Below are 57671 nucleotides of genomic sequence, written 5' to 3'. Positions count from 1 at the left end.
CTTTTTCTCTGAGCTGATCTTCAAAATCGTTGCTGTCGCGGTCATAAAAAGGGTCCGTAAACACTAAATCCTCGGTGATTTTACAAAGTTCAGGGTTGATGAATTGACCGACAAGCTCTTTCTTTTCCCTTCCGTTCAAACCGAAATCTGAGGTGAAGAAAAGGGTTTTGGCAAGGTAAGCCCCCACATGGTTTGCCAGCAGCGGATACGTCGATCCTTCATTCAATCCTTTCCTCAAAATCTTGTAATCTGATAAATCTTCCATGATGGTCACGGCAAGCTCGCTATCTGTATAAAATACTTTTGGAACAGACTCTGGAGTGAACTCACTATATTTTTTCAAGGCGCTGCTTTCGATTTGGGCACGCTTCAGTGTCAGCGGCATGCTTTCACCAACCACCTTTGCGTAAGGAAGAGCCTGTTTGATAATAATTGATTTCCCATGAGATGTGCTGAGGATCCTGAAAACATAATTCAGGTTGCCGTCTCCAATCTCTGTGCTGACAAGTTCTTCGTTCTCTGAAAAGAACCCCAATGATTTTGCCAACAGCTTTGCACCATTTTCAGTTAAAGGGTAGTATCCCGTTTGTTTTGCAATTGCCAATTTATATTCCTCCTTGTTTACAAGGCTTTTCAGCATAGTAAAAAGCCCCTTTCATTCAGAAAGAGGCTTGAAGACATTAAAAGGCTTCGCACCTCTTATCTGCCAGAAAGTTTCCTTTCTGTTGGAAGTAGCACCGTGCTGCTAGGTTGAACCAGCGTTTATAAAAACGCTCCAGTATATACTGGTCACAGTCGGTTGCTGGGCTTCATCGGGCCAAATCCCTCCGCCTACTCTTGATAAGAGAATGTCGTATTTGATTTTTCTAAACATTTTTATTATTACTGATGAACATTAAACTAGGTTTGTGGTGAATTGTCAATAGTTTTTTTATGGTGTTCATTTATTTTTGAGGAGAAGTATCGTTGAGACCTCTCTTCATAATCAATACAGCTCCGGCCTTCTATCCTGAAAAATCGGGATTTGTTTCCTCACTTGTTTCACTTTATCTAAATCCAACTCGGAAACGATGACTTCTTCTCCTTCGCCAGCTTCGGCTATGATTTCCCCCCACGGATCGATGATCATCGAATGTCCGCCAAATTCATTATTGGGATCGCTTCCGCTCCGGTTACAGGCAACAACGTAGCATTGATTTTCGATTGCTCTTGCCAGCAGAAGTGTCCGCCAATGATTTACGCGCGCAAGCGGCCATTCAGCAGCGACATACAGTACTTCTGCCCCTCCCGCTGTATGGGTTCTCATCCATTCGGGAAATCGAATATCGTAACAAATGAACGCAGCTGAAGGAACACCTTCAATCGTGACTGCTCCGCTTGTGTTTCCTGCTGAGAGATAATGATGCTCATCCATCAGTTTGAACAGGTGGACCTTGCTGTACTCACCCAGGAGATTCCCGGATCTATCGAAAGAATACAGTGTATTGGTGATATTCTCACCGCTTTTTTTAGCGACAGAACCACCGACGATATTGATGCTGTATTTTTGTGCTAAGCCGGAGAGAAATTCGATTGACTCTTTCCCTTCATCATCCGAGATCTTATCCAGCCTTGTCAGGTCATAACCAGTTGTCCATAGCTCAGGAAGGACCACAACATCAAGCTTTTTTTCCTTCTCAAATAATTTCTGAAACTCCTGGGAAACATTTTTCCTGTTCTCTTCCGGTCTTCCATACTGTATATCAATCTGCAAGCATGCTATCCTTAAACCCATAATACCCCTCCTCGAAATATTCAAAAAATTGGCTGGACTTTTTTTCATTAACCATATAACATAAGCTACTAGAATTTCAAGAATCTTTCAAAAGGAGCGTCTTATGAAATCTTTTAAACAGTCCAAAACTTTAGAAAATCTTCCTCAGCAGTTTTTTGCGAAACTCGTTAAAGACGTAAATAAAGTGACGTCAGAAGGCCATAATGTGATCAATTTAGCACAGGGAAATCCTGATCAGCCCACTCCCGGGCATATTGTCCAATCTGCGCAAGAAGCTGTCGAGAATCCTCTGTTCCATAAGTATTCTCCTTTTCGCGGCTACCCTTTTTTCAAAGAAGCGGCTTCTGAATTTTATAAACGTGAATACAATGTAGATATTGATCCTGAAACCGAAGTAGCGGTACTGTTCGGCGGTAAAGCCGGTTTGATAGAAGTCAGCCAGTGCCTGCTTGATGAAGGAGATATCGCACTTGTGCCAGACCCGGGGTATCCTGATTATTGGTCTGGAATATCACTTGCCAAAGCGGAAATGGTCCCTATGCCTTTGCATGAAAAAAATGATTTCCTCCCTGATTATTCTCTCTTGGATAAAGGTTCATTAGCAGAAGCTAAACTGATGTTCTTGAACTATCCCAACAACCCTACCGGTGCTATTGCCACGGCTGACTTTTTCTCAGAAACAGTTGGGCTGGCAAAAGACAATGATTTCTGTGTCGTCCATGACCTCGCTTACGGGGCAATCGGGTTTGAAGGGGAGAAGCCACTAAGCTTTCTTCAAACGGAAGGTGCCAAGGATATTGGAATCGAGATTTATACTTTATCAAAGACATACAATATGGCAGGCTGGAGAGTAGGATTTGCTGTCGGTAACCCAAGTGTCATAGCGGCCTTGAATCTCCTGCAGGATCATCTTCACTGCAGCCTTTTCGGAGGGGTCCAAAAAGCTGCTGCCACCGCGCTGACATCCTCTCAGGAAAGTGTGAAAAACCTGGTCTCTTTGTATGAAAACCGACGGAATTTCTTGATGGAGCGGCTGCACGAAATCGGATGGGAAGCGCAAGCGCCAAAAGGGTCCTTCTTTGCATGGCTCCCTGTACCTGAGGGTTTTACTTCCGAGTCCTTCTTCAAAGTATTGCTGGAGGAAGCGCATGTTGCTGTCGCACCCGGTACTGGATTCGGCGAGTACGGCGAAGGGTATGTCAGAGTAGGCCTCCTGCAGGATGAGGAAATTCTGGGGGAAGCTGTAAGAAGGATTGGTGAGCTGGGGCTTTTCAAACAGTAGGCTCACTATCCTTTGCTGGGTTAGGATACTCTGATCTGTCCAGCCCTTTCTGATTCAGAATCGACAGATAACTCACAAAAAAATGTTTGACAACAATTGCAACACGTGTCATAATCCATTTTGAATTACAACAAAATTTATACTATTCCTATTCTTATCAAGAGCAGGCGGAGGGACTGGCCCGATGATGCCCGGCAACCGACTTTAGAGCACGGTGCTAATTCTTGCAGCATATTTGCTGAGAGATAAGAGTTTATTTTTTACTGTAAAAAATAAAACCTCTTCCTCAGCCGGAAGAGGTTTTTTGAGGTTTAGGAAATTATATAATCACCCTCTGTGGATAATTTGCAGCTATAAAATCCACATCCAGCTGCAGCGCCTAGCCCCTCGGGGTCAAATAACCCAAAGAGAATAAAAGGAAAGAGCACCTTTTTTTCTCTGAGGAACATTTGCCTGTCGGGGCTGATCAAGGCGCTTCCGCTTTTGATACGTCCAGCTGCAGCGCCTAGCCCCTCGGGGTCAAATAACCCTCAGAGAATAAAAGGAAAGAGCACCTTTTTTTCTCTGAGGAACATTTGCCTGTCGGGGCTGATCAAGGCGCTTCCGCTTTTGATCTTTGTACATAAGTTTTGAAAGGAGCATCATTTATGACAAGTGTAACCGCGTCTTATATTGTCCATGGTTCGATGGACAATTTGGAAAAGAAAGCTGAAGGTATTGCTCTTGGGCTCACAGTCGGGTCATGGACGGATCTTCCCCATCTCGAACAAAAGCAGCTTCAGCGCCATAAAGGCCGGGTTGTCTCGGTAGAGGCCCTGGCGGAAAATAAAGGGCTTATCAAAATTTATTATCCGGCAGCTAATTTCAGCACAGACCTCCCAGCCATTTTGACAACGGTATTTGGAAAACTGTCTCTTGATGGAAAAATCAAACTGGTGGAGCTGCAATTCTCTGATGAATTAAAGTCTGCTTTCCCAGGTCCTGCCTATGGGATCGATGGAATAAGGAGAATGCTCAATAAATACGATACACCGCTCTTGATGAGCATCTTCAAGAGTGTCATTGGAAAAGAACTCGATTACTTTTCAACGCAGCTTAGAGACCAGGCGCTTGGGGGCATCGATATAGTCAAAGATGATGAAATCCTGTTTGATAATCCTCTTACTCCCTTTACTAAAAGAATAGCAAAGGCAAAGAGTGTATTGGACGCTGTCTATGAGGAAACCGGCCATAGGACCATTTATGCTGTCAATCTTTCCGGAAAGACTTTTGACTTAAAAGATAAGGCAAAGCGTGCAAAAGAATCTGGAGCCGACCTTCTCCTCTTTAATGTGTTTGCCTACGGGCTGGATGTACTTCAGGCGATACGGGAAGACAATGAAATCGGACTACCGGTGATGGTGCATCCAGCAGTCAGCGGCGCGTTCACATCTTCCCCTTATTATGGTTTTTCTCACAGGCTGCTTTTAGGAAAGCTCCTTCGGTATGCAGGGGCTGATCTATCTCTCTTCCCATCACCTTACGGAAGCGTGGCGCTGGAAAAAGAATCAGCTTTAGGAATAGCGACAGAATTGACATCTGAAGATAACCGCATCAAGAAGGCGCTGCCAGTTCCTTCTGCCGGTATCCATCCAGGCTTGACCCCTCTGCTATACAGAGATTTTGGTATTGACTCTGTCATCAATGCAGGCGGCGGGATCCATGGTCATCCTCTTGGTGCAGCGGGCGGTGGAAAAGCGTTCAATCAGGCGATTCGTGCAGTAATGAGTGACATTCCGCTTGAACTGGCAGCAACTGACCACACTGAATTGAAACAGGCAATTGACCTATGGGGAGTGAGCGAGGCAACGGTATGAAAAAGTTGAAAATCTACTGTGATTTCGATGGAACCATTACGACAACGGATAATATTATCTCCTTAATGAAACAATTTGCACCATCTGAATGGATATCTATAAAAGATGATATCCTGGCACAAAAAATATCAATAAAAGAGGGTGTTGGCGAGATGTTCCGTCTTCTCCCCTCTTCCTCCAGGGAAAAACTGATTGAATACTTACTAGACACCCATCAGCTAAGGCCGGGGTTCATTGATTTTATAGAATGGAGCAATCAGAACAATATAGATTTAAAGATTGTCAGCGGCGGAATCGATTTCTTTGTGGAACCAATTTTGGAAGGAATCGTTCCAAATGAAAAAATCTTTTGTAATAGCTCTGATTTTTCAGGGGATACCATCAGAATCACTTGGCCATATTCTTGTGACGAGCACTGCAGTAATGAATGCGGCTGCTGTAAAACTAGCATCATTCGGAACGACTCTGAAAAAGGTGATTATATCATTGTTATTGGTGATTCAATTACGGATCTTGAAGGAGCCAAGATGGCAGACCTTGTCCTTGCATGTGATGATTTCCTTGCCGATCAATGTGAAGAATTGGGGTTGAATTACCTCTCTTTCGAAACTTTCGGTGAGGTAATATCCATTTTGAAAGAGATTAATAGAGAGGCTGGAATTTATGGGAAACTACCTTGCTAAGTGGAATGAATTAAGTGAAGTGAAAAGGGAGTTGGCCGGGCGGGATTGGTTTTATGGGACCAGCGGAAACTTGTCAATCAGGGTGAACTCCTCCCCGCTCACCTTTTTAGTGACAGCAAGCGGCAAAGATAAGCGAAAGACAACCTCAGAAGATTTTCTTTTGGTAGACCGGGATGGCAGCCCTGCAGAACAAACTCATTTAAAGCCTTCAGCTGAGACCTTGCTGCATTCTGAAATCTACGGAAGGACAAACGCAGGCTGCTCCCTCCACGTCCATACCGTCGATAACAATGTAATCTCCGAGCTCTACGGAGATGCGGGGAAAGTGGTTTTTAAAGGGCAGGAGATTATCAAAGCATTCGGTTTGTGGGAGGAAGATGCTGAACTTCATCTGTCTATAATTCCAAATCATGCTGATATTCCTCGTCTGGCGAGTGAGCTAACGCCTCACATTCAGGGAGACAGCGGAGCCGTTTTAATCCGTAATCACGGTATTACGGTATGGGCTGCAAATGCCTTTGAAGCAAAAAAACATTTAGAAGCATACGAGTTTCTATTTAATTATCATGTGAAACTACTGACTCTGCGCCAAGCTGCGCTTAACTAATAGGAGGAATCAGAATATGGCTGTTATTAAAGTGAGAAACACTAATGAAACAATTTCAGGTGAAGAAAACGTCCGTGAGTTTTTGGCGAAAGAAGAAGTTTTATATGAACATTGGGATATATCCAAACTTCCTGCAGAATTGCGGGACCGCTGCCAAATCACTGATGATGAAAAACAAACGATCATTGATACTTTTAAAAGTGAAATTGAATCACTGGCAGAACGCCGAGGTTATGGCAGCTGGGATGTAGTGGCATTATCAGAATCAACCCCCGGCATTGAAGAGCTTCTGAAAAAATTCGAACAGGTGCATACCCACACTGAAGATGAAGTCCGCGCCATTACGGCAGGACACGGAATTTTCATCATTAAAGGAAGCGATGAGACAGGATATTTCGATGTTGAATTGGAGCCTGGAGATGTCATCTCAGTTCCTGAAGGTAATCCTCATTTCTTTACACTGATGGAGGATAAACAAGTAGTGGCGGTCCGCCTGTTTATTGAATCTGAAGGCTGGGTAGCTCATCCGTATAAAGATCCTGAATTTTTACAATCTTAAATTGTATTATGGCCGGCGGATTAATGATCCGCCGGTTTTTATTTGGTAGTCTTGAAAACCCCTGGCTATGCCGTGGCGTTCCAGAGAGCATATAGCGTGGTATTGAACACCCTCTTTCTAAGAAAAAGCCGTTTATTTTTCACTACATGCCATTCCAGCAGGATGGGAGGTATCCTTGCTGGTTGGCATTAATAAAGCCTAAACTAAGCGGAGTTTTTCCGGTTAAGCTTAAGAATGGCATGTGATTTAGAGGATATAAGCGGAATTTTTCCGCTTAAGCACAGCGAAACGAACTATTTTCGCACTCTTTTATACAAATAAGCGGAATTTCTCCGCTTATTCCCCACGTTTTTTCAATCTGAATAAATAGCCATAGAAAATCATTCTTTGGGCCTTTTAGGCTGAGGCTGGTAAGGAAGGCTTCCAGCCGCAGAGCAAACCACCAGTTTAAATTGGTGGTTTTGTTATAGAGACCCTTAAATTGCGAATTCAACAGCGCAAAGGCTTCCAGAACCGTTAAAGACCCCCAAAATCTAAATTATGTAAATAAAAGAAGTTTCCAGCCACCAATCGGCTCTTTTAAAAACCAAATAAAGCTCGCTTGAGACCCTAAAACCACCATCATTGAGATAGTTGGGTCTCTAAGAGCACTCATAAGTCCACTTGCTCTCATTATTTAGTGTGGATGGGTCTCTTATCTAAATCACTGCTTAAAAAAGCCAGCAGATTAGTCTGCTGGCTTTAAAATCAAAACGTCTTACCTAATTCTTTCGCACGGGCAATTCCATCTTCCTTAATTTCCTGTGCTTTTTCAGGCATCGCATTGTGGCCTTCGATGAACAACCCTTCAAAGGATGGAACTCCAAAGAATTGCATGATTATGTCCAGATAGCGATGGCCCATTTCCATTTGTGCTGCAGGGCCCTCTGAGTAGATTCCGCCTCGTGCCTGTATATGCAATGCTTTTTTATCAGTAAGCAATCCGATTGGTCCCTCGGCTGTATATTTGAAAGCCTTACCTGCAACTGCCACAGAATCAATATAAGCCTTCATGACAGGCGGGAATGAAAAGTTCCAAAGAGGTGTAACAAAAACATATTTATCGGCTGAAACGAATTGTTCACTTAATTCAGACAGCCTTCCCACTTTTGCCTTTTCCTCCTGAGAAAGCTCTTCAAAACCTGATCCTTTTTGAAGTTTCCCCCATCCTGCAAAAACATCCACATCAATTTGCGGGATATCCTCCGTGTAAAGATCAAGATGAATGACCTCGTCCGATGGATTGGACCCTTTATACGACTCCAGGAATGCTTTTCCGGCAGCCATGCTGAACGACTGCGTATCATCATGCGGGTGTGCTGTAATGTATAATACCTTTGCCATACTGATCTTCCCTTCTAAGTAACTTGACACTTTAGTTTTACTTTTTATGTATTCGTTTATTCACCCATCCAATAGGCATTGACGGAACAGAAAATATTTACCCGGATATACAAACATTAATCATGCATTTTCTAAAACCGAACTATAGTCATATAAGGCATTCAATTTATCCATAGTATAGGTAATCAAGACTATCAGGTACAAAGTAGGGTGGAGCACAGCATTTAGCAAAAGGCTTGATTTCTAATTGGTACTTATGTTCTGCCGGTTAATTGGCTGCCAGGTAATTATTATTCTGCGATGAACTAAGGTTTCCGCAGCCCTTCATATGTGAACTAAGAACCAGCCTGAATATTTTGGTGCATTAAAAAAAGCTGACTCATCGCCAGCTTCTTAATGATAATCTTATTCCTGGCCATTTACCTCATATGGGTTTCCGCCAAGGTTTTTGCGTCCTTCAGGAGTTAAGACGAAAGGTTGTTCGCTTTGAGCAGTATTTACTGCCTCTGTTTCATTTCTTAGTGTTCCATCATAATGCAAGGGCTTGTTATCCATGAGAAATTCCTCCTGATAAAATAGTTGTATGTAGTGTCACCCCTATCATACCATCTTACACATGATTTTCCAGGAAATTATGGGGTTTTTTAAGAGGCCTCTGCCGGTTGTTTTTTGACCGAAGTTGATTTTTCACCAAAAACAAGTAAGAAATAAACAGCACCGATGAAATAGATGCAGCCTGTTATGGCAAAAACAATAGAATATCCCCAATAAGACCCGTAGGCTGCTACAATGTATGTAGATACCGGCCCCATCGTTGCCCAGCCGATTGAAAAAGCCATTTGGCTTAGGGAATTTGCAATTCCTTTTTTGTCATCCGGAACTTTCCTCATCATAAGAGCCATCTGTATGGGATTTCCTGCGTTCATAAGTGCCTGCCTGAATAAGAATCCAACTACTGCTAAATACAGGTTTGTCGTGATTCCGGTCAAAATCAAGAATGGCAGGGACAATAACTGAAGCAGCACTACTGCCTTTACTTCACCGATTTTATTGACAACCGCGGGGCCAATAATCATCGCGATTGCTGTTGCACCCTGACCTAAAGATAGAATAAAGCCAATTGCAGAGTGAGAGGTTTGAAAGCGGTCGGCAAAATAAAGGTTGAGATAAGGCACAACAAGACCCGACCCGATACCGATGATGAGCTGAGCACCAACAAAAAGGAATACCAGTTTCCACTGCTTCCCTTTTCCTTTCCACTGACTCTTCTCCACAATCTTCTTTGGCTGTTTTCGCACAGACTCCTTCATTTTTAGAATCGGCAGTATTCCTGCCAAGTAAAGAAAACTACCCAAAATTAGTGTCAGGCGAAGACTGGTAAGTGAATCAATCCCGAAAAGAGATAGAAAGTCGGATAATAGCCCGCCAAAAAGATTGCCGATGACATTCGCAGCCATCATGATGGCGAAATGCATGCTGAATAAGTGCACTCTTTCTTTTTCAGTGGAGTTTTCGGCAAGCCAAGGTATCATTGAAACTTGAATGAAGGCCATGAATGCCCCGCTTCCAAATGCCAATATAATAAGAGTGGTTTCTCCTTCAAAGAAAGAACGTCCAAGTAGAGTGAGAGCTGCCAATGCTGCTCCTAATGCCATAACCCTCTTTCTTCCCCATAAATCGCTTAAGAAGCCGGCGGGCACAAGGAAAATCGCCTGTGCCAGTGCAGTCATAGCAATAACGTTTCCATTTGTGAGCTCACTGTACCCTAGATCCCTCAGATACAGATTATAAAGGGTCATAAAGATCCCGAGGCCTATCTGTGAAAATAAATTAGCCGCAATGGCCAATTTGACGTTACGGTTATAGCTCTTATAATTAGTCCTGCACTCCAGAATATATGCTTTCATTGAAATTTCTCCGTCTCTATTCTTATTTATCCTTTTTTTAGGGTGTGTTAAAGACTCCTGTTGTTTTAAATTGGTATGTTGACTTCCATTCCAGGTGTACGACTCCAGTCAACATTTGCGGAGGAACTGAGAATCCAATATAGACTGGCATATTAACTAACAGAGCCTTTTAAAAAATGCTGTTTTGGCATATATTGTGGCTTTTGGAAAAATCCTAAGAGCCGGATTTTTCCCCGTATACTAAAGGTTCTCTCTAAATCGCGGAGAACGGCTCTTTTCTTTTCAAATTTCCAGGTTATTCATGTGAATTATGGTTATTTTTTGGGAATTAGTATCAAATAGCAACAAAGTTTACGAAAAGAGCCTTTAAAAAAGAAAGTATAAGATTTTCCGATGGAAAATTAGACAGAGTTTTTGAATCCAGCTCCAGCGCCTAGCCCCTCGGGGTCAAATAACCTCAGGAGAATAATGGAAAGAGCACCTTTTTTCTCCTGAGAACATTTGCCTGTCGGGGCTGATCAAGGCGCTTGCGCTTTTTTGTGCAATCCAGCTCCAGCGCCTAGCCCCTCGGGGTCAAATAACCTCAGGAGAATAAAAGGAAAGAGCACCTTTTTTTCTCCGGAGAACATTTGCCTGTCGGGGCTGATCAAGGCGCTTGCGCTTTTTTATAATAAAACATTATTTCGGGAATAGAAACAATTTTTTTGAAGGATTCCCATTTTTTTAAAAAAACAGGGTATATAATTACCGGCGATATCACATAATCAAGCCGGTTTTAACAGATACTACCGCAGAAAATGTAAGGAGGATGTCTATGAAGAAAATGCCAATGACCTCTGTGGCAAGCGGAATGGGGATCGAAGTACTACCGGATCTCTATCATTATACTGTGCAAATTGTCAATATAGCTTTTATCGGAAACCCAAGTGTGAGCAATGAATTTATATTAGTTGATGCAGGAATGCCTGATTCACATGAAATGATCATTAAAGCTGCTCAGGAACGTTTTGGTGATGATTGTGTTTGTAAAGCAATCATCCTCACCCATGGACACTTTGACCATGTGGGAGCTCTTGAAGGTTTATTGAAAAAATGGGATGTGCCAGTTTACGCCCACTTAATGGAAAAGCCTTACCTCTCTGGAGAAAGCAATTACCCGCCTCCGAATACTGAGGAGTCTGGGCTGGTTGCGAAAATGTCCACTACGTTTCCGCGCCATAGTATTGATATTTCTGCCAACCTCCATCTTCTACCTGAAGATGGTTCAATCCCTGTTCTCCCCGATTGGAGGTATGTCCATACACCTGGACATACACCAGGACACATATCTTTGTTCAGGGAGAACGACAAAGCTTTAATAGCTGGTGATGCCTTCATTAATGTGGAGCAGGAAAAGCTTTATGATGTCCTGACGCAAAAACAGGAAATCCATGGTCCTCCGCAATATTTCACAATGGATTGGCATGCTTCTTGGAATTCGGTTAAAACTCTCACTGAGCTGCAGCCTTCTGTGGCGGTCGTCGGGCATGGCCTTCCGGTTGCAGATGATGAGCTTGTCACCAACCTTGAACGTCTTTCAAGAGACTTTGGTGAAACAGAAATACCAGAGAATAAAAAATAGTATTTCACTCTAAAATCTCTTGAAAGATAATCTGGTTACCACTCACATTCAGTATCAAAAAGGAAGCACGGAGTAACCTCCGCGCTTCCTTTGTTTTGTTAAAGCATCCACGTGAAAAAGGACTGTCCCTCTTAGTGGTCTAACACATTAAACCTAAATGCAGGGCTTACTGTCCGATAATATAACGATAAATCCATAAAACAATAGCTGGCTTGTAAATTGAATACTATATTGAATTGCTCTGAGATCCATCCTCATTATAAACAGCTGCAGCAAATAAGGCGATTTTCATCATTTTCTCCAGGTCGATCGTTTCCAAGAAGGAGGGTTTCGCACCAAAAGTGGAAGCGCCATGGTCAGGCCCGACAGGCAAATGTTCACAAGAGAAAAAAGGCGGTCTTTCCTTTTATTCTCTTGGGGTTATTTGACCCCGAGGGACTAGGCGCTGGAACTAGACGTAACCCTGCAGTTCTCTGCCAGCCAGTCTTTCTATCATCTCTTGCTGTTTCTCTACAATGGTCTGCAAAGAAAAAATCATCGATTCATGAGACTTCAACGTATCCCTCATCCTTAAGAATGTCATCTCTGCTGAAGAATCTTCTCTAAAATTCACACCTATCACTCCCTTCCTTCTATACTATGTTCTATTACTTTGGAGTGAATAGACAATTACTAGAAAAAATAGTGGAAGTTGAATTACGCTTCTTTACTTGTGCAAAAACATTTAAGAAAAGAGTCTAGAAAAACAATGAAGCTGTGTTATCATCCTTCATTCTTTTCTTTTGTTAATTTGATGATTTTAGAAAAAACCCATAGTAACAGTGTCACGACTATAACGGGGGTGAAAATAATCAAGTAAAGCAGGATGCTTTCAAACAGAGGTCTCTCCCGCTCCCCTTCACTATTGCTGCTTATATCAGTGGCTGCAATAAGAGACTGACTATTCGTAAAGCCTGCCGCTTCAATATTCAGCGAAGCATCGAAATCAGGAGTGAAATACAGAGAGGTCACCACAATGAAAAACAGCAGAGTACATTTTATAATAGATCTTGGCTTCATAAGCTGTGCTCCTTTCAATTAGAGAGTAGATTTATCAGGTTGGATAGGCACAAGTTCAGTCTTGCTAAATAGGATGTAAAGGAAGTTAGAAAAATGATGATGCTGAAAGGAAGGTATTACTTCGTGAAAAATATGTATCCCTATATAGTGTCAGGTATGAACACAAGTTCTATACCATCATCACAAGTAAACATAAATAGTAATCATTATCACACTCCAGAAATGTATGCCGACCAAGGAGTTTATTATGGCGGCATAGATGAATACAGATTGAATCCTTTGCAGATGTCTGGTATCGATGAAGATGCCTTAACATCTATGGACCTTTCAGATTACTATGGAAGTCAACAGGGAATGAACCCATTTGATATGTACGGAAGTCAGCAGGGAATGAACCCATCCGATATGTACGGCATGCAGCAGGGAATGAACCCAACTGATATGTACGGAGGCCAGCAGGGAATGAACCCATCCGATATGTACGGCATGCAGCAGGGAATGAAYCCAWCYGATATGTACGGCACGCAGCAGGGAATGAATCCATCCGATATGTACGGCATGCAGCAGGGAATGAACCCAACTGATATGGACGGAATGCAGCAGGGAGTAAACCCATCCGATATGTACGGCATGCAGCAGGGAATGAATCCGAGTGATATGTATGGAAGTCAGCAAGGAATGACCCCATCCGAAATGTATGGCATGCAGCAAGGGATGAATCCATCCGATATGTATGGAAGTCAGCAGGGAATGAACCCTTCTCAACAGAATCAGATGACAACCATGAACTCCTACCCTATGAATGGCGCTACAGTGAGCAATGGTACCGGCCAATTTCAAGGTGGAATGGGAGTCGGTCCCTATCAATCTTATGGGCAGCAAAGTGGAGGAGGTTTCGCTCCCCCAACTATGCAAGGTGCTGGCAATTCGGGATATGGTCCTGGTATTCCATATGGACCGTATCAAGCAGGACCATCGCAAGGAGCTGCCGGACAGCCATTTATGGGAGGCGGTCCCTCTCAAGGGTTTGGTATGCCCGGCTCTTTCGGTATGAACCCAGGTATGCCTAGAAGATTCTTTTGGTGATGAAAAGCAGAGCAAATCCTTGCTCTGCTTTTTTGTATGTGATTATATTCAAATTTATCAAGGACAGAGCCTTCTAAATTCAATGCTCAGAAAGTCCTTGAATTTCTCTTATCTAAAAATGGCAAACTTCAAATTTATTGCCGTCTGGATCACTGAAAGAAAAAAACGTAACGGTTCCGTCTTGTTCAAGTGAACCCACCTCAACCCCCAGGCCCTTTAACTTTAACTGAGTTTCTTCAATCGCTTCGGAAAAAAGTATAGGTTTCACTGCTGAAGCTCCTGTTTTTCCCTCAATAATGGTGATAGGCGTTTCCCCCTGTCCCACTTTGAAAACGACATGGTTTCCTCCATCGAAAACTTCTTCCAGTTCCAATGTTTCCTGATACCATTTCCTAGCATCATCTAAATTTTTTACATTCAATATGACTGTGTCTATTCTAGAAAACATTCTTAAATCCCCTTTCGTCACTTTCAATAGGGTGTTTTTCCTTCTTTGAACATGGTTAAACCGGACTGCTTGAAAGTCATAGAAATCTTCATTCAGCATTCAGCTATAAAATAAATTTAGTAAAAAAGCTACTTAAACAAAGACAAGTTTCCTACTATTTCTTTGGCTTCAGGCTTGGGCATCGGGGGCAGGGCGACGACGGTCAAAGAACCAGAAGCAATTTCTGTTCTCAGACTGTCATGGACATAGTAATAGCCTTTCTCCGCTAATTTTTCTAAATCTTTCTGTCTTCCTCTTAGAACAATTTTGGTCATTCCGGTTTGATACCATAAGATAAAGTCATCTCGTAAGTCCGGAAATACAGACGAATCCGAAAGAAGGTCAATCGTACTGATGGTTGCTGCATGAGCCGTTTGCGCTCCAATTTTTCCAGCTGACATATTTAATTCTTTATTTACGACGAAATATTGAACAATCTCGCTTTTAATCATACCAATCCTCCTCATGGCTGGGTAAAATGAACTTTTTAAAAAGTGAAAGAGGCTTAAGAGAAGCGTGATACATTTCACTGACTATACACAAACGATGTCCATGGATGGTACGATGATGATATATTGTCCACCATGTCCCAAAGCAAAGTGATAGAGGTTTTGATAGTGGAGATCAGGTTTTTTTCATCAATTTTGGAGGTCTATCAATGGTAACCGTAATATCCAATATGTTCATATGTTAGAAAGCGGGGCTTGAGAGATTCTGCTATCCAGGACTCAGAAATGTGCCTCCGCCCATCCACTACTCCGTTATGTGAAAATAGCTTCCCAAATTTAAGCATGTCTTCTAATGTCATCCTCATCCCATCAGGTCGCCTGTTCACTCCCTTGTTGTCATTGTGCCATATGATATTTTTCATAGCTAAGGATTAAATAATTCTCTCCGGGCAAATTGAAATGCTGTTTCTCCGGCTGCCTCCTGCAGGATACAGGTTAGGAGGTGAGAACAGCCAGAGTAGTAACTCATACTTTTACCAGGCGGTTGTGTCAACTCACGTTTCAATACAAAGTGTACCGTATCCCCCTCCCTGCATCATTGACGCAAAACCATTCCATTCCTCCCATTCAGAAAAGTGAAATCCAGCTGTCATAGTTAATAAATGATAGATGGTCAACTCATCTTTCTTAGAATCTTTAGCAGGCTCATTTCTCGTGGGAAGTAATCCATAATCGGCTGATGTATATCTTTCAGTTATCCTTTGTCAAAAGCGATTCCATACAGGGCAGACAGGAGGCTTTTTGTACAGGAATTGATTTTGTGGTGTTTCCCTGCAATTTTTCGATTTTTATAGTATTGAAATACGACCTTATTTTTCTTTGAAACAACACAGCCTAGAATCTTATCCTTTGCTAGTTGTTTAGTTAAGGTTTCGCTTGTATTCACAAGGGGGCTCCCCCTTCCCCACTATATTGGACTATATTTCCTATAAATACTATACTTGGTAACCGATATTCTTGGAAAGCAAAATTAGTAAATAAATTTCAAGGAATTAAACTCTCTTATTTATTGAAGAAATGTCTAATACTAGATTTGCAAATAGCAGGCCTTGAGTCTCTTGTTTAACAGGATTTTCCCGGTTTATTATGGGCCTATTTTGGGTAACTACTATCAAATAGCTACAAAGTTTACGAAATTTACCTTACGAAAAACAGCCAATGAAAAGAACCGAAGAGGTGTTATCTTCGGTTACGTTTCTCGTTTCTTCAGCAAGTTCAGTTCTTTGTAGATAGAGACGATTTCATCTTTTTTCATCCTTACGAGTCCGCTGGATGAGGGAGCAACGAAATCGACCACACCATCCACGACAGACTTCTCCTGTACGCCCCAATCTATCTTTCGTTTTTGTGAAAATTGTTGATACACCCCTTTCCCGACATAGCAGGCTATTCTAGGTGCGTTTAATTGCAGCTTTTTTTTGAGAATGCCCCTTCCCTCGCTGTACTCCTCTTTGGTTATGTCAGCAGCTTCTTTTGTCGGCCGCTCCACGATATTTGTCAGTCCATACCCCAATTCCATTAAGGTCGAATCTTCCTGTGGTGCGTATTGCCTTGGAGTCAGCCCAGAAAGATGGAGGATTTTCCAGAATCGATTACTGCGATTTGCATAGTTATGGCCGATTTCCCCGGATTTAAGGCTCGGATTGAAACCGATAAACACAATATCAAGATTCTTCTGTAAATGATCCGGTAATGGCTGCATCCTCTTCCTCCTTTCAATGCTTCAACGCTTTAGAGCGCAAAAAGGGACTGTCCCTTTAAATGCTTGGCTGTATTCCCATACATTGTTGCTTTCGAATATCCCCGTATACTAAGGGTTTCTCTTATATTCTGAGATAGCAGTTCTCTTCTTTTCCTGTTTACTAGGTTATTCTGGTGAATTATTGTATTTTTTCAGAATTAGTCTAAAATAAAAACAAAGTTTACGAAAGAGCCTAATGTTTTAAAGTTCTAAGACTTACTTTTTATAGCTTCCCAGGATGAATTTCAGGTTATCGTGATCTAATTTCAACTGCTTCTTGCCGGCTCTTTTTAGCAAGGAGAGCGTATTATGGCAAGGGAAATGAAGTTCCCGTGTAAAATAGTGCTTGAATATACCGAGTGCTTCATTCAATGAATTCTCAAGGTCGCTCAACTTGTCCTTTTGAGAGAAAGGAACCAGCTCTAGATTTGGGAACTCCAGCACTTCTTTCACGACTTGAAAAATCTCTTTCTGTTTAAGAGGGGACGGATCCGTAATGTTATAAATCTTTCCATTTTCCCCAAGTGTCAATGCTTCCTTTAATACACCAGCTACATAATCAACGGGGACGAGATTCATCCTCAATTCCTTTTCTCCAAGAAAACGGTAAATGTTATCTTCCCATCCATCCTTCTTTGACACTTTCCGCTTGAGCAGTGAAGCTGCTTTCAGCAAGCCATATACACCAAAGGTGGTGTCTGCTTCACCTGTTCTAGAATCCCCGATAATGATGGATGGCCTAAGGATGACGACCTCCATTCTGTCCTTAAAGGAATGCACTAGATGTTCCGCATGATTTTTTGATTCTTCATAGTGGTTCACAAACCTTCTTTCGGAACTGTACAGCTCTTCTTTTCCCGCTGTTTCCATTCCTACTGTATAGGCTGTGCTCACATAAAGAAATCTTCTGCATTCAATTTTCTCTGAGAATTCCAATGCCCTCCTGGTTCCTTCCAGGTTGACATCAAAGGTCTCCTTATGCTGTTCAGGGTCAAAAGAAAGGTAGGCTGCCATATGATAAATGGCCTCAACTTTCCCTTTCAAATTCTCGGCTTCTTTCATGTCCAGCCCAAGCAGACTTGAGCTTAAATCTCCTATCACACAGTTTACGTTTTTTCTGAAAGCAGGTGGGATTTCGTTAATAAACATATTTGCTTTTTTTTCGTTCCTGCAAAGGACATACAATCTGTGGTCGTCATTTAATAATTCTTCCGTTAATTTTTTGCCTACAAAACCCGTGGCTCCGGTTAAAAAAATATTCAATTACTATCCCTCATTTCTATTAGCTATTTTACCGTATAGAAAGGAAAAGAAACAAATGCTTGTATCCAATCGTCTTTATAATTGGCTCTTTTCGTAAACTTTGCTGCTTTTTGATACTAATTCCGAAGAAATATCAATCTCAAGAAGAAAAAAATACAAAAAATCGAAGTCACTTTCCTAAAAGGTTGTTGCTTTGAATACTATTTTACCTCCTCCTAATTTTCACTTAGAAGGATTGTAGTCGCACGCCTGGAGCGAAAATCCATTAATTTTAAAATAGCCACAATCTTTGCAAAAACAGCCTTTTAATTTTACTGAAGGTCCTTCCCTCCCGTACATAATCAGTAGTAAGTTTGAAAAGATTATTATGGAAAGGAGGTTGTTCACTATGACAAATAAAAATGATAACCGAGAACGGAAAAACAAATATCCAAGAAATAAAGCTTTCAATGAAGATTTTGCAAAGGATGCGGCCATTCGAAGTGATATAACCCAGCAGGACATCAAAAACAAATTAAAATGATATCAAAACTCCCCTGTCCCCAAGGATCAGGGGTGTTTATTTGGTTTTTAGAAAAAAAGTGATTTTAAAAATGTTTATAAATAAAAAAGGTTTTTCCTGCCAATTAACGAATTCTATATATATAAAGGAAGCATTCCGTTATAATGGAACAATCGAAGAAATTTCCATGATCGGACAAAGGATATGAAGCTGGAGTCCACACGTGGGTTTGGAGTGTCAGCAGAACATATTCTAACGGTAAGTTAAATACAGACAGAGAGCTGAATTTTTATAGTTGGCCTGATGAACTGGGCAAAGAACTAGTCATGAGCCAAAAAGATGGGGTGCCTCCCCTCTTTTTGGCTTTTTTTATATTAAAAAACGAAAAAGCTTAATGGAGTGAAGAGATTATGAAAAATTTTGTGATTATTCTGAATAGGTATTCAGCAGGTCTTCAAGGAGTCGCAAGGTATGGATAACACGCTTGTTATTCATATAAGGGAGGAAGCTGATATCGTTGCCGCACGGAAAAAAGGAAGAGAGATCGCTCAACAATTACAGTTCAGCTTAACCAATCAAGCGAGAATTTTGACAGTCGTTTCGGAACTTTCAAGAAATATTTACAGGTATGCTGGCTGCGGCCACATTGAATTTGAATTATTGGAAGAGGAGCGGAAAAAAGGGATTAGAATTATTTCATTAGATCAGGGATGCGGGATACCAGATATCGAAAAGGCCATGCAAAAAGGATATTCTACATCTGGAAGTCTTGGTGCCGGTCTTCCCGGTGTCAAGACAATCATGGATGAGTTTGAACTCACATCAGCTCCCAATTCAGGAACCAGGGTGGAAGCAGTTAAATGGCAGATAGGATAGAGTATATTAAAGTCTGATATCATTAAAATAAGGCTCTTTTCATAAACTTTGTTGCTATTTGATAATATTCCGAAGAAATATCAATACCAAGAAGGAAAAAATACGGTAATATCGAAAAGATAAGAGCTGCTCTTCCCCGGTAAAGATAAAATTCTTAGTATTGGGGATATCCGAAAGCAACAATATATACGAAAACAGCTTTAAATAAAGAACCGTTAGAATCTGTGGTTCTTTACCACGTTAAACAAAAAAAGAGACAGTTCCTCTTATTGCTTTAACGTGGTAAAGCGATGAGAGAACTATCCCTATTTGAATGTTGTGCTCCGCCCTCTTTAACAGCAGGCTATCATCGGCCGTAAAGGCAGCTTCTTCAGGTTGCTTACACACTTTCTCCCTTCACTTCTAAAAAGGAGCGGCTTCCGATAGAAAAAAAGAAAATGCTGGTTAGAGCAATACCTGCAACGAGCCACAGCATGAAAGGTCCGCCCGTTTCATTAAACAGAAATCCTCCCAAGACAGGACCGGCAAAGTTTCCAATCTTTCTGAACTGACCAGCACCAAAATAAATTCCCCTTAAATGTTCAGGTGCCAGATTGTCGATCAATACAGAGTTCGCAGGGAAAATCAATATCTCCCCTAAAGTCAGAAAGGCGACAGAAACAATGCACATCATCCACCCATCGGCAAAGCCAAATCCCGTTAATCCTAAACTCAAAATGAGAGCACCGGTGACCATCATTTGCATCGGTTTGAATCTTTCTGCAATTGAACTAACAGGCATTTGCAGAAATACGACCATCACAGCATTGATTGATAACAATATGGAAAAAACGTAAATACCGTCTTCCAGCTGGGCTTCTAAATGCAGAGGTAAAGTGGACTGCAATTGTGAGTAGCCAATATTAACTAATATGACGCCGAGAAGTAAAAATCGGAGGGCAGAATCCCGCTTCACTATTGAAAATGCATCACGAAAGGTAACTTCTGATTTAATTTCTCCTGTACCCTCCAAGTGGAATTTTCTCAAAAGAATCGTAAGCGCGAATGCATATATCAGATAGATGGTGCCGGTTAGGACAAAAGTTGACTCTGGCGATATACTTGCTAAATAGGCTCCAGCCAGCGGACCTGCTGCAGCTCCTATATTTATAGCGGTATAGCGGAGAGAATAGGCCTTCATCCTCTCCTCCTTTTTAGTGAGATCCGCCATTAATGCCTGAGAAGTTGGTTCAAAGAAAGAATTTGACAAACCATTCAATGCATTCAGTATAATGAACCAAATCGGATGGTCTGCAATACTGAATCCAAAGAACACTAGTGAAATCGAGAGTAGAGAAAATAATAACACTGGTTTCCGTCCATATCTATCCGATAAATGCCCGCCAATGAAACCTCCTGCGGTAGCCACAAGCGGGCTTGCCCCAACAGTCAAACCTATCAGCAGAGGATGCATATCCATATTTCTGGAAAGGTATATTGCCAGAAAAGGCATGGTCATGAAAAAGGCCGCTCTCGATAAAACAGTACCAGTCAAAAGAACCCAAATAATCAGGTGAAATTGGTTAACATAGCTTTTAATAGAATTCACATGAAATTCCCCCTCTTTTCTTTCCATAACTTACTATATGGTGAAAGCAGGGATAAGTAAATTCTATATATTTAATGGATTAACATAACTAAATCTTATTAAAGTGAACGCTATTCATATTTTTATAGCCTAAGATAACAGCATGACCATCAAAGGGACGGTAATAATACTCATGGATGTGGTGACCAGCGTACTAAATGAAACGAGATCTGGTTCAGTATCGAATTGGACAGCAAACATCGTGGTATTGGCAGCCGTCGGCATTGCGGCTAGAACAATAAGTACGCTGGCAAGGAGAGTATCAAGGGACAGCATCACAGTGATGGCATAGGCGATCACAGGGGAGATAACCAATCTGATGAATATCACTCCTGATAATTCTTTTAATTCAACGTTTTTCTTGGATATGCTTGCCAGCTGCATCCCCAGTACTAGCATGATGGTAGGAATGGCAGCTGAGGCTATTAGATCCAACCCGATATAAATGAAATCTGGAATGGAAACGGATCCGATTTGCAGCAGAATGCCTGCAATAGAGCCATAAAGTACCGGCATTTTTAATATTTTAATTAGTGATGCTTTCAACGTCCCGCCGCTTTTGCTTCCTTTGGCTGCAAAATACAAACCGACGGTATTCATCAGTAAAGATTGAATAACCATCATAATGACAGCATACTGAAACCCGGTTTCCCCAAAGGCAAATAGAATGACAGGCACTCCGTAGTTCCCGCTGTTCATGAAAGCACCCGCTAATACAAAAGCAGATGTTTTACTTTGCGGCCTATTGGTCATCCTTCCTGCTATAAAAGAGACAAGGATTAACCCGAACAACAGTAGGAGACAAAACAATAAGATATAAAGGTAGTCCATATTCAGTTCATTTTCATAAAAAGTTTGTAAAGCCAGGAATGGCAGCATCAAATACAAAGCTGCTGTTGAGATGGACTTAATATCTAATTTGAGAAGATTTTGACCAATAAAACCGACAGATAGAATGATAAAGACGGGCACTACAATTAATATAAAACTCATTATCAAAACTCCAAATCAATATTTTTCTAAAATAACAATCTAAGTATTTTATTAGTATAATTCAAATTGTAAATTCCTGCTTGCCATCTGCCTGACATCACTCAATACTCCTTGTGATCGCGCTAAAGGGGACTGGTCTTCTGTTAACGGGTCATATTGTCCTTCTTTTTATCAATGTATAGAGACCCGTCTTTTTGGACTTCAGCATAAAAGACTTCTGATATAGACTGTATTCCTTTTTGCTGAAGTTGTGAAATAAGCCACTCTTCTTGAAGGTTGAGTCTTTTTAGATTATTTTGAATCACTTCTCCATCTGCAATGACTTCAGTGGATTGAGGATATTTTTCACTTTTTAAAGGAACATTCATATCATTTTTTGTGATGGTTTGCTGAGCCTGCTTCTTGAGAACAGATAACTTTCCGTTTGTTTCGAATATGGCATAGTCCACGTCCTTCATGGAAAACACCTGTTTTTCACGCAGCAAGGCCATTAAGCCATCAACATCTAATTGAGTCTTTTTCAAGCTGTGTTCCATTATCTTTCCCTGTTTCACTACGATGATGGGTTCTCCTTCTAAAATTTTCCTTGCACCTTTGGACTTTAGGTCTATGTAAGAAAAACCAACCGTTAATATAAGCCAGCCTGCAAGCGCAAGAAGGCCATTGCGGATACTTAATTCCGCTGAAACGACAATAGTCCCTCCAATGTTCCCCACAGCGACTGCCGAAATGAAATTGAAGAAAGTCATTTGGCTGATTTCTTTTCTTCCGGAGAGCCGGGCCATGATGAACAAGGCAATAAAAGCAATTACTACCCTTAAAAATAGCTCGAATATATTCATTGAGATTCCTCCTTTTCTGTTATTATCTTTATAAAAAAGAAAAGTATGAAAAAAGCTCCCAAATTGGATCGGGAGCTCTCTCTTTATTTAATCGTAATTTCTTGAAGAATCTTGAGCATAGCCGGGTATACAGCTTCTGACTCTTCTTCATTAGGATAATGGATGGTGAATTTTAAAATTTTGCCGTCAACACTTTTTACCCCAATGGCCGTTTGAACTTTTGTATTCTGAGAATGGAGAAAAAAATGTGCGTTTTCGTAAAATGGAAGAGAGTTCTGAGTCCTTAATTCTGTCACTGCTCCCAGTGATGCTAGCTGGTCTTCAGCATTCATCCTCACGTTCTTTATATCCGTTTGGGAATCAAGCACTTCTACCCTGGCAAAGTAATTATCATCATTATTGAATTGAAGAATATAAGTTCTTGGTTCCTCAGGTGTAAAAATAAAACCTGAATGCAAAGGAACATGCAGCCGAACTTTTTCAGCATCATAGGCGGCAGGATAAGTTTGCATCTGGTTGACCTTCAGAAGTTGACCTGCAAAAATCAGGTTGTTTTTCAAACCATTATTTCTTCTCAATTCTTCTACAGATATCCCATATTTTTGGCTGATGCTCCACAGGGTATCTCCGCTCCGGATGAGAATGACAGTCGGAACTTCAAGTTTTTGACCACTGAAAATCGTATCTGATTTCAAACCATTCACATGTTTTAATTGGTGAACGGTAGTGCCGTGTTTTTTCGCAATGCTCCATAACGTATCACCTTTTTTCACCTTGATGATCTTCTGGATTTCTAGTTGTTTACCTGCGTAGATGATATTGGAAGTGAGTTCATTACTCTCCTTCAGTTGCTCCACGGTCATCCCATACCTTTGGGAGAGACTCCAAAGAGTATCTCCTTTCTTAATAAGATGAAAATGTTCAGCTTCAGCATGTGTAAGACTGAAAGCTGAGAGTGCCAATGCAATGGCTGCTGACTTGATAAATGTTTTCTTCATGAATTAACCCCCATAATGTTCTCTCTTGATGTGAATTGCTGTAAATCACCTTTTACACCTTATTAGACGGAGAGAAGGTCAGCAAGTTACATGAGAATGAGCCCGTTTTACAGGATTAAACAATAAGAAAATACGTACCGAATATGAGAGCGATGACAATCACCAAAACAGCCAAGGCGATAATGGTGGCTCTCGATGTACGGAAGGATTGATTATTTATGGCATCAATTTTTTTAATATAGCCAAAGAGTGCCATTATAATAGTCAGGATACCGAGCCCTACAGATGTTAGACCAATGATATTCGCAAGCAGATCGCTCAAGGGAGATAGTTTGTCTTCCATTGTAAAATGGAGGTTGGTCACAAGGAACCCTACCCCTATAATGGCAATAGCCGTACGTATCCAGGCAAGAAAAGTCCTTTCACTCGCCAAGTGCTGCTGGATATATTTTGAGTCAATGGTACTTTGAGTTTGCTGATCGGAATTTTCTCGATTCGTCATGAGTACACCCCTTAATGATTAAAAAATTCTTGGATTGTTCACCTTACTTCTTTTTCCCTATAAATTGGATTACATGTGAAAAGCCGTTATTCCCTTCACCTTCATAACGGCTTACTTCACCCCCTGAAGAAGTGGATGATTTTCCAATTTGAAAGGATCTGGAAAATCTTCCGTGGTGTACAGCATGTTGGTATCTTTAGGTCCATTGAAGTCATAAGGGATTTGATAGAAAGAATTCACTTCGCTTACCAAACAGCCTTTTAATAAGAGAGGGCCTATAAAAACATTATAGAAAAATGGTAAACAAAAGGCCCCTAACTCGATTGAGCAGGGCCCTTTATTAAAATATCTTATTCACCATTAAGATGACTCCTGCCAGGATCCAGAGGAGAACACCAGGTCAGATGGGAAGATTGAACCTCTTATACTTCCTTTGATTCTCCACTTTGATGCCTCAGGAACCTTGCTTGCATTTTTGCTGTTTGGACATATAAACGCTCCTCTTTGACCAGGACCAGGTCTCTTATTAGACTCTTAATACCTTAAATTCCCCGCCGCCAAGCAATGTTTTTACATAATCAATTTTGGTTTCATCAAAATAAACTTTGTCTTTTTCATTAACTAGGAATTGAATCCCTTCTATTTCTGTTACTTCATCTTTTTCTAAAACTGACTCATCCAGAGTCAGACGCAGCTTAGGGCCTCCTCAGCCAATGCCCATTTCCAGACGGATGAACGGTTTTTTGCCTTGCTCAATGACGTCTTTTACTTGAGATCGAATAACATCTATTGCTGATTGAGTTACTTTAACCATAGATATGCCTCCTTACAACTAGCTTTTATCGTTGAGGATATGCCATTCCCAATCCTTTAAGGAAAAAGAGTAAAATCCCTGGATAGTATGATTTTACCCTTTTGATGGCAGCTATAACAACGAATTTCAACTATTATAGTATATCCATCCAAATTTTGATGGCTGTTCCCAGGATTAGGAATGCCAGTATATATTGAAGAATCTTGGTATTTACCTTCTTACCGGCCATTGCGCCGAGCGGAGAGGCAATCAAGCTTGCAGCAACCATAACCAATGCGGGAAGATAATCCACTTGCCCCGTGGTAATTTTACCGACTGTCGCTCCGATGGAAGAAATAAAGGTTATGGCAAGCGAAGAGGCAATCGTCATTCGTGTAGGGATTTTCAGTACGACCAGCATGATCGGCACAAGCAGGAAAGCTCCGGCAGCTCCTACAATTCCTGCTCCCACCCCAACAATTAAAGCCAACGAAGCTGCCAGCCACTTATTAAACTTCACTTTGTCCAGAGGAATATCATCAATTCCTTTTTTGGGGATGAACATCATAACAGCTGCTATGAGAGCTAACACTCCATACACTAAATTGATTCCGCCTCCTGACATCAGTTTGGAACCATAACCGCCGACGAAGCTTCCGATTAAAATCGCTCCGCCCATATAAGCTATCAAAGTCTTGTTAAGATATCCGCCTTTACGGTAAGCCCAAACACCGCCGATCGTCGCGAAAAAAACCTGCACGGCACTGATGCCGGATACCTCATGGGCACTGAATGCTGCCAGCCCAAATAAAGGCGGGATGTATAATAACATGGGATATTTGATAATGGACCCGCCTATCCCGAGCATTCCTGAAATATATGAACCTATAAAACCTATTAGAAATATAATTATAATAAATCCTATATCCATTTTTATACCTCCTTAAAAAAGGGAACCATGTATCGGTTCCCTCATATATTTACCCTTTTTTAATCCAGAACTTGAAAACATTATTCTCTTCTTCGTGATGAATTAGTTCATGGCCTCCTGATTTTGTCCATGCTGTAAGGTCGCTTTTAGCACCTTTATCTGTAGCGTGGATCTCCAGTATTTCTCCTGATTGAAGTTCATTGATGGCCTTTTTGGTTTTCACGATCGGCATTGGACATGCCAGTCCTTTTGCATCTAATACTTTTGTTGATTCCATTTTAATAGCCTCCTGTTGGTTCATTTTTTAAAATCAAACTTAATTACATCTCCTGTGTTTTAGCCAGGACTGCCTGGTTTAGGTAAAAGTCTGAACACTATAGTGAAACTCGCTCTTTCTATTTCAGAGCAGGCATAGCTTTTGGAAAAAATACAGAATGCAGGTCCCGGCCGGCATTAACCGGCCGGTAACCAAGCTTATCTTACTGCACAGCGGTTTGGTCCGATTTCCATTTCTCGCTGTTCATCATTATCTGGTGTAATCTTGCCCATATTCGTCTTCCGGATTTCTTGATATGCATTAGGCTGCGGCGGAAGATTTTCAGTTACCAAGGCTCTGAATTCTGCTTCGTTTTCGATGTTCAAACCGTGGTTCTTCGCAAATAGAACACCAAGCTTTTCAGATACGCTTCCATCTTCATTCAGTTCATCGATAATCATGAAGTGAGCTGGAAGAACAACCAAATCATCGGATAATTCTTTGTAGCGGGTATAAAGGGTTTCTCTCAAGTCACCTACCCAATCTTCAGCCAGCCCTGCAAGATCAGGTCTGCCGATAGAATCGATGAAAAGGATGTCACCAGTCATCAAGTATTGCTCATCAACTACAAAGGAAGTGGAGCCGATTGTATGCCCAGGTGAATACAGAGCGTGGATATTGATCGTTGTGTTTCCGAGTTTGACCTCATTTCCATCCTCTAAAGCCGCATATGAGAAAGTGACTTCTTCCGCATCTTTCGGTGGAAGCCAGTAAGTTGCTCCTGACTTCTCTGAGATGATTCTTCCCCCTGAAATGTGGTCGGCGTGAAGGTGAGTATCAAACACATGAGTAATCGTTGCATTGATGCTCTCAGCGAATTGAATGTAAACATCGGCCATTCTTGTTGAGTCGATAATGGCGGCTTCACCATTTGATACAACCATGTACGAGAGACAGCCCTTGCCGATACGTACAAACTGGTAGAGCTCTCCTCCATTATTCAAGTCACCGACTTTAACAGGTTCCAAGTGCTCACTCCATGCTTTCATTCCGCCTTCAAGATAAGATACAGTCAAGCCCTCGTCAGAAAGCATCTCTGCCACCATCACAGATGAACCTTCTTTCGCACAAACGACAAGGATATCTTTATCAGCCGGAAGCTTATCCATGATTTCTTCGACTCCATCCAGAAGATCGAAATAAGGGATATTCAGGTATTTAAAATTTCCACCTTCAATTTTCCAGTCTAGAAAGGCATCTTCATTTCGCACATCCAGGATGAACAATTCTTCATTATTGAAAACTTTTTTCGTAACTTCTTGTGAATTCATTGCTTTTATAGTCATAACCAATTACCCCCTGTGGTATTATTTATAGTAAAATTTTTTGCTAATTGATAGTATGTGAATAAGTCTGAAGGGCTGGACTATTCTACCGATTCAGCCGCCCCGTTCCATTGTGTCATGCCAGGAAGAACGTTGATGACTTTTGTGAAACCACTCTGGGCGAGTTTCTGGGCAGCCAGATCACTTCTGCTTCCTGTGCGGCATACCACATAAATTTCTTCTTCTTTGTTCAATTCCGCCATTCGGTCTTCCAACTCTCCCAGTGGAATTGAAACAGCATTCGGAATATGATTAAAAGCATACTCCGCTGCTTCCCTGACATCTAGAACAGAGATATTTTCACCTTCACTTAATTTAGCAGCTAATTCATCATTGGTTGCAACGTTAGGATGTTTTTTTTCAATAGATTCTTCTCCTGATGCTTTTCTCAAGTAATGTTTAAGGACTTCCCCTTCTTCAATTGTACCTAGATACTGATGCCCTGCTTTCTCGGCCCATGCCTTGATATCTGCTTTTGAGCCTTTATCGGTTGCTTCTACTTCCAAAACCTGTCCGGCTTGGAGTCCATTGATGGCCTTCTTCGTTTTTACGATTGGCATAGGACATGCCAATCCTTTAGCATCCAATACTTCATTTACTTTGATATTTTCCATATGATGACCTCCTGTTAATACTCCATAGGGTATTATATTTCATAAAAAAATTTATTCAGTTTTTCCTTCCCAAGCAAGCATGCCGCCATTCATATTTATAACCCTGTACCCCTGACTCTCTAAGAATTGACATGCACGGCCGCTTCTTCCGCCTGATCGGCATACAATGATATACTCTTGTGATTTATCAAGCTCATTCATTCGAAATTCAACTAATCCCAAGGGAATATTGACAGCACCAGGAATTTTTCCCTCTGCCACTTCATCCGTTTCACGGACATCAATAATGTTTGAAGGTTTACCTTCGTTTACAATTGTTTCTACTTCTCTAGGTGTGATCTCTCTCATATAGTATTCCTCCTTATTATAAGCTCTTTTCCTGTAGTACATGCTGGGGAAAAGAGCATGAAACTAGCGAAATATCATTATTTTGACCAGGCCCCCATACCGCCTTTTACATTGGCGACTTTACTGAAGCCTTTTTTCTTTAGAATTTTTGCTGCCTTATTGCTTCTCGTCCCGCTCTGGCACATCAAGACGATTTCTTTATTAGTAGTAAGTTCTTTGGTCTTGTAGGGTAATTCATATAGTGGGATGTTTTTAAACCCCTGAATATTTCTTTTGTTAAACTCACCTTTTGTCCTGACATCAATGAACATTTTGTCTTTATCCTGTAGTTCATTTTCCAGGTCAGCTGTTGTGATATGTCTAACACCTCTTGCAGGCATAAGACGCATAATAATGATGATGACTAAAATACCGACAAGGATATACCTCATGTATTCCAAGTAATTGACCCCCTTATTAGATGAACAGGTTAACGTTACCGTCTTCTGCATCCGCTAAATATGCTGCAACCCCAGCATACTCGATATTATCCAATAATTCTTCTTTTTGCAAACCAAGAAGATCCATTGTCATCGTGCAAGAAACAAGTTTTACATCCTGTTCCTGAGCCATTTCAATCAAAGCAGGAAGTGACATTGCATTATGTTTCTTCATGACTCCCTTGATCATCTTTGGTCCCATCCCCGCAAAGTTCATATTGGAGAGCCCCATTTTATCTGCACCTCTTGGCATCATCTTGCCGAACATCTTTTCCATGAATCCTTTTTTCACTTCGATATTCTCATCTTTCCGAAGCGCGTTCAATCCCCAAAAAGTATGAAAGATGGTAACTTCGTGATCATATGCCGCCGCCCCGTTTGCAATGATGTAAGCAGCCATGGTCTTATCATAATCTCCGCTGAATAATACGATTGTTGTTCTTTTTTTGTCTGTCATTGTTTTCTCCTCCTGATTAACTTTTATTTATTTACCCCTACCCTATAGGGTATTAAAATTGTTAAAAAAATTATCCCTTTTTAATCCAGAAAGTAAAGATATCACTTTCTTCTTTATGGTCCAGCATTTCGTGACCGGTTGATTTTGCCCATGCTGTTAGGTCATTCTTAGCGCCCTTATCAGTTGTAAGAACCTCCAGTACTTGACCTGGTTCCAAATCCTTCATAGCCTTCTTTGTTTTGACGATTGGCATTGGACAAGCCAAACCTTTTGCATCTAATACCTTATCTGCTTTCATATTTATACCTCCAAGTATTTTTTTGTTTATACCTATAGGGGTATGTTACTATGTGAAAAAAAGGTTGTCAACCCTTTTAGTATTATCTGCTTTTAACCAGCAGGTTGACAGCCTCTTTTATCATGTCGTCAGATTTTTCTCCACGTTTCTCCGCTTCCAGGACACATTCGACGAGGTTGGAACTTACAATAACACCGACTGTTCTATCTACTGCAGAACGGACAGCGGATAATTGAGTGATGACTTCTTTACAATCTTTGTTTTCTTCCATCATTTTCAGAACGCCTCTTAACTGTCCTTCCATGCGTTTCACACGATTCTTGACCCCATCATTATATTCCATAACAATACCCCTTTCCCTTATTCTGTTTTGGCGGAGATTGTTTTTCAGTCAAAGTATAACCTGCAACCTTATATCCTTTTCTTTTCAGCATCCGGATGCTCATGTTTTTTTCAAGCGGAGTGGATGCTGCGACATGTATCCGGGTGGCTGCTACATCGTCCCAGTTTCTATTGATATACGCCACTGGGAGATTAACAGCGTGAGGTATAGGATTGGCAGATGACTGGTTATAATCCCGAACATCTAGTATGAGTATCGATTCCGTCTCTGTTGGAATTTCAGTGCTGCACTGAACTCCTCTGACAGGAAAGTATCTATTATACAATGCAACCATTATGGTGCCAGCTATGATAATCAATAATAACATTTTTATACCGCCCTTATCAATTTATAAGGAATCATCTTGCTTACATGAGTTATTATATACCCCTACAGGTATAATGTCAACCTCTTTTCTGGATCTATTTCTAACCCGCTTGAAAAGTTTTTGCTCTTTAGTAAAGCGGCGTCTTGGCTGCCAAATTAACCTTAACCTTTTAAAGTTCCCCCATTTGTGGTTAAGAGCTAATCTTCCAGTTAAAAGTGTGCAACATGATTGGATAATGATCACCATGCTCCAAAATGAATATTAAATGAGATTCCTAATCATCTTTCATAAATTCAGTTTTTTAAAGGTCGCGAAATTGTCCTTCTACAATTTCCATGTTGATCGTTGAGTAAACTTATTAATCATTGATGCAACTGTATCACATAAAATTTTGCATAATCAATGGCAATGCTTGCAATACCTATGAAAGATTATAGAAAAGGATGAATCCATTTGAATTCATCCTGTAAGCTTTCCTCTTTCTTAGATGCTTTTTTCCATACAGCCCATTAAGCGTGCTTCAATATCTTTTGCAAATTCTTTCAACTTTTCATCATTCAGCATGGAGATGAGTGAGGTTGGTTTCGGCATCCCTATTCTCGTTTCCCCTCCCTCTTCATAAACGACTATTTTACACGGAAGGAAATAGCCAGCCATAGTGTTCTCATTCAGTACTCTTTGCGCTTCTTTCGGGTTGCAGACTTCCAGTACCCTGAATTCTTTTTCGAACTCCAATCCTTTTTCCTGAAGTTTGTCCTTTATATCAAAAGTCCAGAGTACCCCGAATTGTTCTTCCTTCAAGCTTGCTTCCAGGCTATTCACTGCCTCATCAATGGTTTTCGGTGTTGTAAGAGTGTAATCAAACATGAGCAACCTCTCCTTTTTGATTATTTTATAAACGTTTCTATCTTACTGCGCAACGGTTAGGCCCGGTTTCCATCACGGTCTGTTGGTCTTCGTCAGGACTTTCTTTCCCCATATTCGTTCTACGGATCTCTTCATAAGAGTTCGGCTGAGGCGGCAGGTTTTCTGATACAATTTTTCTGAACTCTTCTTCTTCATCTATATTTAATCCATGGTTTTCTTGATAGAGCGTACCAAGTTTAGAAGATATACTTCCATCTTCATTCATCTCATTGATTCCCATATAATGAGCAGGCAAAACAATTAAATTTTCATCCAGGTCTTTATACCGGCGATAAAGCGTTGTACGAAGATCTCCAACCCAGTCCTCTGCTTTACCTGCAAGGTCAGGGCGGCCGATCGAATCGATGAAAAGGATATCTCCTGTAAGTAAAAACTGATCATCTATAATATAAGAAGTACTGCCGATAGTATGCCCCGGGGAGTACAAAGCCTTGATGATGGAATAGCCTACCTCGTATTGGTCCCCGTCCTTGACCGGCTCATAAGAGAACTGTAAATCCTCAGCATCTTTAGGAGGCAGAAAGTATTCAGCCCCGCTGTTTTCAGCGAGCTCTCTTCCCCCCGAAATATGATCAGCGTGCAAGTGTGTATCAAGCACTCGAGTCAACTTGATATCATTTTCTGCCAGTATTTTTCTGTAGGGCTCGGTCATTCGAGCTGCATCCACAATAGCAGCTTCTCCATTGGACTGTATTAAGTATGACAAACAGCCTTTTCCGATCCGGACAAACTGATGAATGGTCCCTCCCCCTTTCAATTCACCAATTTTGATGGGCTCCAGGTGTTCACTCCACGCACTCATTCCGCCTGTAATTGAATAAACATCAGTATATCCTGCTTCGGCAATTAAATTTGCTGCTTTCAGAGAAGAATTTCCTTTAGCGCAAATTACATGAATCGTCTGAGATTCAGGAAGCTTATCAAGGAATGAATCAATGCTTTTTTCCTTAATTTCTGTGTAAGGTGCATTAATGACCTCTACATTTCTGCCTTCAACTTTCCAATCATCAAATGCATCTGTGTTCCTAACATCTACGATAAAAACCTTTTCTTTGCTTAATACTTTTTGAGTTAATTCTTTTGTTGAGATCTCTTTTACAGACATAGTGGTCCTCCTTTTGGTTTTTTTATTCTCATAATTCCCTTACCCCTATTGGTATTTCTTACACATCTTTTTCAGAAAATATTAGTCACGCTTATATTGTGTAACCCCCTGTGGTCCTATACTCTTGCAATAGGAAGAAAACCTTTAGTATTCAGGGAGAATACATAAGTAACAATTCTTGCGGAAACAGTCTTATAAAAAGTTGTTTTCGCAAAGGTTGTGGCTGCTTTAAACGAAAAGGATAGGGTACGAATAACTCAACCATTTCTTAGACTAATTAGAAATTTGATTCAAAACAGCACCCGATACTATTTATCGCATTATTTTTGCTTTCTGCAGTCCCTCCTGGTACTAATATTTCTCTCGCGAAACGGGAAGCAGTTCATTTTTTTTTGGCTAACAGAATATAAAGCTTTTCTCATATGAAGTTAATATATATTAGCAGCAAAGTTTGCAAAAAGGAGCTTTTAAAAAAACTTCTTAAAAAATGCAGAGTTCCCTTAGAACGCTCACAAAAAAGATTCCTCTCCTTTTTACACCTTCAGAATAGAAAGAATGAAGACAGTTTGCTATACTACTAGTACATTAGTCACAGAGGAATGAGGGCTTACATTGTACACCACACTAAACAAACATAAATCAAATGTGAATCATCCCGCTTTAGAATATTATATAGAAGTGACGAAATTCATTTCAGCCATGCTGCCGGATATAGCGATCGGGATTACAAACCGCGAAGAATGGCTTGCCTATTATCCAAGCCGTAAGATTGATTTGGGGGTTAAACCGGGGACAAAAATAAATCCAAGGGAACCCTTGGCCGATTGTATACAGAATAAAAGAGTGATCAAAGAGGAAGTCCCAGCTGAATTTTTTGGATTTCCATTCACAGGACTTGCCAATCCGATTATTACGGATGGGCAGGTCATTGGTGCGGTTGCTATACAGATGCAGGAACAAAACGAGAAGGAATTGAGAAGAATAGCAGACCAGATTGTCTCTTCTGTAGTGCATACGAATGAAAGTGTCAGTAAAGTTGAAAAGGGTGCTGAAGGTCTTTCGGACATAAGCCATCAGCTTCTACAGCAATCCGTTCAGTCAGCGACAGAGATGGAGCAGACAAATGAAGTCATTACGATGATTAAAAAGATTGCCGATCAAACCAATCTCTTAGGGCTGAATGCTTCCATTGAAGCCGCTCGTGCTGGAGAAATGGGACGGGGGTTTGACGTAGTGGCTAAAGAAATCAGAAAATTATCAAGTGAAACCGTAGCCTCCACAGAGAAGGTACGGAGCATTCTTTCCAACCTGCAGCTTTCCATGAAAGAAATGGCCGCTTCCGTTGAAAGAGTCGTAAGTGTCGGTGAAAATCAAGCGGCATCCACCCAGGAAATTTCCGCATTTATCAATGAAATTGAAAAGATGAGTAAAGAGCTTAATAAATATGCTTCACAATTATAAAGAAACCAGGTATCTGCCCCATCTTCTATGCAGCAGACACCTGGTTAATCCTCACGGTTTAAGAACAAGCGAAAGATGGCAGGTCTTTCGCTTTTGTTTTTACATTTTATTCTGAAGTCATGGCTTACATGGCCAGGGTGATCTAAAAAGAATCCTCGCACAATGGCCACAGGTCGTTCTCAGGTTAAAGTTCCACTTGTTTGACCAGCTTTTTCAACCTTTGATTAAGCTGTTTTCTTACTTTTTTAACATCATCGCTGTCATCCTGGATATTTTCACTTAAACTGCGGGTTTCATGAATCCAGTCTCGTAAATCAATGATATCTCCGTAATCTTTTTGAACTTTTTTGTACTGCTTGGATTTCCTTGTGTAGTCTATGGACTGAACTTCATTAAGGAAGCTGCAGATATACCTAAGTTTCTTCGCTTGTTTCCGCACACTGTGAAGTGCATCGAGCCCTTTATCCGATTTCTTATCTTTGATTTCCTTATATTTAAATACCCGTTCATCAAATTTCTTTTCATACTGCTTCAACGCTGTATCTATATCCAATTTAACCACGCTGTCCTTCAACTCATCTTGTGAAAAAGTTGTCCAGCGCACTGAAAATTCATCATCGATTATATGGGGAAGTTTCTGCTTCAGCTCATTGCGATGTTCTTCTCTTTCTTCTTCAACCTTCTGGATGAACTTACTATACAGCTCACTGTACTTATTATTTTCTGCTTCTTTGTCAAAGGCTTCAATGAAGACATCGTTCTCTCTTACTTTTCCTAGTACGTCATGAGCCTCCTTCAAGCATTTATATAAGGGATGATCTTTTTTTATTCCGATGAAATGGATGAGCGTACGCAGCCTTCTTCCCTTTGTTCTAGCTTTATGGACGTCTTCTGTGTTCGTAAATGTTACGGCTTTTTCACAGTATTCTTTGTATTCCTGAAAAAGATCACCGAGGACGGCTGACCATCTCTCAACTGATGCTTCAGTACCTGTATGGATACAATCCTCGCAAACATGAGTTTTCTTTATTAAAAGAAGTGCCTGGTTGCTTCCACAAATCACACAAGAAGGGGCATTCCCTTGCAGGACACCTTCCTCGCCTTGCATAAACAGACCGATTTCTGTTCCGGTTTCCCACCCCAGCTTGTTCATATACTCAGGTGAAATGGGGATGCGCCCGCTTTCATCAATAGGCACCTTCTTACCTCTTCCTGAAGAGCTAAAGTTTATAAGGTGCTTCTTATTATCGATTCTCATAATTAAATAATCTTCTTCCAAGTTCAGTGCTTTTCTTGCGTTGTTTGGGAAAACGACCCTTCCCATGTCATCTATTATCCTGGTAGCAGAAATGATCTTCACATTCACACTTCCTTTCGAGGTGAGGTTACATATATTTTCCCTAACGTGCAAAGTGAAAAACCAGAATGACAGAGAGATATAGGCGTAGTACTTCCCCATTTTTTTAAAAATTAACTAAGTCAGAGCAAACAATAAAAAAGCATTTCAGTTCATCTATTATGACTAAAATGCTCCTTGAACTGCCTCTTTATCCCACATTGTATGGTGTCCATCCTGTATGGAATCTCTTGTTGAATATCTTTCCTTTCGGCTGGAAGTTAAGTCGATAGCCCCTTCTCTTCTTTATTCCACTTCTCAATGTTTCGGTAGATTTCCTCGCTAAGCACTTTGTAACCGGCAGCTGTTAAGTGAATTCCGTCGTCACTTATGAAATCAACCAAATCGCCGGCTTTTTTGAGAGCTGATCTAACATCTACTTTGAGTGTGCTGCATTCTTCCGCCAGTCTGTTTAAATTTCGGTTATAGAGTCCGTGCCAGTAGTCGATGCCGCCTACTTCGCTTATCCAGTGACTGATGGACGGGCTGTATTTATCTGAGATGTTTTTATAATAGCGAACAGGATCCAGAGGAGGAAGAGTTGCAATGACAGGAGTGATTTGATGCTCCTTAAGATTGGTAATGATGCTCTTGATATTCTCTATATATTGATTCATCGGTACGATGGCCTTATGCTCTTCCCATGGTTTTTCGGCTACTTCCTTCCATTTGAAGTTGCAGTCATTACCTCCGATTTCAATAATCACATATTGAGGCTTTTCCATGATTACGTCTTTTTCAAGTCGTTCCAATAGGTGATGAGAATTATCATTAAAAACACCTTTATTAACGACAGATACCTCTTTATTGTTTTCGGAAAATAATTGTTGAAGTGTATTGGGATAATTCTCTTTCAATATTCGAAGTCTTCCTTTTACAAAAGAAACACCGCGAGTCAAGCTGTCACCAAAGCAAACGATTTTCACAATCGACACCTCTTATACTAGTAAAATAAGTTTTTATTATTTTACCATATATTTTCAGGATGTCTTAAAATACTGCTCACCATTTTTTGCATTGTTTTTATATATGAGCTTGGGTTCCTCTAAGGCAGTGTTAATTGGTAAAGTACATAGAGGTACATTCAACACTCACAGACCATTAAATGGTTGCCGTCTGGATCCTGAAAGGTAAAATAATGGTCATGCTGGATTTCCGAGACTGATCTTACACCCTTTTCTTTCACATATTTATAGGATTCCTTGATGTCCTCCTTATTGATATGAAAGGGCGGAAACTTGTATGTATTTTCCTCTGAATAGATTTTGCTGTCCAAAATGATCTCTGTCCCTTTCATCGGCAGTGCATATAGATGACCAAACATGATCTCGCCATCAGCAGGAAATCCCAGCAGGTCACAATACCAATCACGGGCTTTTTCTATATCACTTACAGGGATAAGTAGTACACCGATTTTCTTGCTCAACGGGTTTTTCATCTTAAGTCCCTCCTTTAAATTTCTCCTCACATCATCTTTCTACAATGCTGCTCATTCTCCTTCCGATATCTAAAATGGTCTTGTTTTAATTATTCTCATTTTGTATGCTTTGCTGCTATATGTTAGTAATTCCGATAGGCTGTTTTCTAAAAAATTGTTGCTTTTGGATGCTATTTTAACTTTCTCCCTTTAACGTAGAGGATTGGTGCGGAAGACGTGGGACTGGAATGGTAATCCAATACTTAAACCAGCCACAATCTTTGCGAAAAGAGCCTTCCGAAAAAACGATTTTCATTCACCGGAATAACCTAACCTAGTTAGCATGAATAGAAAAGAGCTGTTATCCCCTATTAGAGAGAGAACCCCTTAGTATCCGATGAGAAATCCGGCCCTTGGTTTTTTCCAAAGCCACAATGATTGTGAAAACAGCCTTTCAATAGGAAAAATACCCGGAGCAAGCCCCGGGTATAAGAGTATCAGCGTTTGTTGTATTTATTGTCAGGGGCAATCTCATTGGCAAACTCGGCCATGGCGTTCTGCAGCATACTCATGTTTCTGTTTTTCATGAGCCCTCCCTGAACTGAACCGGATGAGTGGTTATTCTTCCTGCGGTTCAGTCCATACGCAGCTGCACTCATTCCCAGGCTGAGGATGGAACTCCAAATCATTCTTCTGTTCATCCCTTTTCTCCGGCCAAACAAATTTACAAAGGAAGATCTTCTGCGGCTGAAAAGCCTCGACAACAAATGATTCAAACGAAACACCTCTTCGTATAGAATGGGAAAGAACCAAAGGCACTTTCCCTGCTTAGTATCTCTTATGCGAAGATGGGATATAGCTGGAAAAGATTTATCGATTCTTAAAATACACTTCCAGTGCCTTTAAAACTTGGTCTTCCTGTTTTAGGGGAAGGATTCGATAGTGGTCCCCTTCCAGTGATGTTTCAAAGGAATCGATACCATTCTTTCTTAAAAAATCATCCACATCGGAAAGCTGATCGCTTTGATTAAGAAGTGTTTTGTTACCAACGAAGTCATCTTTCACATAAACTTGATATGTGTCGTGCTCCATCTTTCCCTGCTCCAGATTACTAAAGTTATTGGTTACAAATCCATAAAATCTGCCATCGCCTGTTCCCATATTTTCCGCCTCCATGATTTTTTCTTAGGATGTCCGCAAGAGAGGAAGAATATCAGCTGTATTGGATGATAGGCTGCATAGGTGCAGGTAAGCAAACGCAAAAATGAATGTCACGGCTTGTATTTTGGGGTTAGAGCTGTAATACTAAGTCAGCTTTCTGTTTAGGAGATACAGCTTTTAAATAAAAATCTTCGGCTTTCCAATATCTGTTTCGGAATTTTTCCAAGTCCCTTTGCGTTTGTTCATTTTCCCTTTTAAATCTTATTTCTTTAGGGCAATCAAGGAAGACTACAAAATCCAAATATCCCCTCCACTCCTGCCGCTGAAGAAATACACCTTCTACGATAATGATACATTCTTCAGGCAAGTCAATCATTTGTTTCTTGTGGGTATCCGATAAACCATCATAGAAGAGGAGGCTGAAATTCTTCGAAAGCAGCAGTTTTTCAAAAAAATTATTTCGGATTCCATGCAGATCCCATTGTAAGAAATAATACTCAAACCACTCATCTCGCCCTGTATTATATCTTTTCTTCTTTTCGACAATATGATCATCAATATGGAAAGTAGTATGTGAAATGTCCTCATCCTTCAACTTTTGACAAAATCTTTCGGTTAAAGTCGTTTTGCCTGCTCTGCTAAGTCCGTCGATGGCAAGGATGTATCGTTTGGCTTGTTTTTTTTCTTTGACCACTTGCAGCAGATGTTGTAGATGATCTTCCAACCTATTCGCCTCCTTTGTTTTTGGATATTTTAAAGATTATATCATAAAATAAACAGAGTATTCCGACTTATATAGGAATTCTTTTATTTATTTTCTTTTCTTTGTCTATGAAAGAAATATCCTCAGCAAAAAATTCACTCTTGCTTATCAGTACTCCTTGATTGCAATGACATATTATTATCGTTATTCTTATAAAAAAGGTGGTGGTACATATGGGTAAACCAGAAGAATTGACGGAGATAACCATTATTCAAAAGGACACAGCGAATAAAATTCGGGAAGCGTATATAGGTGAGTTCGAAGAGCCTGTATTGTTTGGGGTGCACGGAGGAGTCAAGAGGTTTTATGGTGTAGAACCAGAAGTTGAGCATCCATCCACATTGGACCATATTGTCGCAGCTGCAGGCGGCTGACTGGTCGGGACCTTATCAGGCGCGCTGGAGGCGCGTAAAATACCGACTTCACCTGACTTGGTTTCTGCAAAAATTCAAGGTGTGATTGAAGCTCCCGATGGCGTTTTAAAAATCACTGGAATCAACTGCCGTTATTTCTTAAAAGTTCCTGAAGGAAAACGTGAAGCCGCCGAGCGGGCATTGTCTGTTTTCGAAAGAGGTTGTCCGGTGGCACAAACGCTGAAAGGCGCAATTGAATTCGATCATTCATGGGAAATCCAAGAGTATTAAAATTTTCTAAAGTAATTTTATACACTCAATAATAAAACGCCTATCAAACGAATCTGATAGGCGTTTTATTATTGAAACGCCCCTTCTCTTTTAAAGGCTGAACTCTGATTTAATTTTATCTGCCACTTCATCAGGACTTAAAGAAGTATTATTTATTCGTATATAATTTTCGGCTTGTATTTCATTTTCTTGTGAATTTAATCGAAGGGTTTTCATTGAGCGTAGAAGATGCTCTTCCGATTGCTCTGTATTGCGTTTGGTCGGTTTATGTTCCAATCTGTTGGGAGTTACATTTCGTTTTATTCTCTCTTCGATGTCAGCTTCGAGTTCTACTAAATAGACTTCAGCAGACTGATCCTTGAAGATGCTGCTGATTTTTTTAACAAATTCCCAGTCCTCTTTCATATTAAACGCCCAGACAAAAGTAGTGATCAAGCCGATTTCGTCTGTTCGGGAAAATGACTTGTATATCTCCTCCCTGAATTGGTGAGTTAGCCTCCACATTTCAGGAGTGAAGCCGAATAATGGCTGTAAGAGATCGATTGTCATATGATTATGCAGTAATTTCATCCCTGTCTTTTTGGGTAAAGCCTGCCCAACCGTCATCTTTCCGACTGCCTGCGGCCCAAATATCAGGACTAATTTCATTGACACTACACTCCATTTTGTATTCATTATAAAGTTCGTGCTTATTTGGCTATACTAATTATCAGTCCTCTTTACAAGAGCGCAGCCCTTATGCTGGGTTTCCTTCTTGTTAGGACTCTTATGTGAAGGCTCTTTTCGGAAAGTTTGTTGCTATTTAATACTAATTCTAAAAAAATAATCTTTATTCACCTTACTAACCTGGTAATCATGAAAAGAAAAGAGCTGCTTTCCCCTATTAAAGAGAAATCCCTTAGTATACGGGGATATACGAAAGCAACAATCTTTGCGAGAACAGCCTTTGTGAAAATAACTTATCCTCCCGGGATTTATAAATGCACGCTGGTTAATTTTTTTTACAGAAATGAATAAGACCAGAGTCCCCAAAAGAACTCTGGTCCACGTAAGGTCCATGGCTTACAGGTTTTCTAAAAACACCCTTATGACATCTGCTCCCCCTATAAATGTCCCAAGAGAGCTTCCCAGATTGGCAAGTACGACAATCAATAGGACCCTGGTTACTTTGTTGTTCCAAAAGCCCTTAACACTTAGCACGTCTTCTGGAAGCGTCTCAAAATCATTAACATTAGGCCTGCGGAAGTAAGCCTGGACGAATCCGGCGAACCAGCCTGCTGCAAGCAGCGGATTCAACGAGGTTATGGGAGCTACTACGAATGCTGTCAAGATCGCCAGCGGATGCCCAAGCCCAATTGCTGTTCCTAAAGCAGAGAAAGAACCGTTCCACAGAACCCAGCTGATGGTCTGCTGAATACCAGCAGAAGGATTACTGATAAATGTATAAGCAATAACGGCAAGGATCAAGAAAGGAATGGTCCAGCCAATGATTTTTGGGACTTTAGACTTTGGTGGACGCTGATTTAACCGGTCCAGATCATGATTCTTCTTAATCTCTTCTTTGATACCGGGAACATGGGCTGCACCTAAAACTGCGACAATTTTCTTTCCAGGTGCATCTTTAATTTTTTGTGCCAGATATTGATCCCGCTCATCGATTAAAGGCGTCTTCAAACGAGGAAAATGCTCTGTAAAGTCAGCCAGCATGCTGTCGAGCATATCCTGCTGTTTAATTCTTTCCAATTCTTCTTCCGTAATAGTGTCATTCGAAAAGATGCTGTAGATGATCTGTGTCATCAATTTACCTTTTCCTATGAATCCTACTCCGCTCCAAATACGGGCGAATGTGATTTGGATGTTTCTGTCGGCAAGTACAAGTTCTGCTCCTGCTTCTTTGGCCGAATGAATTCCTTGAATCATTTCCTGACCGGCGTTAATGCCAAATTGCTTGGCCATTCTTTTTTGAAAGGAAGAAATTGCAAGGTTCATTAATAAGAGAGAAGCCTTCCCCTCCTTGATCACTTTGAATATATCCATCTCTTTCCACTTATTTCCGTCCATTATCGATTGATACCGGGGCTCGTCCAATTCTACACACACAGCATCAGGCTGTTCTCTTTCTATGACCTCTTTAACCTGTTCGGCGCTTTTTTTCGAAACGTGGGCTGTGCCGATCAGAATGAATTCTTTTCCATCCATATGCAGCCTGGTGATATTCTGTTCGTTTTCAATAGACATAAGTTACCTTCCTTTTATGCTCATTTAATCGTTTTTTTTGATGTCTGGCATTACTTGTTCTTATATGTATTGGTGTTCCTGTTTTTAGATTATGTTCTATCATAACTATACCATTTTTAGTATAGGAATTGGATTAGTACTTTGATAAACATCATTATTTCATTGGATTTTATCTGAAAATGACCACTTATATGTATAAACTTCCTTTAAAAGACAAACTTTAAGAAAAAGATTTAGAGGTGCGAACACAAAAAAAGGATGGATGTAAATGACTCAAAAAGCGATCAGCTCCAGTGAACTGGCTACTTTATGGATGACCTATCAGCAGAAAACAATGATCCGAAGAATATTAGAGTATTTCATAGAGGCCTCAGATGATGAGCAGGCTAAAGAAATCCTGCAGGATACCCACAGTCAAGTACTGGGTTATTTAGACCGAATAACAACTATCCTTAAAGATGAAGGAGCTGTCATTCCCATCGGATTTACTGAGAAGGATGTTTATAAAGGAGTACCTAAACTTTTTGACCATAACTTTGATATCATGTTCCTTCGTGTCTTAAAAGAAATCAGTATGGGTCTGCACACCCTCCATTTAAGCATGTCTTATCGCAAGGATCTTATCCTTTTATATAAAGAGCTGACAGGTTTTACGCAAAGTGTCTATGACAAATGTGTCGATTACCTTCAGGAGCAGGATGTACTGCCAAGTGCTCCATCGGTAACCATGCCTTCGATTGTCGAGTTTGCCAAAAGTCCGAATTATATGTCAGGGTTTAATTTATTTTCAGAGAAAAGAGCATTGAATACAGTGGAAGTGTCTTATCTTTACTTTGCAATAGAAACCAATATATTTGGAATGCAGCTAATGACAGGCTTTGCTCAAGTGGCCAATGAACCCGAAGTGAAAAAATACTTTATTAAAGGAAAAGAACTCTCAAAAAAAATTATCAGTGATTTCACCCAGGTATTAATCGAAAGTGATATTCAGGCACCTTCTACGTGGGGAGCGAAAGCAACAGATTCCAAGGTCCCTCCTTTTTCAGATAAATTGATGATGTATTGTACAAGCCTATTCAGCAACTTTGGGTTGGGAAGCAATGCGATTGGCACTGCCTTCAGTCTGAGAAGCGATCTTCCTTTGAAACTTGCTGATAAGGCAAAAGATATACTGACCTTTGGACAGGATGGAGGAAAAATCATGGCTAAAAATGGCTGGCTTGAGCAGCCGCCAAGCATGGAGGATCGAAATAAATTAATGAAATAGAGAGTGAACGTCCAGGAAGGAAATGGACGTTCATTTTTTTGAAATTAATAATTGTAGTTATGCCAGCCTGTTTTTAAACTCGGTCAATTTTCCCATAAAATCGTTGAACTCGTCTATATTCATTTGCTGTGCAGAATCAGATAAGGCTATAGCCGGATCAGGATGAACTTCTGCCATAACAGCGTCCGCTCCAATAGCCAAAGCTGCTTTAGCTGCAGGAAGCAGTAAATCTTTCCTCCCTGTGGAATGTGTGACATCTACCACCACTGGAAGATGTGTTTCCTTTTTCAGGATTGGTACAGCAGAAATATCAAGCGTGTTCCTGGTCGCCTTTTCGTATGTCCGGATTCCCCGTTCGCATAGAATGATGTCCTTGTTTCCTTCTGAGTAAATGTATTCTGCGGCATGAATGAACTCTTCTATAGTGGCTGACAAACCACGTTTCAGGAGAACGGGTTTGTTCACTCTCCCAACGGTTTTCAGCAACTCAAAGTTCTGCATGTTTCTTGCCCCGATCTGAATGACATCTACATATTCTAGAGCTCCTTCTACATCCTGAGGACTCAGGATTTCACTTACGACTGAAAGACCTTCCTCATCAGCCACCCTTTTTAAAATTTGCAAGCCTTCTATTCCCAGACCTTGAAAATCATACGGAGATGTACGCGGTTTGAATGCTCCACCCCGAAGCAGTGTTAGTCCTTGGGCCTTCATGGCGGCAGCTACTTCCTTTACTTGTTCATAGCTCTCCACTGCGCATGGTCCCATGATGAAATTCTGAACACCATTTCCAAGAAGGGTTCCCTTCACATCGACAATCGTATCTTCAGGGTGATCTTTTCTGGAAACCAATAGGGCTTTGCGGTGGTCATCTTCCTGAAGCTCAAGACTGGCTTTGAATATTTCTTTAAAGATATGCACAATGGTTGAAGACTCAAAAGGACCGTCATGATGTTTCAGCAGCATATCCAGCGACTCACGCTCTCTCACAGGGTCAAAGCGGTTAACTCCCTCTTTTTTGTTTCTGCCGATTTCTTTGACGACTTCTGCCCTTTCATTGAGCAGCTGCAGTAACTGTAAGTTGATACCATCAATCTTGTGGCGAAGTTCCATTAATCCTGATCCAGTTGTGTTCATTTTTCATTCCTCCAGTTTGTTTTTAAAATTTAGTAATACAAAAAATCCCTGCCGTAACTAAACGACAGGGACGAATGACTCGCGGTACCACCCTCATTGTGAACAAACTCGTTCACCACTTTTTAACGCTAACGGCCGCCTAACCGTCTTTTCCTTCATGAACCAAAATGATTCACTACGAAAAAGAAGCTCCAAGATTGTAATTCATGCTTATCTTTGGCTGATTTTCACCACCATCAGCTCTCTGAACAGGGAGATAAAACACTACTATGATCCTTTCATTGCCGGCTATTTAATTGAAAAGCTGCGGGTAGAAACCAAAAAATCCCCACTGATTGTATAATCAGCAGGGACGAATAATCGCGGTACCACCCATGTTGTGAAGAAGAATCTTCACCACTTTAAATTTGTTAACGATCGTTTGACCGTCTTTCCCTTCACGAAGCCAATGCATTCGTTACGAAAAAGAAGCTCCAGGACTGTAATTCATACTTTATCTTTGACTGATTCCCACCGCCATCAGCTCTCTTAAACAGGGAGATAAAGTATTACTGTGTTCCCTTCAATGCCTTTAAAAACTATGCTCGTAAATTGATGCTTTCCGGTATTATATGGTCATACGCTTCGAATGTCAATATTAATTTTTAAAAAAATTCCATAAAGGGCAATTTTCCTATATATAAATCGCTCTGAAATCAGTTTAGGTAAATTTTATCACTGAAGATCGGTGCTGTTAAAATCAGCTTGGGTTCTAATAGAGCCGGATGGTGATGCAGCAATAAGCAGCCATTAACCACATGAAACCCACTAAATTAAAAAGTTGATGCAGTAAAAAGTGCTCTAAACACTGCTAAATTCATTTACACGAAAATCGATATATTAAATTCAAGTAGAATTGTAGAAACCTTAAAGTTTGCTCAGAAATCACTTGAATTCTAACTAAGATAGGTTGCTGCTATCGTTATACACAAGGGCTTTTCTATCTTAACCAATTTTTCTGGGGAGCTTAGGAAATCTTCTTCAAATTATCTATCAAATAGCACCGTAATTCAAATAAAAACCAGCCTTCACGTTCTCGAAAGACTGGTTTAACAGCTTATTCTTTTGTCACTTCTAAATATTGTATCTGATGCCCTTCCCCTGTCTGCACTTGAAAGACATATCCCTGTTCAGTAAGTATGTCAGCTTCCTTTTCATTTTTGAACCGTTCAGAAAGGAACCAGCCGCCGATAGTATCAATATCATCGTAGCCTATGTCGGTTCCGAGAATCTGATTCACATCTCTTAAAGGCAGTTTGGCAGCAAGGATATAGTGGCCTTCAGATACTTTCCTGATATTCGGGATTTCATCTTCATCAAACTCGTCCCTTATCTCTCCTACTATCTCTTCAATGATATCCTCTACCGTCACCAAACCGGAAGTACCTCCGTATTCATCCAAAAGAATGGCTAAATGCGTTCTTTCTTTCTGCATTTTTACAAGAAGGTCATGAATGTGAATAGTCTCAATAACTTTAATGACAGGACTCAAGAATTCTTCAATTTTTATTTCTCTATGCGATTTTAAATCAGCCATGTCAGAGGTGATCAACTGTTTGATATTGAGGAACCCTATAACATTATCTTTGTCACCTTCGACAACCGGATAGCGGGTAAATGTCTCCGTCGAAATGGTTTTCCATACTTCTTCAAAAGTTAGATCTTTATCTATTGCGACCATCTCTGTCCGTGGAACCATTATTTCTTTGGCGACTCTCTCATCAAATTCGAAAATATTATTTACATAATTCAATTCATTCTTGTTGATTTCCCCGCTATTATAACTTTCAGAAAGGAGGATTCTTAACTCTTCCTCCGAGTGTGCCAGCTCATGTTCAGAAGCAGACTTCAAACCAAATAAACCGACTAAAAGCCTGGCCGAGCCATTTAGGAACCATATGAATGGAAACATGATGCGGTAAAACCAAATAATAGGTGCAGAGAACAGCAGGGTTACGGTTTCCGCTTTCTGGATTGCTACGGTTTTAGGTGCAAGCTCTCCTACCACTACATGTAAAAAAGTAACCAGGGCGAATGCTATACCGAAGGAAAGAATATGGGTAAGTGATTCATTCAATTGAAAGTACTCAAATAAAGGATGCAGCAATTTTTCAACAGTGGGTTCTCCAAGCCAGCCTAATCCTAATGCGGTGATCGTGATGCCCAGCTGGCAGGCTGATAAGTACTCATCCAAGTGAGAGATGACCTTCTTCGCTGATTGAGCTCCTTTTCTTCCTTCCATTACCATGTGATCAATTTTGGAGGATCGAACCTTTACGATGGCAAATTCAGTTGCTACAAAAAATCCTGTTAATGCAATTAAAAGGATGATGAGAAATATATTTAAAGTTGTCAAATTGTGTCTTACTATGTAAGACATTCACCTCCTAAGAAAAAGTTTGCAAACGTATATATTATCGTTTTTCTTATAGAGTATTATTATCCTCAATGTATGAAGTTAAACTACATACGAGCCTTGTATATAGGATTTTAAATTTTAGCTCAATAAAATTTAATTTTGCTTTTTCAATTTATCTGCTTCCCGAGGGCAATCGGGTATATTACCTCATTGTCTTCGTTTTTCGGAAAATTTCTAACAGAAATGTATGTCACCTAAACTTTTGCGTAACAATAAGCAAAAAAGGAGTTAATACCGAAATGAAACATTTAAAGGTACTCATCGTTAAGTTTGCGGCCAGCTTGATAGTTTTTTGGATTAGTCTGGATTTGTTTTTCGAAGCGACCCTTGTTGATATTTTCTCATTTAGTTTACTGATAACGGTGATATCCTATTTTATCGGAGATCAAATACTGCTGCCCCGGATTGGGAAAATGAACGCTGTCATTACCGATTTCTTCCTCACCTATCTTGTGGTCTGGATCTTTGGGGGAATCTTGTTTGACAGTTATCTGCAGGTTGCCTGGGGAAGCATCATATCAGCACTTCTCATAGCTGCCTCTGAAGTTTTTGTTCATTCCTTTATCATCAAGAATATTTCATCAGAAATCCGGAACAACAGGCCATCCTTCAAACAAGCTTTTGCTTATGAATTTGCTGAAGACCAAAATCCAAAACCAGATAAAGAGAAATAAACACAAAAAAGAACCTGATTTTACTTCTTTCAGGTTCTTTTTTGTGTTTATATGAAAATAATAATCGTATCTCCACCAGCACCATCACTGAATCCTGTATCTGCTTGGTCTATTCATAGATACCCTATTACCTTTCAAGCAATTGAATCATCAAAACGCTTATCAATAATAAAATTTTTTCATTTTTTCATAAAAAGTACTCATATTCATATTTTTTAATACTTATATATTGATAAGGTAACTAAAAACGTATTATAATGAAATCAATCTTTTTCACGAGGTGGTTAAATGGAAAGTCACAGGAGTAAAAAAATTTCGAAACTTTATCGAAGGATCGTTACTTCTGATGAAACGAAAGCTTTGCTGATCTACAATGGTTTGGACAGCAGCATGAAAGAGGAACTGCAGCAGTTGATGAAAGAGATTGGCACAGAAAATACGAAGAGTATACTGAACAGAATCAGCTGAAATAGCACTTACTTTTAAATGAATCTTATAAACTAAAGACCAAGCCTGAACTTATGTTCAGGCTTGGTCTTTTTATGTTTATTACTTTCGACTAAAGGTTTAAGATTTCCTTGATATCTTCTTCTGTCAAAACTGTGTCTTTCTTTTCCTGGGAGTCGATTAATTCCTGGACCAAATGTCTCTTTTTCTCCTGCAGTTCATTCATTTTCTCCTCAATCGTTCCTTTTGCCACAAGTTTGATAACCTGTACTGTATTTTTCTGTCCCATGCGGTGAGCCCGATCTGCTGCCTGTTCTTCTACAGCAGGGTTCCACCAGGTATCAAATAAAATGACCGTGTCGGCGCTATGCAGGTTCAAGCCTGTTCCGCCGGCTTTCAGGGATATAAGGAATATGTCGCGTTCTCCTTCATTAAACCGCCTGCATAGGTCTATTCTCTCTTGGGAAGGAGTGCTGCCATCAAGATAAAAGAATGGCAGCCCCTTCCCTGCCAGCTCTCTTCCAATAAGATCAAGCATTTTTGTAAATTGAGAAAAAATCAATACCCTTCTGCCGGACTGTTTAGATTCTTCAATAATCGTAAGCAGCTGTTGAAGTTTGGCTGAATCTCCTTTATACCCCTCCACAAAAAGGCTGGGATGACAGCAGATTTGCCGCAGACGAGTGATTCCTGCCAGAATTTTGATCTTATTCTTTCTCAATGTGTCTTTATCCAAATGCTTAAGAGTATCGTGCTTCAGTTTAGCCAAGTAGGCAGCATAAAGCTTCTTCTGCTGGGGCAGGAGTTCGATGGATTCCCTCATTTCCATTTTGGCTGGAAGCTCCGAAAGAACATCCTCCTTTAATCTCCTCAGCATGAAGGGCTTGATCCGCCGGGCAATCGTTTTTCTTGTTAAATGGCTGTAATCCATTAAGCCCTTAAAAAGCTGTGGAAAGACGACATGGTAGATGGACCACAGCTCTTCAATCGAATTTTCGATCGGAGTGCCGGACAGGGCAAATCGATGAGCTGCATCTATTTTTTTTACGGCTCTGGCTGTCTGGGTAACAGGGTTCTTAAAGTTTTGTGCTTCATCAAAAAACACAACAGAGAAGGCTTGTTTTTCAAACCATGAGATATCCATCTTCAGCAATGGATAAGAGATGATAATAACATCCCTTTCTCTGAAATTTTTCTGCAGAGATTGTCTTTGTTTTTTATTGCCATCCATGACAACAGCTTTAATGGCAGGGGTGAATTTTTGGAATTCGGCCAGCCAGTTATACGTCAGAGACGAAGGACAAACGATCAATGCCGGGCTTTCTTGTTCCCTGATTGCAGGAAGAATTGACTGAATGAATGCGATGCTCTGTAAGGTTTTTCCCAGCCCCATATCATCAGCCAGTACACCTCCAAACCCATAATGCGCCAGTGTTTTCATCCATTGATAGCCCTCTTTTTGATAATCTCTTAAGATGAACGAGAGATTATCAGGAGTGTCAAATGTGAAAGAGCCTGGCTGCCGCAGACTTTCTATTAACTCACGAAAAGATTTTTCAATTTTGAACACTTCGCTCGAATCTATATAATCAAGGAGTTCCAGGCATTGATCCATAGGTAGGGCCAATCCTTTGGCAAAGTCAATATGATCGGCCTGAGAATTTCTCAGGAAACGCTGGATTTCTTGAATTTCCTTTGATTCCAGAGAGAGAAGAGAGCCATTTTGCAGCCGGTAGTATTTACGCTGTTCCTGAAGTGAGGATAACAGTTCGTGTATCTCCCTCTCCGGTATACCATCCATTTCGAACTTGAACTCCAGCCAGTTCATCCTGTCCCTCTTTATTTTGACCCGGATTTTCGGAGAGGACTTTCCCCGGAAGATTCTGCTTCTGACAGCAGTGGTGGCATATATTCCTGCAAGCTTTTTGAGCTTCGGCACCATATAATACAGAAACTCGTATTCTAATTCTTCGTTGTGGAGAATGTAGCCTCCCTCTGTCTTAGCGAAAGAACTTTCTTCCATGAGGGATAGTATCTCTTTCTCCTTTGCTGTGTCCCTCACCAGCATATTTCCAGTTGGAATCTCTTTATCTTCCAGTGGATTGATGACAATATTTTCATATTGAAATTCCAGTCCAGCCAGCAGCCGGTTTTTCACTCTGTCGAGATACAGCTTTGCAACAAGAGGAGTTGTCATGTATTTTTTTCTAAGAGACCCGCTTATCTCTACTTTCCCCAGTCTTTTTAAGTCCACAGCCACTTTTTCAAGAAAGTACGCTATCCGGCTTGAGGGTATAGGGATTTTGCTCGTTCCCGAGGATTCCAGCATATCCTTAATTTCAGCCAGCCTTCTACAGTCCTCCGGTGGAAGATGGTAGAGCTTACCTTCACACAACACAGAGTTGTAGGGAAGGAGCACGACCATCCATTGCAATCCTCTTACCTTCAAGTAGTAATCTCCTTCGTCGTCATCAAAGGTGAATTGAAGAGGAAGTGGTTCCTTCGCTATCTGAAGCCCCTTGAACAGCTGGCCGGCATCGTCGATGAGGATATTTCCAGCCTCCTGCAAAAGCGGCTGAAGCGGCTGCCAGGATGATGGGGGTATAAGCAGAAGCTCTTTCGTTTCTTGCACAGATGAATGTTCTTCCTGGTACACTTTTTCATCATGAACAACTTTAATTAGCTGCGTGATCACCTCATTGGTTTCTCTTAAAAAACAATAAAATTGCGGGTCATAGATAAAATCTCTGGAGACCTGATAGGTTTGTCCATTTCTTACTCTATGTAAAAATGTCCGAATATCTTTGATCCATTGACGGTTGATCATTAATTTTAGAGAGAATAAAGATTGTCCGTCTGCTGTGCGAACTGGTTTTAGAGTGAATTCTGCCTCCATCACTCTTCTTGTGTCGAAGTGGCGCTGGCGGCCGCTGGATTTTATTTTATTCTCAAAAAGAGTCAAGAATCCTTCCGTTAGATCTTGTTTCCCTCTTTGTCTGTCTTTTAAGGCGATGAGGACAGCCGCAACGTGCTGACATTCAAGGGCAAAAGAGGAAAGTTTAGGACAGGTGCATTCTGTATGAATTTCTCCATTGAGATCGCTGCTGATAGTCACATGGAAATCCTCTGTGCTTTTAACGACTGCCTTGCAAGCATCTGTATGGTCTTCTATAATTTCAACAGCATTGTTTTTAAAATACGTTTCACCTCTTTTGAAGGAGACACTGCCGCATTTATCTTTGATGATTTTTGTATTCAAGTTGATGTTCAATGTTTTTCTCCTTCCTTCGGGGCGTCTTAGCTAACTGTATTTTAACATATTTTATTTCTTCTCAAGAAAAACCAGCTCGCTATCTAATCTAACTGTTTTTTACAGAAACATAAAAAGAAGCGGCCGAAAATCATCTCAATGATTCTTGTCCACTTCTAAATAAAATTTATTTATTGATAATGCTCCCTGTATCTTCCTTCTTCAAAAATTTCCTTTCCACTCAGGCCTGTCCAGTCCAGGGGTTCACTTTCAGGATGATAATCGATATAGGATTTCACCATCTTATATCCTTCTGAATAGCCGTAAGACGGTGGTAATCCATTTCCGCCAAAAATGATTTCCATCGATCGGTAAAAATTAGTACTGTTCAAATCCCCCTCTATTTTTGCCCAATACTTCTTGTTGTAGTCCTCATTTATCCGTGTACCTTGGATGTCAGGATATACAACCTTTTCGAACATCACTGCTTTGCCTTCAAAAACAAGATTATCAAGTACCGTCTGCTGGTTTCCGCTTTCCAAAAAATTTTCAGCCCAAACACTGTGATGGTATTCATGTGCGGTTACTGCCTAAAAAAAATCCTCGGTATAGTTTTGCGAGTAGAGAATGTTGATTTTTCCGGAACCGACTGTGACAGCAACGGAGTTGGTTCTGTTGATACTGGGAAAAATACAGATATTTGTTTCCTTACAGCAGGAAGCAGCTCCGAAGATTTAAATAATGCTTCTTTTATAGACTCTACGTACTGGCTGTTTTCAATTTTTTCATTCAGAATCATCACCCTATCCAGTGAATGGGGAACCTGGCCGGTGATGCTCTCCGCCAAATGAGAAAATTCTCCGTCTGCAAAACATTGCTGATAAACTGGATCTATGACCTCCTGTTGATAGAGATCTTTCTCAGATGTTGCTGTATTTTTATCCAAAGCATTTATGTAATTACCGTAGAGTTTATAAGCATCAATGATTTGGTAGGATTGACCGCTTTCAGGATGCTGGAAGGAATGAATTAGATCTTCGGCTTCTATTCTGACATCTGTTTCCTCCGCTTTTTCCCCATCCATCTCTGCGGCCTTTTCCTCAGAACAGCCAGGTAGTATTAAACTTCCAAATAGTAACAATAGTAAACGCTTCATTTTTCCTCCTTTACCTAGTATGTCGTCCCTGCCAATTATACCATATAGTTCCATTTAGGTTTCTTGATTATCCTTAATGTTAAGTCAATGTAAATATTCCTCTTTTGCCTTGAAAAAGTAAAGTTCCCCATATAAACTGTCTATATCGTATTTCGATATTGGTTTTCGAAATTGAAGTCATAGGAGGTTCGATATTATGGAGGATAAGGTACTAAGAAAACTTTTTCTCGGCTTCATTCACATCCACATCTTACATCATGCCAAAGAGCATCCTGTATATGGATCGTGGATGACAGAAGAATTAAGAGAGCATGGTTATAATATTAGTTCGGGTACGCTCTATCCTATCCTGCATTCTATGGAGACGGATGGGCTGCTTGTGAGAGATGATAAAAATGTAGGAGGCAAAATCCGAAAGTATTACAGAACTACTGAAAAAGGAAATGAAGTCCTGAAGGAAGCTCGGGAAAAAGCATATGAATTATTTAGGGAAATTAAAGAGTAATGTTTACAATAATCATTGAAATGAAGGTGAAGAAATGAAACAGAAAACAAGCCTTAAAGCTCTATTGGAAATCCTGATCATTTCAACCAGACTTGGCCTTACCTCCTTTGGCGGGCCTGTTGCCCATTTAGGGTATTTCCATAATGAATATATCTTGAGGAAGAAATGGATGGATGAAAAAAGCTATGCAGACTTGGTAGCGCTCTGTCAATTCCTTCCCGGTCCTGCAAGCAGCCAGGTCGGAATTGGAATAGGAGTCATGCGGGCAGGGGCATTAGGTGGAATCGTTTCCTTTATAGGATTTACCCTCCCCTCTGTTATTGCATTAATTTTTTTCGCAGTGCTGCTCACTGAATTCAACGTTACAAATGCCGGCTGGATCCAGGGGTTGAAGATTGTAGCAGTAGCGGTAGTTGCCCATGCGATTTTGGGGATGTCCTTAAAGCTCGCTCCTGATCTGTCTAGAAAAACATTGGCCCTGCTAGCTTTGATAGTCACACTTCTGTGGCAGAGCGCCTTTTCTCAGGTTGCTGTGATTCTCCTAGCCGGGATAGCAGGTTTCTTACTGTATAAAAATCATTCAGACACTCAGGAATCGGAATTGAAGGTTCCTCTATCTAAAAGATTCGCCATCATCTGCTTGACGTTGTTCTTTGGATTGCTGATTCTTCTGCCCATACTTAGAGAAGCGACAACTCTTAACTGGATTGCCATGTTCGACAGTTTCTACAGGTCAGGGTCCCTCGTATTTGGAGGAGGCCATGTTGTTCTTCCTCTATTGGAACAGGAATTTGTACCATCAGGCTGGCTGAGTGAAGAAGCATTTCTGGCAGGTTACGGTGCAGCTCAGGCAGTGCCTGGTCCTCTGTTTACTTTTGCGGCTTACCTTGGTGCCGTAATGAATGGCTGGCAAGGAGGACTGATTGCAACAGTTGCTATTTTCCTTCCCGCCTTTCTTCTGATTTATGGAACGCTTCCTTTCTGGGACTCTCTCAGGAGAAACCCGAAGATCAAAGGTGCTTTAATGGGGGTCAATGCTGCAGTAATTGGAATCTTGATTTCAGCTTTTTACCACCCGATCTGGACCAGCACAATCCTGGCACCTGTCGACTTTGCGTTTGCAGCAGTTCTTTTCAGTATGCTCGTGTATTGGAAGCTTCCGCCCTGGATGGTTGTATTGACTGGCGCCATCGGGGGTTGGATAGTAGGAATGGTTTAAGAATGAAGGCTGCCTCTGGGTGGTCTTTTTTAGGTTGGTCTATACATGAGGTTTTGAAAACTGTAATAGATTATTTTGAAAAGATTTCCCTATCTTAAAATGTGAGTACGTAGAGCGTAAACACCCTGCTCCAGCGAGGACAATACCAAATGTTTTTCTGCTTTAACACTGCCTTGTGGCTTTGTACGATGCCATGAGGACAAGGTTATTTCTGTTGGAAAAAGGCCCCAGTTGATTAACGGTTCCTGTTTTGAAATACAGACTTTTAATTAGTCAAATAAATGGTTAAGTGAACCCAAGCAAAAACATTGTCTATTGATTTCCACTCCAGGTGCGTGACTCCGCCTATGGGGTCTCACCTGTCTTCAAAAGTGGAAGCACCTTGGTCAGCCCCGACAGGCAAATGTTCTCAAGAGAAAAAAAGGCGGTCTTCCTTTTTATCTCTTGGGGTTATTTGACCCCGAGGGGCTAGGTGCTGGAACTAGACGCACGCTAGTCCCGCAGGAGGTCACGCACCTTCCGTTCCAATCAAATAATTGTTAGTTTTTTCTATAGTTAACTGTTCTCGTTTTAATAATAATGGATTAATAGAGTATAGGAAGTTGTGCAGAATTTTGGAGAACAATAAGTTCTGTCATCTGCTATTTAGGGTGCATTTTGTGATAATAATTAAGCAGATTTTACAGCAAAAATACCGATAAATAAAGAAAAAAGGAGTGGCAAAATCAATGCGATTTCGTACTTCTTTTGGTGTGTTATTTTTTATTTTGTACTCAAAAACAAAACCCGCTACCTCTAGATACGTTTTTATTACATATCACCTACCTAATCAGTAAAAGATCTTAACCTTCTTCCAAGTCGACTGCCAATCCTTCTTGATAATTCGGTCTTCGTAGATTGAGGCAAGTTCTTTCGAGGTTTTAAACTGTGGAGTTGCCCTGATTTCCATATTGATGACATCTTCCAGGCCATGCGGGGCAGTAAGAATCAAATCTCCTTTTGCGTCCAGCTTCAAGCCTAGTGCTGTGGCAGTCTCCGGAAACTTAGAAATCGCATCTACAGATGATGTATATGGAGGGAGCTTATTGATAATATGCATTCTTGCTTCGTTTTTTACAGACCACCTAACATTGGGAAGTTCCTCCGCTAACTTCCTCTCGAGCTTCTTTTCCACACCTTCGTTCACCTGTGCGGAATCAAAATAGACCACATCCACGTCAGGGATTTCCGTTCTTCCACAGAAGCCGTGCAGGGTATCCCAAATCTTTGACCGGACAAAACCAGCGCAAATCCACCAATCAGGCAGATCTAAGGTTCTTGCAGCTTCTAAAATATCCATCATCCATTTATCTTCTCTGACCACTTGGAGTATATCATTTTCATTTGTAATCATACCCAACCCTCCTGAGCGAACGTATATTCTTATAGTAACATATACTTATTTTCGAGACTTATATTCTTGGAGAAAATCAGAAATATATTAAAAATGTTCTATTCTAAAGGATTTGGCCATTTAATGCCGTGTCACCTCCCCCTTTTGCGTAATAGGAGTGGAATTCCGAAGCCATAGCCTTTGAGAAAACAGCAAATAAAAAAGAGGCTGGGACATAAGTTGGGATAGTAGAAAAATAAAACCGCATGAGTTCAAGGTTTTATACTTGATTTCATGCGGTTCTTTCATTTTAATAGGCTCTATTTGAAAGATGTTGCTTTTAAGGTTATTTATCGATTTTTTCTGAACGTAGACGGATTGAAGCGGAAGGTGTGCGACCTCCTGGAGCGACCGAGCCTAGGTCGTGACATATAACGGGTGGGATTCCCGTCGAGAAAGAACTAGCCATTCACTCGTAGCGAGTCTTGGAGGGCAAAGTGGTAACACATTGCCTTTAAGCGTAGACAGCGAGGTAGTGGGCCGTAAACTAACTGGTTGAAGGGATTGAGCTCCGAAAACGCGCATTATTTAGGAAGGCCGATATTTTCGGGAGTATAGAAGGCAACATTGTTATTCACGTTAGCGGCAAGAGAATAACAACTTCCTCGGAGTCGATGACCTCGGCACGCTATACATTGATATGTTACGGCAACTCGGGAGATCCTTTAGGTCTTTTGCCGAAGAACCGGCAAGAGTAATGACGAACAAGCGATAATAAAGTGAGGGTTGTCAAACGCCTAAAGGAAGTCGGATAGGGATATAGTACCCATGAAGTCGGTCAACGCTGATGGAGGAAAGGTCCCTACCTGTCATTGCCCTTGAACGGGAAACATTTTCTACACACAGAGGTGGATTAAGAATGGAAACGAAACTGACAAGGATAGCAGAATTAGCGAAAACAAATCATGATATGGCTTTTACTTCTTTGGCTCATCTTCTGAACGAAGAAAACCTGAAACAATGTCATCATGAATTACCTAGCGGTAAAGCAACAGGTGTTAAAGGTGTGACAAAAGAAGAGTATGGCAAAGAGCTGGATGAAAATATCAAAGGGCTCGTTGCACGTATGAAAAATAATGCTTATCGTCCTGTACCGGTCAAACGGACGTACATCAATAAACCAGGAACCAAGAAGAAAAGACCACTTGGTCTTCCTGACCACGAGGACAAAATTGTTCAACGTGGAGTTTCAAAGATTCTCAACGCCATATACGAGAATGACTTCCTGGACAGTTCTTTTGGGTTCCGGCCGAACAGGAGTTGTCACGATGCATTAAAGATTCTAAATGTGTACATCGAAGAGCGCCATACCAATTACATTGCTGATGCGGATATTAAAGGGTTCTTTGACAATGTAGACCATGATTGGATGATGAAATTCCTCAAACACCGTATCAATGATCCCAACCTTCTAAGAATTATCGCCAGATTTCTGAAAGGTGGATATATGGAAGAAGGTAAATACTTTGAAACGGATAAAGGGACTCCTCAAGGGGGTGTGGTATCGCCCATACTCGCTAATGTGTATCTACACTATGTCTTAGACCTGTGGTTTGAGAAAGTAGTCCGAAAACAGTGTAAAGGCCAAGCTTATATGGTGCGATACGCAGATGATTTTGTGTGCTGCTTTCAACTCAAAAGCGATGCCGAAAACTTCTACTCAGCCCTCTACAAACGGCTTCAGAAATTCAACCTTGAAGTCGAAGAAGATAAGACCAAAATTATTACATTTGGGAGATTTGCCGATAAGGATGACAAAGGCAATGGAGGAGGGAAACCTCCTACATTTGATTTCCTTGGTTTTACACACTACTGTAGCAAGAGTAAGAGTGGAAGGTTTCGAGTGAAACGTAAAAGCAGCCGAAAGAAAGTAAAAGCCAAGTTAAAGACACACAAGGAATGGCTGAAGACCCACCGAACAACTGATATCAGGGATATCATGGCAAGAATCAGCCGTTCGCTTGTAGGTTATTACAATTATTACTGTATCACTGACAATTCACCAGCGGTGAAGAAATTCCTTCATCAGGTTAGACGACTACTGTTTAAATGGATGAATAGAAGAAGCCAGAGGAAATCCTTCAGCTGGGATAAATTTATCTTATTCCTCCAAAAGTATCCTCTGCCCCAACCGAAGGTGAAAGTGAATATATATAACCTTAAAAGAAGTCTTAACTATATTCTGTAAAATGATAGGAAGAGCCGTGTGCGGTAGTACCGCACGCACGGTTCTGTGAGGAGTGAGGAACCTGACCTCTAATCAAAGAGGCAGTTCCCGCTTACTCGACCGGGACTAGCGGGACAGGTGAGACCCACTGGTTTTGCAAAGATGTAAACAAATTTGTAAACAAGTAAAAATTTACCATCTTCATTAGATCAGGGAAGCAAAAAAGACAATACACAAATAAAAGTGCCGCCTGTTCCCATTTTTTGTAATATATATATATTTACTTAATTACTCTCTTAACTTGCTTTTTTCTTTTCTCAACGATTAATGCGACATGACCATATTGGACTTTTTCCTTTGGTTTATCCGGTATCTTCTGCCTGCCTTTTGATGTTTTTTTTGCCTTTTGATGTTTTTTT

61 protein-coding genes, 2 riboswitches and 2 other annotated features (1 of these 65 running past the window's edge) are annotated in these 57671 nt (G+C 40.7%); of the genes, 18 read left to right on the top strand and 43 right to left on the bottom strand.

Features of this window, described 5'->3' with window-relative positions; translation table 11 throughout:
• A protein-coding gene (gene mtnK / locus FZC79_RS11895) for an S-methyl-5-thioribose kinase (protein ID WP_148947016.1) crosses the window boundary here: on the bottom strand, nt 1-604 show its 5' portion. It extends 569 nt beyond the left edge of the window; only the first 604 of its 1173 coding nucleotides appear in the window; the start codon lies at nt 602-604; the stop codon falls past the left edge of the window.
• A 92-nt stretch (nt 605-696) separates the two neighbouring features.
• Nucleotides 697-847, bottom strand: a riboswitch (SAM riboswitch).
• 138 nt (nt 848-985) lie between these two features.
• Nucleotides 986-1774 (bottom strand): carbon-nitrogen family hydrolase, encoded by a 789-nt coding sequence (locus FZC79_RS11890; protein WP_148947015.1) that lies wholly within the window; start codon nt 1772-1774, stop codon nt 986-988.
• Nucleotides 1775-1877: 103 nt separating this feature from the next.
• On the opposite strand from FZC79_RS11890, the gene FZC79_RS11885 reads away from it, so the two are divergent.
• From FZC79_RS11885 to FZC79_RS11855, 5 genes are all read left to right on the top strand, one after another.
• Nucleotides 1878-3056, top strand: coding sequence for a pyridoxal phosphate-dependent aminotransferase (locus tag FZC79_RS11885; RefSeq protein ID WP_148947014.1), 1179 nt, complete (start codon nt 1878-1880; stop codon nt 3054-3056).
• 151 nt (nt 3057-3207) lie between these two features.
• Nucleotides 3208-3308, top strand: a riboswitch (SAM riboswitch).
• Nucleotides 3309-3703: 395 nt separating this feature from the next.
• Nucleotides 3704-4912: a 2,3-diketo-5-methylthiopentyl-1-phosphate enolase gene (locus FZC79_RS11870; protein WP_148947013.1), complete on the top strand. Its 1209-nt coding sequence runs from the start codon at nt 3704-3706 to the stop codon at nt 4910-4912.
• Entirely contained in the window at nt 4909-5595 is a 687-nt protein-coding gene (locus FZC79_RS11865; protein WP_148947012.1) for a 2-hydroxy-3-keto-5-methylthiopentenyl-1-phosphate phosphatase, read from the top strand. The genes FZC79_RS11870 and FZC79_RS11865 overlap by 4 nt, the downstream gene beginning before the upstream one ends.
• Complete coding sequence (locus FZC79_RS11860; protein ID WP_148947011.1) at nt 5576-6202, top strand: methylthioribulose 1-phosphate dehydratase; 627 nt, start codon at nt 5576-5578, stop codon at nt 6200-6202. Before FZC79_RS11865 ends, FZC79_RS11860 begins: the two co-directional genes overlap by 20 nt.
• Nucleotides 6203-6218: 16 nt before the next feature.
• On the top strand, nt 6219-6761 hold the full coding sequence (locus FZC79_RS11855; protein WP_148947010.1) for a 1,2-dihydroxy-3-keto-5-methylthiopentene dioxygenase: 543 nt from the start codon (nt 6219-6221) through the stop codon (nt 6759-6761).
• A 747-nt stretch (nt 6762-7508) separates the two neighbouring features.
• On the opposite strand, the gene FZC79_RS11850 is transcribed toward FZC79_RS11855, so the two are convergent.
• From FZC79_RS11850 to FZC79_RS11845, 3 genes are all read right to left on the bottom strand, one after another.
• Complete coding sequence (locus tag FZC79_RS11850) at nt 7509-8144, bottom strand: FMN-dependent NADH-azoreductase (RefSeq protein WP_148947009.1); 636 nt, start codon at nt 8142-8144, stop codon at nt 7509-7511.
• A 405-nt stretch (nt 8145-8549) separates the two neighbouring features.
• Nucleotides 8550-8699: a hypothetical protein gene (locus FZC79_RS23150; RefSeq protein WP_187442753.1), complete on the bottom strand. Its 150-nt coding sequence runs from the start codon at nt 8697-8699 to the stop codon at nt 8550-8552.
• 89 nt (nt 8700-8788) lie between these two features.
• Nucleotides 8789-10051, bottom strand: coding sequence for an MFS transporter (locus tag FZC79_RS11845; RefSeq protein WP_148947008.1), 1263 nt, complete (start codon nt 10049-10051; stop codon nt 8789-8791).
• An 814-nt stretch (nt 10052-10865) separates the two neighbouring features.
• On the opposite strand from FZC79_RS11845, the gene FZC79_RS11840 reads away from it, so the two are divergent.
• Complete coding sequence (locus FZC79_RS11840; protein ID WP_148947007.1) at nt 10866-11672, top strand: MBL fold metallo-hydrolase; 807 nt, start codon at nt 10866-10868, stop codon at nt 11670-11672.
• A gap of 451 nt (nt 11673-12123) precedes the next feature.
• Here FZC79_RS11840 and FZC79_RS23145 read toward each other — a convergent pair whose 3' ends face one another.
• On the bottom strand, nt 12124-12285 hold the full coding sequence (locus tag FZC79_RS23145; RefSeq protein WP_187442752.1) for a hypothetical protein: 162 nt from the start codon (nt 12283-12285) through the stop codon (nt 12124-12126).
• A 149-nt stretch (nt 12286-12434) separates the two neighbouring features.
• Complete coding sequence (locus tag FZC79_RS11835) at nt 12435-12731, bottom strand: hypothetical protein (RefSeq protein ID WP_148947006.1); 297 nt, start codon at nt 12729-12731, stop codon at nt 12435-12437.
• A gap of 93 nt (nt 12732-12824) precedes the next feature.
• Between FZC79_RS11835 and FZC79_RS11830 the strand changes: the two genes are divergently transcribed.
• Nucleotides 12825-13817: a hypothetical protein gene (locus FZC79_RS11830; RefSeq protein WP_148947005.1), complete on the top strand. Its 993-nt coding sequence runs from the start codon at nt 12825-12827 to the stop codon at nt 13815-13817.
• A gap of 112 nt (nt 13818-13929) precedes the next feature.
• Here the strand turns inward: FZC79_RS11830 and FZC79_RS11825 are convergent, their stop codons facing one another.
• The 5 genes from FZC79_RS11825 to FZC79_RS11805 all read right to left on the bottom strand — a co-directional run bounded on the left by FZC79_RS11825 (nt 13930) and on the right by FZC79_RS11805 (nt 17817).
• Complete coding sequence (locus tag FZC79_RS11825) at nt 13930-14265, bottom strand: VOC family protein (protein WP_187442751.1); 336 nt, start codon at nt 14263-14265, stop codon at nt 13930-13932.
• Between the two features lie 128 nt (nt 14266-14393).
• Nucleotides 14394-14756 (bottom strand): aminoacyl-tRNA hydrolase, encoded by a 363-nt coding sequence (locus FZC79_RS11820; RefSeq protein ID WP_148947003.1) that lies wholly within the window; start codon nt 14754-14756, stop codon nt 14394-14396.
• A gap of 751 nt (nt 14757-15507) precedes the next feature.
• Nucleotides 15508-15699 (bottom strand): hypothetical protein, encoded by a 192-nt coding sequence (locus FZC79_RS11815; protein WP_148947002.1) that lies wholly within the window; start codon nt 15697-15699, stop codon nt 15508-15510.
• Nucleotides 15700-16002: 303 nt separating this feature from the next.
• Entirely contained in the window at nt 16003-16515 is a 513-nt protein-coding gene (locus FZC79_RS11810; RefSeq protein WP_148947001.1) for a mismatch-specific DNA-glycosylase, read from the bottom strand.
• Nucleotides 16516-16770: 255 nt separating this feature from the next.
• Nucleotides 16771-17817, bottom strand: coding sequence for an SDR family oxidoreductase (locus FZC79_RS11805; protein ID WP_148947000.1), 1047 nt, complete (start codon nt 17815-17817; stop codon nt 16771-16773).
• Between the two features lie 388 nt (nt 17818-18205).
• Here FZC79_RS11805 and FZC79_RS23850 point away from each other — a divergent pair, with 388 nt between their 5' ends.
• On the top strand, nt 18206-18340 hold the full coding sequence (locus tag FZC79_RS23850) for a hypothetical protein (RefSeq protein ID WP_262372150.1): 135 nt from the start codon (nt 18206-18208) through the stop codon (nt 18338-18340).
• Nucleotides 18341-18790: 450 nt separating this feature from the next.
• Nucleotides 18791-19195, top strand: a complete 405-nt coding sequence (locus FZC79_RS11800; RefSeq protein WP_148946999.1) for an anti-sigma regulatory factor — start codon at nt 18791-18793, stop codon at nt 19193-19195.
• A gap of 379 nt (nt 19196-19574) precedes the next feature.
• Here the strand turns inward: FZC79_RS11800 and FZC79_RS11795 are convergent, their stop codons facing one another.
• The 17 genes from FZC79_RS11795 to FZC79_RS11715 form a co-directional block, all read right to left on the bottom strand.
• On the bottom strand, nt 19575-20783 hold the full coding sequence (locus FZC79_RS11795; protein ID WP_187442750.1) for an MDR family MFS transporter: 1209 nt from the start codon (nt 20781-20783) through the stop codon (nt 19575-19577).
• A gap of 129 nt (nt 20784-20912) precedes the next feature.
• Nucleotides 20913-21815: an AEC family transporter gene (locus FZC79_RS11790; protein ID WP_148946997.1), complete on the bottom strand. Its 903-nt coding sequence runs from the start codon at nt 21813-21815 to the stop codon at nt 20913-20915.
• Nucleotides 21816-21958: 143 nt separating this feature from the next.
• The gene (locus FZC79_RS11785) at nt 21959-22657 is read right to left on the bottom strand and encodes a YetF domain-containing protein (protein WP_148946996.1); all 699 of its coding nucleotides are present in this window, start codon (nt 22655-22657) and stop codon (nt 21959-21961) included.
• 83 nt (nt 22658-22740) lie between these two features.
• Nucleotides 22741-23655, bottom strand: a complete 915-nt coding sequence (locus FZC79_RS11780; RefSeq protein WP_148946995.1) for a LysM peptidoglycan-binding domain-containing protein — start codon at nt 23653-23655, stop codon at nt 22741-22743.
• Nucleotides 23656-23770: 115 nt separating this feature from the next.
• Complete coding sequence (locus FZC79_RS11775; RefSeq protein ID WP_148946994.1) at nt 23771-24157, bottom strand: YidH family protein; 387 nt, start codon at nt 24155-24157, stop codon at nt 23771-23773.
• A gap of 947 nt (nt 24158-25104) precedes the next feature.
• Nucleotides 25105-25881 carry a sulfite exporter TauE/SafE family protein gene (locus FZC79_RS11770; protein ID WP_148946993.1) on the bottom strand — a complete coding sequence of 259 codons (777 nt, stop codon included), beginning with the start codon at nt 25879-25881 and terminating at the stop codon, nt 25105-25107.
• Between the two features lie 49 nt (nt 25882-25930).
• Nucleotides 25931-26158, bottom strand: coding sequence for a sulfurtransferase TusA family protein (locus tag FZC79_RS11765; RefSeq protein ID WP_148946992.1), 228 nt, complete (start codon nt 26156-26158; stop codon nt 25931-25933).
• Nucleotides 26159-26355: 197 nt separating this feature from the next.
• Entirely contained in the window at nt 26356-27483 is a 1128-nt protein-coding gene (locus FZC79_RS11760; RefSeq protein ID WP_148946991.1) for an MBL fold metallo-hydrolase, read from the bottom strand.
• An 80-nt stretch (nt 27484-27563) separates the two neighbouring features.
• On the bottom strand, nt 27564-28136 hold the full coding sequence (locus FZC79_RS11755) for a sulfurtransferase TusA family protein (protein ID WP_148946990.1): 573 nt from the start codon (nt 28134-28136) through the stop codon (nt 27564-27566).
• 51 nt (nt 28137-28187) lie between these two features.
• Nucleotides 28188-28484 carry a rhodanese-like domain-containing protein gene (locus tag FZC79_RS11750; RefSeq protein WP_148946989.1) on the bottom strand — a complete coding sequence of 99 codons (297 nt, stop codon included), beginning with the start codon at nt 28482-28484 and terminating at the stop codon, nt 28188-28190.
• 77 nt (nt 28485-28561) lie between these two features.
• A complete protein-coding gene (locus tag FZC79_RS11745; protein ID WP_187442761.1) occupies nt 28562-28915 on the bottom strand; it encodes a rhodanese-like domain-containing protein in 354 nt (117 codons plus the stop codon).
• A gap of 25 nt (nt 28916-28940) precedes the next feature.
• A complete protein-coding gene (locus FZC79_RS11740; RefSeq protein ID WP_148946987.1) occupies nt 28941-29420 on the bottom strand; it encodes a DsrE/DsrF/DrsH-like family protein in 480 nt (159 codons plus the stop codon).
• A 70-nt stretch (nt 29421-29490) separates the two neighbouring features.
• Nucleotides 29491-29718: a sulfurtransferase TusA family protein gene (locus FZC79_RS11735; RefSeq protein WP_148946986.1), complete on the bottom strand. Its 228-nt coding sequence runs from the start codon at nt 29716-29718 to the stop codon at nt 29491-29493.
• A gap of 82 nt (nt 29719-29800) precedes the next feature.
• On the bottom strand, nt 29801-30061 hold the full coding sequence (locus FZC79_RS11730) for a metal-sensitive transcriptional regulator (protein ID WP_148941970.1): 261 nt from the start codon (nt 30059-30061) through the stop codon (nt 29801-29803).
• On the bottom strand, nt 30051-30428 hold the full coding sequence (locus FZC79_RS11725; protein ID WP_148946985.1) for a hypothetical protein: 378 nt from the start codon (nt 30426-30428) through the stop codon (nt 30051-30053). The genes FZC79_RS11730 and FZC79_RS11725 overlap by 11 nt, the downstream gene beginning before the upstream one ends.
• 483 nt (nt 30429-30911) lie before the next feature.
• Nucleotides 30912-31295 carry a DUF302 domain-containing protein gene (locus FZC79_RS11720; RefSeq protein WP_148946984.1) on the bottom strand — a complete coding sequence of 128 codons (384 nt, stop codon included), beginning with the start codon at nt 31293-31295 and terminating at the stop codon, nt 30912-30914.
• Between the two features lie 37 nt (nt 31296-31332).
• Nucleotides 31333-32460 carry an MBL fold metallo-hydrolase gene (locus tag FZC79_RS11715; protein ID WP_148946983.1) on the bottom strand — a complete coding sequence of 376 codons (1128 nt, stop codon included), beginning with the start codon at nt 32458-32460 and terminating at the stop codon, nt 31333-31335.
• 612 nt (nt 32461-33072) lie between these two features.
• Here FZC79_RS11715 and FZC79_RS11710 point away from each other — a divergent pair.
• The gene (locus FZC79_RS11710) at nt 33073-33921 is read left to right on the top strand and encodes a methyl-accepting chemotaxis protein (protein WP_252183317.1); all 849 of its coding nucleotides are present in this window, start codon (nt 33073-33075) and stop codon (nt 33919-33921) included.
• Between the two features lie 184 nt (nt 33922-34105).
• On the opposite strand, the gene FZC79_RS11705 is transcribed toward FZC79_RS11710, so the two are convergent.
• From FZC79_RS11705 to FZC79_RS11680, 6 genes are all read right to left on the bottom strand, one after another.
• Nucleotides 34106-35281 carry a CHAD domain-containing protein gene (locus FZC79_RS11705; RefSeq protein WP_187442749.1) on the bottom strand — a complete coding sequence of 392 codons (1176 nt, stop codon included), beginning with the start codon at nt 35279-35281 and terminating at the stop codon, nt 34106-34108.
• Between the two features lie 257 nt (nt 35282-35538).
• Nucleotides 35539-36243: an SGNH/GDSL hydrolase family protein gene (locus FZC79_RS11700; RefSeq protein WP_148946981.1), complete on the bottom strand. Its 705-nt coding sequence runs from the start codon at nt 36241-36243 to the stop codon at nt 35539-35541.
• A 158-nt stretch (nt 36244-36401) separates the two neighbouring features.
• Entirely contained in the window at nt 36402-36755 is a 354-nt protein-coding gene (locus FZC79_RS11695) for a VOC family protein (protein ID WP_148946980.1), read from the bottom strand.
• A 476-nt stretch (nt 36756-37231) separates the two neighbouring features.
• The gene (locus FZC79_RS11690; RefSeq protein WP_148946979.1) at nt 37232-37435 is read right to left on the bottom strand and encodes a hypothetical protein; all 204 of its coding nucleotides are present in this window, start codon (nt 37433-37435) and stop codon (nt 37232-37234) included.
• A 169-nt stretch (nt 37436-37604) separates the two neighbouring features.
• Nucleotides 37605-37895, bottom strand: coding sequence for a hypothetical protein (locus FZC79_RS11685; RefSeq protein WP_148946978.1), 291 nt, complete (start codon nt 37893-37895; stop codon nt 37605-37607).
• A gap of 130 nt (nt 37896-38025) precedes the next feature.
• Complete coding sequence (locus FZC79_RS11680) at nt 38026-38619, bottom strand: kinase (protein WP_148946977.1); 594 nt, start codon at nt 38617-38619, stop codon at nt 38026-38028.
• A 212-nt stretch (nt 38620-38831) separates the two neighbouring features.
• On the opposite strand from FZC79_RS11680, the gene FZC79_RS11675 reads away from it, so the two are divergent.
• Nucleotides 38832-39032 (top strand): hypothetical protein, encoded by a 201-nt coding sequence (locus tag FZC79_RS11675; protein ID WP_148946976.1) that lies wholly within the window; start codon nt 38832-38834, stop codon nt 39030-39032.
• Nucleotides 39033-39302, top strand: a complete 270-nt coding sequence (locus FZC79_RS11670; RefSeq protein WP_148946975.1) for an OsmC family protein — start codon at nt 39033-39035, stop codon at nt 39300-39302.
• Between the two features lie 90 nt (nt 39303-39392).
• Here FZC79_RS11670 and FZC79_RS11665 read toward each other — a convergent pair whose 3' ends face one another.
• Nucleotides 39393-39950 carry an AAA family ATPase gene (locus tag FZC79_RS11665; protein WP_148946974.1) on the bottom strand — a complete coding sequence of 186 codons (558 nt, stop codon included), beginning with the start codon at nt 39948-39950 and terminating at the stop codon, nt 39393-39395.
• A 414-nt stretch (nt 39951-40364) separates the two neighbouring features.
• The gene (locus FZC79_RS11660) at nt 40365-41540 is read right to left on the bottom strand and encodes a TraB/GumN family protein (protein ID WP_148946973.1); all 1176 of its coding nucleotides are present in this window, start codon (nt 41538-41540) and stop codon (nt 40365-40367) included.
• 268 nt (nt 41541-41808) lie between these two features.
• Here FZC79_RS11660 and FZC79_RS11655 point away from each other — a divergent pair, with 268 nt between their 5' ends.
• Nucleotides 41809-42807: a DUF3231 family protein gene (locus FZC79_RS11655; protein ID WP_148946972.1), complete on the top strand. Its 999-nt coding sequence runs from the start codon at nt 41809-41811 to the stop codon at nt 42805-42807.
• 57 nt (nt 42808-42864) lie between these two features.
• Here the strand turns inward: FZC79_RS11655 and FZC79_RS11650 are convergent, their stop codons facing one another.
• A complete protein-coding gene (locus FZC79_RS11650; protein ID WP_148946971.1) occupies nt 42865-43944 on the bottom strand; it encodes a bifunctional 3-deoxy-7-phosphoheptulonate synthase/chorismate mutase in 1080 nt (359 codons plus the stop codon).
• A 63-nt stretch (nt 43945-44007) separates the two neighbouring features.
• Nucleotides 44008-44235, bottom strand: a binding site (T-box leader).
• A 54-nt stretch (nt 44236-44289) separates the two neighbouring features.
• Nucleotides 44290-44519: a binding site (T-box leader), on the bottom strand.
• Nucleotides 44520-45040: 521 nt separating this feature from the next.
• Nucleotides 45041-46339: a hemolysin family protein gene (locus tag FZC79_RS11645; RefSeq protein ID WP_148947091.1), complete on the bottom strand. Its 1299-nt coding sequence runs from the start codon at nt 46337-46339 to the stop codon at nt 45041-45043.
• Nucleotides 46340-46641: 302 nt separating this feature from the next.
• Here FZC79_RS11645 and FZC79_RS11640 point away from each other — a divergent pair, with 302 nt between their 5' ends.
• Both FZC79_RS11640 and FZC79_RS11635 read left to right on the top strand, forming a co-directional pair.
• Entirely contained in the window at nt 46642-47076 is a 435-nt protein-coding gene (locus tag FZC79_RS11640) for a YndM family protein (protein WP_148946970.1), read from the top strand.
• 288 nt (nt 47077-47364) lie between these two features.
• Complete coding sequence (locus FZC79_RS11635) at nt 47365-47544, top strand: hypothetical protein (protein ID WP_148939975.1); 180 nt, start codon at nt 47365-47367, stop codon at nt 47542-47544.
• Between the two features lie 91 nt (nt 47545-47635).
• Here FZC79_RS11635 and FZC79_RS11630 read toward each other — a convergent pair whose 3' ends face one another.
• The 3 genes from FZC79_RS11630 to FZC79_RS23615 all read right to left on the bottom strand — a co-directional run bounded on the left by FZC79_RS11630 (nt 47636) and on the right by FZC79_RS23615 (nt 51929).
• Complete coding sequence (locus FZC79_RS11630) at nt 47636-50794, bottom strand: DEAD/DEAH box helicase (RefSeq protein ID WP_148946969.1); 3159 nt, start codon at nt 50792-50794, stop codon at nt 47636-47638.
• Between the two features lie 170 nt (nt 50795-50964).
• Nucleotides 50965-51315, bottom strand: a complete 351-nt coding sequence (locus FZC79_RS23620; RefSeq protein ID WP_252183315.1) for a DUF2268 domain-containing putative Zn-dependent protease — start codon at nt 51313-51315, stop codon at nt 50965-50967.
• Nucleotides 51316-51356: 41 nt separating this feature from the next.
• On the bottom strand, nt 51357-51929 hold the full coding sequence (locus FZC79_RS23615) for a hypothetical protein (protein WP_252183314.1): 573 nt from the start codon (nt 51927-51929) through the stop codon (nt 51357-51359).
• 196 nt (nt 51930-52125) lie between these two features.
• On the opposite strand from FZC79_RS23615, the gene FZC79_RS11620 reads away from it, so the two are divergent.
• Nucleotides 52126-52434 (top strand): PadR family transcriptional regulator, encoded by a 309-nt coding sequence (locus FZC79_RS11620; protein ID WP_148946968.1) that lies wholly within the window; start codon nt 52126-52128, stop codon nt 52432-52434.
• A 34-nt stretch (nt 52435-52468) separates the two neighbouring features.
• Nucleotides 52469-53653 carry a chromate transporter gene (locus FZC79_RS11615; protein ID WP_148946967.1) on the top strand — a complete coding sequence of 395 codons (1185 nt, stop codon included), beginning with the start codon at nt 52469-52471 and terminating at the stop codon, nt 53651-53653.
• Nucleotides 53654-54482: 829 nt separating this feature from the next.
• Here the strand turns inward: FZC79_RS11615 and FZC79_RS11610 are convergent.
• Nucleotides 54483-55046 carry a nucleotidyltransferase family protein gene (locus FZC79_RS11610; protein WP_148946966.1) on the bottom strand — a complete coding sequence of 188 codons (564 nt, stop codon included), beginning with the start codon at nt 55044-55046 and terminating at the stop codon, nt 54483-54485.
• Between the two features lie 898 nt (nt 55047-55944).
• On the opposite strand from FZC79_RS11610, the gene ltrA reads away from it, so the two are divergent.
• On the top strand, nt 55945-57273 hold the full coding sequence (gene ltrA / locus FZC79_RS11605) for a group II intron reverse transcriptase/maturase (protein ID WP_148946965.1): 1329 nt from the start codon (nt 55945-55947) through the stop codon (nt 57271-57273).
• Nucleotides 57274-57671: the final 398 nt, after the last annotated feature.

The organism is Rossellomorea vietnamensis (genome assembly GCF_008180615.1).
Taxonomy (GTDB): Bacteria; Bacillota; Bacilli; order Bacillales; family Bacillaceae_B; genus Rossellomorea; species Rossellomorea vietnamensis_D.
Note: the sequence above shows the minus strand (reverse complement) of the source record. Positions and strands in the feature narration are given on the sequence as shown.

Bases quoted from the DNA above. Each gene is read 5' to 3' on its own strand.
- FZC79_RS11840 (WP_148947007.1), top strand. From the start codon at position 10,866: ATGAAGAAAATGCCAATGACCTCTGTGGCAAGCGGAATGGGGATCGAA.
- FZC79_RS11685 (WP_148946978.1), bottom strand. From the start codon at position 37,895: ATGGGAACAGGCGATGGCAGATTTTATGGATTTGTAACCAATAACTTT.
- FZC79_RS11735 (WP_148946986.1), bottom strand. From the start codon at position 29,718: ATGAAAGCAGATAAGGTATTAGATGCAAAAGGTTTGGCTTGTCCAATG.
- FZC79_RS11610 (WP_148946966.1), bottom strand. From the start codon at position 55,046: ATGATTACAAATGAAAATGATATACTCCAAGTGGTCAGAGAAGATAAA.
- FZC79_RS11800 (WP_148946999.1), top strand. From the start codon at position 18,791: ATGGATAACACGCTTGTTATTCATATAAGGGAGGAAGCTGATATCGTT.
- FZC79_RS11725 (WP_148946985.1), bottom strand. From the start codon at position 30,428: ATGTTATTATTGATTATCATAGCTGGCACCATAATGGTTGCATTGTAT.
- FZC79_RS11615 (WP_148946967.1), top strand. From the start codon at position 52,469: ATGAAACAGAAAACAAGCCTTAAAGCTCTATTGGAAATCCTGATCATT.
- FZC79_RS11655 (WP_148946972.1), top strand. From the start codon at position 41,809: ATGACTCAAAAAGCGATCAGCTCCAGTGAACTGGCTACTTTATGGATG.
- FZC79_RS11765 (WP_148946992.1), bottom strand. From the start codon at position 26,158: ATGGAATCAACAAAAGTATTAGATGCAAAAGGACTGGCATGTCCAATG.
- FZC79_RS11745 (WP_187442761.1), bottom strand. From the start codon at position 28,915: ATGAGGTATATCCTTGTCGGTATTTTAGTCATCATCATTATTATGCGT.
- FZC79_RS11860 (WP_148947011.1), top strand. From the start codon at position 5,576: ATGGGAAACTACCTTGCTAAGTGGAATGAATTAAGTGAAGTGAAAAGG.
- FZC79_RS11715 (WP_148946983.1), bottom strand. From the start codon at position 32,460: ATGTCTGTAAAAGAGATCTCAACAAAAGAATTAACTCAAAAAGTATTA.
- FZC79_RS11835 (WP_148947006.1), bottom strand. From the start codon at position 12,731: ATGAAGCCAAGATCTATTATAAAATGTACTCTGCTGTTTTTCATTGTG.
- FZC79_RS11790 (WP_148946997.1), bottom strand. From the start codon at position 21,815: ATGAGTTTTATATTAATTGTAGTGCCCGTCTTTATCATTCTATCTGTC.
- FZC79_RS11850 (WP_148947009.1), bottom strand. From the start codon at position 8,144: ATGGCAAAGGTATTATACATTACAGCACACCCGCATGATGATACGCAG.
- FZC79_RS11845 (WP_148947008.1), bottom strand. From the start codon at position 10,051: ATGAAAGCATATATTCTGGAGTGCAGGACTAATTATAAGAGCTATAAC.
- FZC79_RS23150 (WP_187442753.1), bottom strand. From the start codon at position 8,699: ATGGATAACAAGCCCTTGCATTATGATGGAACACTAAGAAATGAAACA.
- FZC79_RS11785 (WP_148946996.1), bottom strand. From the start codon at position 22,657: ATGAATATATTCGAGCTATTTTTAAGGGTAGTAATTGCTTTTATTGCC.
- FZC79_RS11865 (WP_148947012.1), top strand. From the start codon at position 4,909: ATGAAAAAGTTGAAAATCTACTGTGATTTCGATGGAACCATTACGACA.
- FZC79_RS11760 (WP_148946991.1), bottom strand. From the start codon at position 27,483: ATGACTATAAAAGCAATGAATTCACAAGAAGTTACGAAAAAAGTTTTC.
- FZC79_RS11665 (WP_148946974.1), bottom strand. From the start codon at position 39,950: ATGAAATTAGTCCTGATATTTGGGCCGCAGGCAGTCGGAAAGATGACG.
- FZC79_RS11885 (WP_148947014.1), top strand. From the start codon at position 1,878: ATGAAATCTTTTAAACAGTCCAAAACTTTAGAAAATCTTCCTCAGCAG.
- FZC79_RS11740 (WP_148946987.1), bottom strand. From the start codon at position 29,420: ATGACAGACAAAAAAAGAACAACAATCGTATTATTCAGCGGAGATTAT.
- ltrA (WP_148946965.1), top strand. From the start codon at position 55,945: ATGGAAACGAAACTGACAAGGATAGCAGAATTAGCGAAAACAAATCAT.
- FZC79_RS11640 (WP_148946970.1), top strand. From the start codon at position 46,642: ATGAAACATTTAAAGGTACTCATCGTTAAGTTTGCGGCCAGCTTGATA.
- FZC79_RS11855 (WP_148947010.1), top strand. From the start codon at position 6,219: ATGGCTGTTATTAAAGTGAGAAACACTAATGAAACAATTTCAGGTGAA.
- FZC79_RS11635 (WP_148939975.1), top strand. From the start codon at position 47,365: ATGGAAAGTCACAGGAGTAAAAAAATTTCGAAACTTTATCGAAGGATC.
- FZC79_RS11620 (WP_148946968.1), top strand. From the start codon at position 52,126: ATGGAGGATAAGGTACTAAGAAAACTTTTTCTCGGCTTCATTCACATC.
- FZC79_RS11820 (WP_148947003.1), bottom strand. From the start codon at position 14,756: ATGATTAAAAGCGAGATTGTTCAATATTTCGTCGTAAATAAAGAATTA.
- FZC79_RS11695 (WP_148946980.1), bottom strand. From the start codon at position 36,755: ATGAAAAACCCGTTGAGCAAGAAAATCGGTGTACTACTTATCCCTGTA.
- FZC79_RS23615 (WP_252183314.1), bottom strand. From the start codon at position 51,929: ATGAAGCGTTTACTATTGTTACTATTTGGAAGTTTAATACTACCTGGC.
- FZC79_RS11770 (WP_148946993.1), bottom strand. From the start codon at position 25,881: ATGGATATAGGATTTATTATAATTATATTTCTAATAGGTTTTATAGGT.
- FZC79_RS11650 (WP_148946971.1), bottom strand. From the start codon at position 43,944: ATGAACACAACTGGATCAGGATTAATGGAACTTCGCCACAAGATTGAT.
- FZC79_RS11720 (WP_148946984.1), bottom strand. From the start codon at position 31,295: ATGTTTGATTACACTCTTACAACACCGAAAACCATTGATGAGGCAGTG.
- FZC79_RS11675 (WP_148946976.1), top strand. From the start codon at position 38,832: ATGGGTAAACCAGAAGAATTGACGGAGATAACCATTATTCAAAAGGAC.
- FZC79_RS11890 (WP_148947015.1), bottom strand. From the start codon at position 1,774: ATGGGTTTAAGGATAGCATGCTTGCAGATTGATATACAGTATGGAAGA.
- FZC79_RS11810 (WP_148947001.1), bottom strand. From the start codon at position 16,515: ATGCAGCCATTACCGGATCATTTACAGAAGAATCTTGATATTGTGTTT.
- FZC79_RS11870 (WP_148947013.1), top strand. From the start codon at position 3,704: ATGACAAGTGTAACCGCGTCTTATATTGTCCATGGTTCGATGGACAAT.
- FZC79_RS11780 (WP_148946995.1), bottom strand. From the start codon at position 23,655: ATGAAGAAAACATTTATCAAGTCAGCAGCCATTGCATTGGCACTCTCA.
- FZC79_RS23850 (WP_262372150.1), top strand. From the start codon at position 18,206: ATGACAAATAAAAATGATAACCGAGAACGGAAAAACAAATATCCAAGA.
- FZC79_RS11730 (WP_148941970.1), bottom strand. From the start codon at position 30,061: ATGGAATATAATGATGGGGTCAAGAATCGTGTGAAACGCATGGAAGGA.
- FZC79_RS11775 (WP_148946994.1), bottom strand. From the start codon at position 24,157: ATGACGAATCGAGAAAATTCCGATCAGCAAACTCAAAGTACCATTGAC.
- FZC79_RS11750 (WP_148946989.1), bottom strand. From the start codon at position 28,484: ATGAGAGAGATCACACCTAGAGAAGTAGAAACAATTGTAAACGAAGGT.
- FZC79_RS11755 (WP_148946990.1), bottom strand. From the start codon at position 28,136: ATGGAAAATATCAAAGTAAATGAAGTATTGGATGCTAAAGGATTGGCA.
- FZC79_RS11660 (WP_148946973.1), bottom strand. From the start codon at position 41,540: ATGTCTATTGAAAACGAACAGAATATCACCAGGCTGCATATGGATGGA.
- FZC79_RS11825 (WP_187442751.1), bottom strand. From the start codon at position 14,265: ATGTTTTCTAGAATAGACACAGTCATATTGAATGTAAAAAATTTAGAT.
- FZC79_RS11690 (WP_148946979.1), bottom strand. From the start codon at position 37,435: ATGAACAGAAGAATGATTTGGAGTTCCATCCTCAGCCTGGGAATGAGT.